At 38.6% G+C, this 57,671-nt stretch carries 46 protein-coding genes, 1 pseudogene and 1 riboswitch (1 of these 48 running past the window's edge); of the genes and pseudogenes, 35 read left to right on the top strand and 12 right to left on the bottom strand.

Going from position 1 to position 57,671, the window contains the following annotated elements; all coding sequences use genetic code 11:
- From proB to FC89_RS07860, 15 genes are all read left to right on the top strand, one after another.
- On the top strand, positions 1 to 620 hold the 3' portion of the coding sequence (proB, locus tag FC89_RS07930) for a glutamate 5-kinase (RefSeq protein ID WP_057872022.1). Its footprint begins 172 nt before the window's first position; 620 of the gene's 792 nt are visible here — the last part of the coding sequence; its start codon lies beyond the left edge, outside the window; the stop codon is at positions 618 to 620.
- 19 nt (positions 621 to 639) lie between these two features.
- The gene (locus FC89_RS07925) at positions 640 to 1,887 is read left to right on the top strand and encodes a glutamate-5-semialdehyde dehydrogenase (RefSeq protein ID WP_057872021.1); all 1,248 of its coding nucleotides are present in this window, start codon (positions 640 to 642) and stop codon (positions 1,885 to 1,887) included.
- Between the two features lie 72 nt (positions 1,888 to 1,959).
- Positions 1,960 to 2,949: a ribose-phosphate diphosphokinase gene (locus FC89_RS07920; protein ID WP_057872020.1), complete on the top strand. Its 990-nt coding sequence runs from the start codon at positions 1,960 to 1,962 to the stop codon at positions 2,947 to 2,949.
- Positions 2,950 to 2,968: 19 nt separating this feature from the next.
- Complete coding sequence (locus FC89_RS07915) at positions 2,969 to 3,628, top strand: carbonic anhydrase family protein (RefSeq protein ID WP_057872019.1); 660 nt, start codon at positions 2,969 to 2,971, stop codon at positions 3,626 to 3,628.
- A 22-nt stretch (positions 3,629 to 3,650) separates the two neighbouring features.
- Positions 3,651 to 4,967, top strand: coding sequence for a C1 family peptidase (locus FC89_RS07910; RefSeq protein WP_057872018.1), 1,317 nt, complete (start codon positions 3,651 to 3,653; stop codon positions 4,965 to 4,967).
- 139 nt (positions 4,968 to 5,106) lie between these two features.
- Positions 5,107 to 8,736, top strand: a complete 3,630-nt coding sequence (locus FC89_RS07905; RefSeq protein ID WP_057872017.1) for a PD-(D/E)XK nuclease family protein — start codon at positions 5,107 to 5,109, stop codon at positions 8,734 to 8,736.
- On the top strand, positions 8,720 to 12,460 hold the full coding sequence (gene addA / locus FC89_RS07900) for a helicase-exonuclease AddAB subunit AddA (protein WP_057872016.1): 3,741 nt from the start codon (positions 8,720 to 8,722) through the stop codon (positions 12,458 to 12,460). Before FC89_RS07905 ends, addA begins: the two co-directional genes overlap by 17 nt.
- Positions 12,461 to 12,535: 75 nt before the next feature.
- Positions 12,536 to 12,949 (top strand): helix-turn-helix domain-containing protein, encoded by a 414-nt coding sequence (locus FC89_RS07895; protein ID WP_057872015.1) that lies wholly within the window; start codon positions 12,536 to 12,538, stop codon positions 12,947 to 12,949.
- A 36-nt stretch (positions 12,950 to 12,985) separates the two neighbouring features.
- Positions 12,986 to 13,720, top strand: coding sequence for a TerC family protein (locus FC89_RS07890; protein ID WP_057872014.1), 735 nt, complete (start codon positions 12,986 to 12,988; stop codon positions 13,718 to 13,720).
- An 18-nt stretch (positions 13,721 to 13,738) separates the two neighbouring features.
- A complete protein-coding gene (locus tag FC89_RS07885; RefSeq protein ID WP_057872013.1) occupies positions 13,739 to 14,557 on the top strand; it encodes a Cof-type HAD-IIB family hydrolase in 819 nt (272 codons plus the stop codon).
- 80 nt (positions 14,558 to 14,637) lie between these two features.
- The gene (locus FC89_RS07880; protein WP_057872012.1) at positions 14,638 to 15,627 is read left to right on the top strand and encodes an aldo/keto reductase; all 990 of its coding nucleotides are present in this window, start codon (positions 14,638 to 14,640) and stop codon (positions 15,625 to 15,627) included.
- A gap of 78 nt (positions 15,628 to 15,705) precedes the next feature.
- Positions 15,706 to 18,111, top strand: coding sequence for a Xaa-Pro dipeptidyl-peptidase (locus tag FC89_RS07875; protein ID WP_057872011.1), 2,406 nt, complete (start codon positions 15,706 to 15,708; stop codon positions 18,109 to 18,111).
- Between the two features lie 73 nt (positions 18,112 to 18,184).
- Positions 18,185 to 19,090, top strand: coding sequence for a proline-specific peptidase family protein (locus FC89_RS07870; protein WP_057872010.1), 906 nt, complete (start codon positions 18,185 to 18,187; stop codon positions 19,088 to 19,090).
- A gap of 90 nt (positions 19,091 to 19,180) precedes the next feature.
- Positions 19,181 to 20,497, top strand: a complete 1,317-nt coding sequence (locus FC89_RS07865; RefSeq protein ID WP_057872009.1) for an MATE family efflux transporter — start codon at positions 19,181 to 19,183, stop codon at positions 20,495 to 20,497.
- Between the two features lie 21 nt (positions 20,498 to 20,518).
- A complete protein-coding gene (locus tag FC89_RS07860; protein WP_057872008.1) occupies positions 20,519 to 20,911 on the top strand; it encodes a VOC family protein in 393 nt (130 codons plus the stop codon).
- A gap of 91 nt (positions 20,912 to 21,002) precedes the next feature.
- Here the strand turns inward: FC89_RS07860 and FC89_RS07855 are convergent, their stop codons facing one another.
- The 4 genes from FC89_RS07855 to FC89_RS07840 form a co-directional block, all read right to left on the bottom strand.
- A complete protein-coding gene (locus FC89_RS07855; RefSeq protein ID WP_057872007.1) occupies positions 21,003 to 21,761 on the bottom strand; it encodes a 3-oxoacyl-ACP reductase in 759 nt (252 codons plus the stop codon).
- On the bottom strand, positions 21,758 to 21,988 hold the full coding sequence (locus tag FC89_RS07850; protein WP_057872006.1) for a DUF2829 domain-containing protein: 231 nt from the start codon (positions 21,986 to 21,988) through the stop codon (positions 21,758 to 21,760). Before FC89_RS07850 ends, FC89_RS07855 begins: the two co-directional genes overlap by 4 nt.
- A gap of 8 nt (positions 21,989 to 21,996) precedes the next feature.
- A complete protein-coding gene (locus FC89_RS07845; protein ID WP_057872005.1) occupies positions 21,997 to 22,488 on the bottom strand; it encodes a QueT transporter family protein in 492 nt (163 codons plus the stop codon).
- 7 nt (positions 22,489 to 22,495) lie between these two features.
- A riboswitch (PreQ1 riboswitch) is annotated at positions 22,496 to 22,543 on the bottom strand.
- Positions 22,544 to 22,764: 221 nt separating this feature from the next.
- Entirely contained in the window at positions 22,765 to 24,153 is a 1,389-nt protein-coding gene (locus tag FC89_RS07840) for an APC family permease (RefSeq protein WP_057872004.1), read from the bottom strand.
- 352 nt (positions 24,154 to 24,505) lie between these two features.
- Here FC89_RS07840 and FC89_RS07835 point away from each other — a divergent pair, with 352 nt between their 5' ends.
- From FC89_RS07835 to FC89_RS07820, 4 genes are all read left to right on the top strand, one after another.
- Positions 24,506 to 25,069 (top strand): AAA family ATPase, encoded by a 564-nt coding sequence (locus FC89_RS07835; RefSeq protein WP_057872003.1) that lies wholly within the window; start codon positions 24,506 to 24,508, stop codon positions 25,067 to 25,069.
- A gap of 71 nt (positions 25,070 to 25,140) precedes the next feature.
- The gene (locus tag FC89_RS07830) at positions 25,141 to 25,578 is read left to right on the top strand and encodes a Fur family transcriptional regulator (RefSeq protein WP_057872002.1); all 438 of its coding nucleotides are present in this window, start codon (positions 25,141 to 25,143) and stop codon (positions 25,576 to 25,578) included.
- Between the two features lie 68 nt (positions 25,579 to 25,646).
- The gene (locus tag FC89_RS07825) at positions 25,647 to 26,156 is read left to right on the top strand and encodes a hypothetical protein (protein WP_083485447.1); all 510 of its coding nucleotides are present in this window, start codon (positions 25,647 to 25,649) and stop codon (positions 26,154 to 26,156) included.
- A gap of 11 nt (positions 26,157 to 26,167) precedes the next feature.
- Positions 26,168 to 27,001 (top strand): DUF6681 family protein, encoded by an 834-nt coding sequence (locus tag FC89_RS07820; protein ID WP_057872001.1) that lies wholly within the window; start codon positions 26,168 to 26,170, stop codon positions 26,999 to 27,001.
- Between the two features lies 1 nt (position 27,002).
- Here FC89_RS07820 and hflX read toward each other — a convergent pair whose 3' ends face one another.
- A complete protein-coding gene (gene hflX / locus FC89_RS07815) occupies positions 27,003 to 28,250 on the bottom strand; it encodes a GTPase HflX (protein WP_057872000.1) in 1,248 nt (415 codons plus the stop codon).
- Between the two features lie 412 nt (positions 28,251 to 28,662).
- Here hflX and FC89_RS07810 point away from each other — a divergent pair, with 412 nt between their 5' ends.
- The 6 genes from FC89_RS07810 to FC89_RS07785 all read left to right on the top strand — a co-directional run bounded on the left by FC89_RS07810 (position 28,663) and on the right by FC89_RS07785 (position 36,287).
- A complete protein-coding gene (locus tag FC89_RS07810; RefSeq protein ID WP_057871999.1) occupies positions 28,663 to 30,285 on the top strand; it encodes a peptide ABC transporter substrate-binding protein in 1,623 nt (540 codons plus the stop codon).
- A 268-nt stretch (positions 30,286 to 30,553) separates the two neighbouring features.
- The gene (locus tag FC89_RS07805; RefSeq protein WP_057871998.1) at positions 30,554 to 32,185 is read left to right on the top strand and encodes a peptide ABC transporter substrate-binding protein; all 1,632 of its coding nucleotides are present in this window, start codon (positions 30,554 to 30,556) and stop codon (positions 32,183 to 32,185) included.
- A gap of 121 nt (positions 32,186 to 32,306) precedes the next feature.
- Complete coding sequence (gene opp3b, locus FC89_RS07800) at positions 32,307 to 33,236, top strand: oligopeptide ABC transporter permease (protein ID WP_057871997.1); 930 nt, start codon at positions 32,307 to 32,309, stop codon at positions 33,234 to 33,236.
- A gap of 3 nt (positions 33,237 to 33,239) precedes the next feature.
- Positions 33,240 to 34,265 (top strand): ABC transporter permease, encoded by a 1,026-nt coding sequence (locus FC89_RS07795; protein ID WP_057871996.1) that lies wholly within the window; start codon positions 33,240 to 33,242, stop codon positions 34,263 to 34,265.
- A 9-nt stretch (positions 34,266 to 34,274) separates the two neighbouring features.
- The gene (locus FC89_RS07790; protein WP_057871995.1) at positions 34,275 to 35,321 is read left to right on the top strand and encodes an ABC transporter ATP-binding protein; all 1,047 of its coding nucleotides are present in this window, start codon (positions 34,275 to 34,277) and stop codon (positions 35,319 to 35,321) included.
- 12 nt (positions 35,322 to 35,333) lie between these two features.
- Entirely contained in the window at positions 35,334 to 36,287 is a 954-nt protein-coding gene (locus FC89_RS07785; RefSeq protein ID WP_057871994.1) for an ABC transporter ATP-binding protein, read from the top strand.
- A 184-nt stretch (positions 36,288 to 36,471) separates the two neighbouring features.
- Here FC89_RS07785 and FC89_RS07780 read toward each other — a convergent pair whose 3' ends face one another.
- The 3 genes from FC89_RS07780 to FC89_RS07770 form a co-directional block, all read right to left on the bottom strand.
- Positions 36,472 to 37,137: a histidine phosphatase family protein gene (locus tag FC89_RS07780; protein ID WP_057871993.1), complete on the bottom strand. Its 666-nt coding sequence runs from the start codon at positions 37,135 to 37,137 to the stop codon at positions 36,472 to 36,474.
- A 77-nt stretch (positions 37,138 to 37,214) separates the two neighbouring features.
- Positions 37,215 to 39,065 carry a cation:proton antiporter family protein gene (locus FC89_RS07775; RefSeq protein WP_057871992.1) on the bottom strand — a complete coding sequence of 617 codons (1,851 nt, stop codon included), beginning with the start codon at positions 39,063 to 39,065 and terminating at the stop codon, positions 37,215 to 37,217.
- A 178-nt stretch (positions 39,066 to 39,243) separates the two neighbouring features.
- Complete coding sequence (locus tag FC89_RS07770; protein WP_057871991.1) at positions 39,244 to 39,882, bottom strand: VTT domain-containing protein; 639 nt, start codon at positions 39,880 to 39,882, stop codon at positions 39,244 to 39,246.
- Positions 39,883 to 40,075: 193 nt separating this feature from the next.
- Here FC89_RS07770 and helD point away from each other — a divergent pair, with 193 nt between their 5' ends.
- From helD to FC89_RS07750, 4 genes are all read left to right on the top strand, one after another.
- The gene (gene helD, locus FC89_RS07765) at positions 40,076 to 42,379 is read left to right on the top strand and encodes an RNA polymerase recycling motor HelD (protein ID WP_057871990.1); all 2,304 of its coding nucleotides are present in this window, start codon (positions 40,076 to 40,078) and stop codon (positions 42,377 to 42,379) included.
- A 69-nt stretch (positions 42,380 to 42,448) separates the two neighbouring features.
- On the top strand, positions 42,449 to 43,369 hold the full coding sequence (gene coaA, locus FC89_RS07760) for a type I pantothenate kinase (protein ID WP_057871989.1): 921 nt from the start codon (positions 42,449 to 42,451) through the stop codon (positions 43,367 to 43,369).
- A 109-nt stretch (positions 43,370 to 43,478) separates the two neighbouring features.
- Positions 43,479 to 45,026, top strand: coding sequence for a glutamine-hydrolyzing GMP synthase (gene guaA / locus FC89_RS07755; protein ID WP_057872251.1), 1,548 nt, complete (start codon positions 43,479 to 43,481; stop codon positions 45,024 to 45,026).
- Between the two features lie 243 nt (positions 45,027 to 45,269).
- A complete protein-coding gene (locus FC89_RS07750) occupies positions 45,270 to 45,719 on the top strand; it encodes a hypothetical protein (RefSeq protein ID WP_057871988.1) in 450 nt (149 codons plus the stop codon).
- A 611-nt stretch (positions 45,720 to 46,330) separates the two neighbouring features.
- Here the strand turns inward: FC89_RS07750 and FC89_RS07740 are convergent.
- Positions 46,331 to 47,941 (bottom strand): amino acid permease, encoded by a 1,611-nt coding sequence (locus FC89_RS07740; RefSeq protein WP_057871987.1) that lies wholly within the window; start codon positions 47,939 to 47,941, stop codon positions 46,331 to 46,333.
- Positions 47,942 to 48,279: 338 nt separating this feature from the next.
- Here FC89_RS07740 and FC89_RS07735 point away from each other — a divergent pair, with 338 nt between their 5' ends.
- From FC89_RS07735 to FC89_RS07710, 6 genes are all read left to right on the top strand, one after another.
- The gene (locus FC89_RS07735; RefSeq protein ID WP_057871986.1) at positions 48,280 to 49,623 is read left to right on the top strand and encodes an aspartate aminotransferase family protein; all 1,344 of its coding nucleotides are present in this window, start codon (positions 48,280 to 48,282) and stop codon (positions 49,621 to 49,623) included.
- Between the two features lie 2 nt (positions 49,624 to 49,625).
- Positions 49,626 to 50,627: a phosphotransferase enzyme family protein gene (locus FC89_RS07730; protein WP_057871985.1), complete on the top strand. Its 1,002-nt coding sequence runs from the start codon at positions 49,626 to 49,628 to the stop codon at positions 50,625 to 50,627.
- A 10-nt stretch (positions 50,628 to 50,637) separates the two neighbouring features.
- On the top strand, positions 50,638 to 50,979 hold the full coding sequence (locus tag FC89_RS07725) for a P-II family nitrogen regulator (protein WP_057871984.1): 342 nt from the start codon (positions 50,638 to 50,640) through the stop codon (positions 50,977 to 50,979).
- 438 nt (positions 50,980 to 51,417) lie between these two features.
- Positions 51,418 to 53,061: a peptide ABC transporter substrate-binding protein gene (locus FC89_RS07720; RefSeq protein WP_057871983.1), complete on the top strand. Its 1,644-nt coding sequence runs from the start codon at positions 51,418 to 51,420 to the stop codon at positions 53,059 to 53,061.
- A gap of 21 nt (positions 53,062 to 53,082) precedes the next feature.
- Positions 53,083 to 54,333, top strand: a complete 1,251-nt coding sequence (gene pepT / locus FC89_RS07715; RefSeq protein WP_057871982.1) for a peptidase T — start codon at positions 53,083 to 53,085, stop codon at positions 54,331 to 54,333.
- Between the two features lie 359 nt (positions 54,334 to 54,692).
- Positions 54,693 to 55,220 carry a TetR/AcrR family transcriptional regulator gene (locus FC89_RS07710; RefSeq protein ID WP_057871981.1) on the top strand — a complete coding sequence of 176 codons (528 nt, stop codon included), beginning with the start codon at positions 54,693 to 54,695 and terminating at the stop codon, positions 55,218 to 55,220.
- A gap of 96 nt (positions 55,221 to 55,316) precedes the next feature.
- On the opposite strand, the gene FC89_RS07705 is transcribed toward FC89_RS07710, so the two are convergent.
- The 3 genes and pseudogenes from FC89_RS07705 to FC89_RS12785 form a co-directional block, all read right to left on the bottom strand.
- Positions 55,317 to 55,505 (bottom strand): hypothetical protein, encoded by a 189-nt coding sequence (locus FC89_RS07705; protein ID WP_057871980.1) that lies wholly within the window; start codon positions 55,503 to 55,505, stop codon positions 55,317 to 55,319.
- Positions 55,506 to 55,524: 19 nt separating this feature from the next.
- Complete coding sequence (locus FC89_RS07700; RefSeq protein ID WP_057871979.1) at positions 55,525 to 57,294, bottom strand: oleate hydratase; 1,770 nt, start codon at positions 57,292 to 57,294, stop codon at positions 55,525 to 55,527.
- A gap of 190 nt (positions 57,295 to 57,484) precedes the next feature.
- Positions 57,485 to 57,671 (bottom strand): annotated as a pseudogene (locus FC89_RS12785) (N-acetylmuramoyl-L-alanine amidase family protein); the annotation flags it as partial.

Below are 57,671 nucleotides of genomic sequence, written 5' to 3'. Positions count from 1 at the left end.
GTTTAGGTCAGCTTGGTATGACCCAAAGGCCGGCAGCTATTCCAGAACAGCAGGCAATCGCGGCAATTGGGCAAACGGAGCTGATGACAGTTTATCAGCAACGCTTTTCAATGTATGGTCAAAAAATCGGACAGATTCTTTTGACTCATGATGTCGTTGATTTTCCGACCAGCCGGCAAAATGTTTTAAATACGTTTGAAAGTTTATTAACCGCAGGAGTAATTCCAATTGTTAATGAAAATGATACCGTTGCGGTGGATGAGCTTGACCATCACACGCGTTTTGGTGATAATGACCAGCTGTCGGCATTAGTGGCAACGGCTGTCAATGCTGATTTGTTGGTGATGCTTTCAGATATTGCAGGTTTTTATGATAAAAACCCGCGAAAATTTAAAGATGCAGTTTTGATTAAACGTGTCAAACAAGTGGATGATCAGTTATTCAGTCATGCCGGCGGAAGTGGTACTAAGTTGGGTACCGGCGGGATGACCACAAAACTTAAAGCTGCTCAAATGATGCTGCAGGCCGGCGGAGCAATGATTTTAGCAAGTGGTAAAAATCCATCAATAATTTTTAAATTGGTTGCCGGCGAAGAAATGGGTACGCTTTTTCAAGCATAATTAAGGAGGAAACGCAGAAATGACGGCTGAATTAGAACAGATCGGCAAACAAGCGCAAGCAGCCGCTTTTAAGTTAGGACAATTAGCGACGACAGCTAAAAATCAAGTTTTACAAGCAATGGCACAGGCTTTGCGTACTGAGCAAACGGCAATATTAACAGCTAATCAACAGGATTTACTGGCAGCAGATAATTTACCGCAAAAGTTTATCGATCGCTTACGGTTGACCAGTGAACGCATTGAACAGATGGCACAAGGCATGGAACAAGTTGCTACGCTGCCAGATCCAGTTGGAACAGTTGAACGCGGTTGGGTTAATCATGCCGGATTGCGAATCGTTCAGCAGCATGTTCCATTGGGAGTAGTTGGAATTATTTATGAAGCACGACCAAATGTTACGGTTGATGCGGCTGCCTTATGTTTTAAATCAGGGAATGCGGTTATTTTGCGTGGTGGTAAAGAAGCTTTACAGACGAATTTGAAGTTGGGGGCTGTTATGCGGCAGGTACTGGCTGATTTTAAGCAGCCAGTAAATGCCATTCAAGTTATCAGTGATCCTTCACACGAAACAGCTAAACGATTAATGCAATTAACCAAATACTTGGATGTTTTAATTCCCCGTGGCAGTTCTAGGCTGATTCAAGCGGTTGTTAAGCAGGCAACTGTGCCAGTAATTGAAACTGGTGCTGGAAATTGTCATGTGTACGTTGATGAATCAGCTGATTTTGCCATGGCAGAAAATATTATTTTAAATGCAAAATGCCAACGACCATCAGTTTGCAATTCAATGGAAAAATTGTTAGTACATGAAAAAATTGCAGCAGCTTTCTTGCCTGAATTAGCTAATAAGTTGAGGACAGCTGGGGTTGAACTGCGGGGTGATGAAAAAGTTCAACAATTGCTGGGTTCAACTATAGTTCCAGCAACGGCAGCTGATTGGGATACAGAATATAATGATTTGATTTTGGCAATTAAAATTGTACCATCGTTAACGGCAGCTATTTCACATATTAATCAGCATGGCACAAAGCATTCTGAAACGATTGTTACACAAAATTACGAGAATAGTGAACATTTTTTAACAGCTGTTGATGCAGCGGCAGTTTATGTGAATGCCTCGACCCGATTTACTGATGGTTTTGAATATGGTTTTGGAGCTGAAATCGGTATTTCGACCCAAAAATTGCATGCGCGTGGGCCAATGGGACTGCCGGAATTAACAACGACTAAGTATTTAGTTCGCGGCAATGGACAGATTCGCAAGTAATTTGCTGTAAAAGATAGAATTTGCTTGGCTAGTTGGTTATAATTAATTAAAAATAATACATTGGAGGCAATCATGAGCAACAAACAGACAGGAGCAGCTCTGAAATTATTTGCATTGAATTCAAATCCCGCATTGGCAGAAAAAATCGCTAGTGAGTTGGGTCAGCCTTTGAGTCAGGCATCGGTAAAACACTTTAGTGATGGTGAGATTCAGATCAGCATTAACGAAAGTATTCGTGGAGCAGATGTGTTTGTTATTCAGTCGATTTCAGATCCCGTCAATGAAAATTTCATGGAATTAATGATTATGATTGATGCTTTACGCCGGTCAAGTGCAGGAACAATTAATATTGTATTGCCATATTATGGTTATGCACGAGCTGATCGTAAGGCTCGACCGCGGGAACCAATTACCGCTAAATTAATTGCGAACTTTTTACAAATGGCTGGAGCTGATCGGATTGTAACCATGGATTTGCATGCCGGTCAATTACAGGGATTTTTCAATATTCCAGTTGATCATTTATTGGCAATTTTTGTTCAAGCACGGTATTTTATTTCACATGGAATTAAAAATGATGTTGTTGTTATTGCTCCTGATCATAATGGGGTCAAAGCAGCGCGTAACTTAGCAACATTACTAAAAGCACCGATCGCAATCGTCGATAAACGTGATGAAGATGTAGCTAATGGTCAAGATCGAACAATTCCAACTGAAGAGGCTACGATCATTGGTGATGTTAAGGGGCGGCGCTGCATTGTGTTTGATGATTTGATTGATACCGGCGGCAAATTAGCAGTAGCGGCCAAATCGCTGAAAGCAGCTGGTGCGACCGAAATTTATGCTTGTGCAACTCATCCGATTTTATCTGATGGAGCTGTTGAACGGCTAAGAAATTCAGACTATACCAAAATTATTACAACAGATACGATTATGGTTCCCAAGGATAAACAATTTGATAAATTAAAAATTCTTTCAGTTTCACGAACTTTTGCTAAATCAATTAACTTGATTTATCATAATCAGTCAGTTGATTCGTTATTCAATAAACATGAAGTTTAATTAACTAAAGGGTGATGTGATGCTAGATTATCAACAACAGGGGAAATGGCCGGCTCAGCTTGATCCATGGCAGTCACCGATCAAAATTAACTCGGCGGCTGTGCAACGCGTTGAGACTACTACACAGCCGTTTAAAGTAATAACGCCATATCATTTCGAATCAGTTGAACATCATGGAAACAATTTACAGTTTAATGGTTCGGGGAAAGTTCAGCTTTTAGGGCGCCTTTTCGAGTTTAAACAATTGCATTTTCATTTTCCGGCTGAACATTGCTTGAATGATCGAATATTTCCTTGTGAATGGCATTTTGTACATCAAGATATGATTGGGCATTTAGCAGTGGTGGCTTTTGGAGTTGTACCTGGTGAAAATACTCCAGCGTTAGCACCGCTTTACCATTCATTTGCGCTAACTGAAGGTCAGAAAAAATCATTTTCACTGGAGATTGATTTGAAGAAAATTGTTGCTGAGCAGACTAGTGGTTTTTATAATTATTTGGGCTCACTAACAACTCCGCCTTTGACGCGTGGAGTTGAATGGTGGGTTGCTGCTGAACCACTGACAGCTGCTCAAGGACAACTAGCTGAATTAGCGCGACCATTTTCAACACCTAATGCGCGAGCTTGTCAACCGGTTATGCAGCGGCCGATTAGGCTATATACTACTGAAAATTTGTAGTTTATCAGGAGGAAGCAACTAAATGACAAAAGATATTTCAACCGCAGATTTGGCAAAATTTCATAAATTGTTTGCCGCTCAGCCATTGCAACAAGCAATTGCCCGAGCAGTGCAGAATAACGGCGTAACAGCAGCTAGTGAAAACTATGCAGCTAAACGTCAGTTAGAACGTGTATTCTCAATAGAAATTCCAACGGGGAAAGTTACTAATCAGAAAAAAAGTGGACGCTGTTGGCTTTTTGCGACTTTAAACACTTTAAGGCATCAATTTGCTAAAAAGTATCACTTTAAGGATTTTGAACTTTCACAAAATTATAATTCTTTTTTTGATCGTTTGGAAAAAGCTAATCAATTTTATGAACGAGTATTGGCAACAGCTGATCAACCATTAACTGGTCGCTTGACAGCTAATTTATTTGCAGCGCCTGACAGTGATGGCGGGCAGTGGGCTAATGCGGCCGCGTTAATTGCTAAATATGGAGTGGTACCGCAAGCGGCAATGCCGGAAACCTATAACAGCAGTAAAACTGATGAGATTAGTGAATCATTAATGCTGAAATTACGCAAAGATGGTTTGCTTTTGCGTCAGGCAGCATCTGCTGGGAAAACAGCTGCCGAACTGCAACAACTTAAACAGAATTATTTAGCTGAAGTTTATCGGATGCTAGTATATGCTTTTGGTGAACCACCGCTGACATTTGACTTGGCTTATCGGGATGATGATAAAAAGTATCATGCTAAACGGCAATTAACGCCACAAAGTTTTTTTGCTGATTATTTTGATTGGGATTTCAATGATTATGTTTGCTTAACCAATGCACCCGATCATGAATTAGGTAAAGTTTATGGCTTACCTAGTCAAGATTATATTTTTAACGGGCAAAAAATTGCATTTGTAAATACTGATATCTCAGCTTTAAAATCAGCTGCAATTGCGCAACTGCAAGCCGGTGAAACAGTTTGGTTCGGCAATGATGTTTTAAAGGATCTTGACCGTCAACAAGGAATTTTAGCACCTGAATTTTTCTCTAAGAGTGAATTATTTGGAGTTGAATTACAATTAAGCAAAGCTGACCGGCTTCGCAGCCATGAAGCTGGCGTTTCTCACGCAATGACGTTGGTTGGTGTTGATTTAGCAGCCGATCAGCCGCGTAAGTGGAAGGTTGAAAACAGCTGGGGTGAAAAAATTGGTGATGATGGTTATTTTGTAATGAGCGACCAATGGTTTGATGATTATGTTTATGAAGTGATCGTAAAAAAAGCTTATTTACAGCCGGCACAAACAGCTTTGTTGGATCAGCCACGGGTTGATTTGGAGCCATGGGATTCCTTAGCTTAATTGAATATGAGATTTTATCATTAACGGGATGTGGCCGAACAAGCTGGACACATCCCGTTTTTTTAAGCTGGTAAATCTTTAATCTAAGTAGAATGATGCTAAAATGAACTTATGAATTTCATTTAAGGAGATGTGAAAAGTGGGCGTTAAATTTATCTTGGGGAAAGCATCGGCTGATCATCAACAGGCCTTAATCAGACAATTAGCACAAAAAAAACAGCAGCATTCAGCGGATAATTTTTTTTACTTGGTTCCTAACCATATTAAATTTGCAACCGAAGTTAAAGTTTTGAAGGGATTGCGAGCGTTGGAACACCAGTCAGGATTATTTGCCGAACAGCAGGTACAGGTCTTTTCATTTACCCGATTAGCGTGGTATTTTCTCAAAGATACGCCAGTATATCAAATTCCACGACTCTCAAGCGCTGGGATCAATATGCTGGTGGCCGCTATTTTACAGGATCATCAAGCAGAGCTGACGATTTTCAAAGGTGAGCATGCACAAATCGGTTTTATAACCCAATTAAGTCAGCAACTGACTGAGCTTCAGCAAAATGGACTTTCAGCTGAAGAATTAACTGAATTAGCACAAGATAGTGATTTTTCTGCTAGCTTGCAGGCAAAGCTGCATGATTTGGCAATTGTTTATCGTTATTTTGTTCAGCAAGCCAGTCAACAATTTTTAGGAAATGAAGGATTATTGCCGATATTACAAGAACAGCTGTTGCATGAAGATTTAAGTAGAAGTTATTTCTATATTGCCGGGTTTTCGCAATTCAATCAACAGGAACTGGCATTAGTTAAAACACTCTGTGGACGTGCGGCGGAAGTGACGATTTCATTAGTAACGGATATTACCGGAATCGCTGGACAGTCAGTACCAGTTGACCAATTGGTTGATCAACCGTTGCATTTACCAGCGGCAAGTGATCTCTTTTATCGCTCAGAGAGACTGTATTACCAATTAGTCAGCTATTTGCGGGCAGAACAGATTTCTTTTCAAGTTGCTGATTTATCGAAAACGGATTTGCAGCGAGTTACTGATCCAACACTACAGCAATTAGAAAATAATTGGATTAAACAATCTCGATTAGAAACAGTAAAACCAGTTAAAAAGGTTCCTGATACTGATCATTTGCAATTGCTGGAAGCTGCTGATCGGCAAGCAGAAATTCGGGAAGTTGCCGGTCAAATCAAGTATTATGTGCAACACGAGAAACTTCACTATCGTGACTTTGTCGTAATGACACGACACTTAGATTTGTATCGCAATATTATCGAGCCGATTTTTCGGCAGTATCAAATTCCTTGTTTTATTGATTTGCAGCATGAAATGAGTTCGCATCCACTGGTTGAATTACTGAGTGCCTTATTTGATGTTCATGATAATTATTATCGTTATGATGATTTGATGCGATTATTGAAAACAGAACTCTTGTTGCCGCAAACAGCGGCTGGCCAGTCGCTGGAACTAACAGAATTTCGCGATTGCTTGGATTTAACAGAAAATTTAATTCTTCAAACTGGAATGACTGGAAACAATTGGCTGCAGCAACAAGATTGGACTTTTTATCGTTATGATGCCAATGATGAGCAGCGCGTCATTACTACGCGAGAAGAGCAACAGACTAAACAAGTTAATTTGATTCGCCATTTTGTGAAAGATACATTACCACCTTTTTTTAAAAAGTTTGACCAAGCTAAAACGGGACGGCAGGCAGCACAACTGTTGTGTCAATTCCTATTGGATACCGGAGTAGCTCGCCAATTATTAGTTTGGCGTGACCAAGCACTGGCTGCTGGCGATTTGACCGCAGCGAGTCGGCCGGAAGAAACGTGGAATACTTTTATTCGGCTGATTGATGAATACGTTTTATTGCTGGGAGAGCGGCCATTTGATTCGGCAGCCTTTAAAGAATTGCTGTTAAGCGGTTTTGCAGGTGCTCAGTACAGCCAGGTACCATCAACGCTTGATCAAGTTACAATTACAGAAACCGGCATGGCTCAGTTAAACCAGAGTCAAACAGTTTTTGTAATTGGAGCAACCAGTGCGGTCATGCCAGACCATGTTTCCCGCACAACTTTATTATCAGACAGTGATCGACTGCAGTTGGAGAACAGCTTGCCGGAAGATCAGCTCGATCTAGCTGAAACGAGTGATGTTCAACTGGCTGGTGAGAGTTATTTAGCTTATTTGGCCTTTTTGGCACCATCAACTCGGCTGGTACTATCCTATCCATTACAAGGGACTGACGGTGAAGAACTAACGATTTCACCATACGTTAAACAAATCAAGCAAGTTTTTGCTTTAGTACCGCAGCAGATTGCTCAAGAACCAGCGGCTGATATTTCAATAGCAGCGTTCCACCGTCATTTTACGGGAGCGAAACGAGCAGTTGTGACACATTTATTGAATTTAGCCCGTAAAAATGATCGGCAGCTGCCAGCCGCTTTTGCTCCCTTAGCAGTATGGCTGAAAGAAGATCCGCAAATTGGTGAACTGGCGCAGCGAGTTTTTGCTAGTTTAAATTATCGTAACCAACCAGAAAAATTGCGCCCAGAACTGGTTGAACAATTGTATGGCAAAACGATTAATACCTCGATCTCAAAATTGGAAGAATTTTACGCTAACCAATATGCGTATTTTTTAAAGTATGGTTTGAAGTTGAAAGAGCGGGATGTTTTTGCACTATCACCAGCTAATACGGGTGAATTTTTTCATGCGGTTTTAGATCAACTTCAGCAGCAATTGGCAGCACATAAAGAAGACATTACTCAGGTATCATTGGCTGAATTAACAACTTATCTGGATAAAATTATCGAGCAATTACTGTTGCGACCGCAGTTTCAAATTTTGCATAGTTCAGCTCGAATGGCGTATCTTAGCCGCCAGCTGGCTGCAACAATTCGCCAAGTCAGCTGGACGATCCATCAGCAATTGCAGCATTCCCAAGCACGGCCGTATAAGACTGAAGTGCTTTTTGGTCAGGTCGGCAGTCGAGAGGGCTTGCGTCCGTTGCAATTTGCTTTACCTCATGATCATCAAGTCAAAGTTCGTGGTAAAATCGATCGAATTGATTGGCTGGAAGGAAATGACCAAACTTATCTAGGAATCGTCGACTATAAGTCGAGTCTGCATAAGTTTAATTATCGGGATGCATATTTTGGAATGTCATTGCAAATGTTGACTTATTTGGATGCTTTAATTAAGAACTTTGATTTATTAGTTCCTGACCGTGCTGCTAAACCAGCCGGAGCAGTTTATTTGCATTTACAAAACCCTAAATTAGAGTTGAAGTCAGTTAATCAAAGCTCCTTTGAAAAAGTTTGGTTGCAAAAAAACAAATATGAAGGGCTATTATTAGCTGATCCGCAATTACTAGAATTGCTGGATGCAGATTTAACAAAAGATCAAAGTGGCGTTTCCCTAGTTTATCCATTTAGACGCAAGAAAACCGGTGGATATTCGGCAACGGGCCGAAGTGATCCGCAGCTGGTTACACCCGAACAACTTGATTTGTTATTATGGCAAAATGAACAGCTGATCAAAAAAGCAGCAGCGGCAATTTTTGCTGGTAATTTGATAATTGATCCTGCTCTATGGCCTGATCAGCGAACAGCTCTACAGTATTCACCATTTAAATCAATTATGCAGTTTGATGCGATGTTGCCGGAGAATAACTATCATCGGTTGCCAACTATGACGGCTGAAGAAGTTTTAGCAGCGATTCAAGCGGAAAGGAGCCGAAACAATGGCACAAAAGCTTAATTACACCCCGGCGCAGCAAGCAGCAATCCATGCTCGCGGCAGTAATGTTTTAGTGGCTGCTTCGGCGGGTTCTGGGAAAACACGAGTGCTGGTTGAAAGAGTTCAATATCTTTTACAGCAAAATGTTGGGATCGATCGCATGTTGGTGGTAACTTTTACCAAAGCGGCTGCCAGCGAGATGCGGGAGCGAATTCAGTTGTCATTGCAGCAGACAATTAAGCAAACTACCGATCGACAGCGAAAAAGATGGCTGACACAGCAGTTGCTGCACCTTAATACGGCTGCTATCAGTACGATCGATGCTTTTTGTTTACGAATTGTACAGCAATATTATTATGTAATTCAGCTTGACCCAGTATTTCGTCAACTAACTGATGAAACAGAACGGCAATTGTTGGCAGAGGATGTCTGGAATACTGTTCGTGAGACAAAGTATCAGGAACAGCGACCATTATTTGAATTGCTGACACAAAATTTTTCCAATGATCGCAGTGATGATGGCTTGACAGCAGTTGTAATGAAGGTCTTTGAATTTGCTAATGCGCGGCCAGATCCAGAAAAATGGCTGCAGCAATTAAGTGATAATTATCAATGGCCGGAAACAGAGTCGTTTGTGCAGAGCCAATTTTATCAAGGCCAACTTAAACCGCTGCTTCAAGATCAACTTACAGAACTCCAAGCACAGGTGAGCCGGTTACAACAACAAGCAGAAGTCCAGGAACTAACGGCTTTGGCGCAGGCACTGACAAATGATCAGCAACAAATTAAAGATTTACAAAATTTGATTCTAAAAGCTTCATGGGATCAATTACGGACAGCTTTTAATGGTTTTAAATTAACACGGCCTAAAAACAGTAAAGTTTTACCAGAACAAAAAGATAGCAAACAACAATTAATGGAACAGCGCAAGCAGTTAAAATTGCAATTTGAAAAATTGATTGAGCGCTTTTTTACAGCTGATGAACAGCAATTACGGCAGATCAACCAGCAAACGCAGCAGTTAGTGGGTGAATTGGCGCAAACAGTGCTTGATTTTATGCAAGCTTTCACGGCTGAAAAACGCCGGCGGCATGTACTTGATTTCAGTGATTTGGAACATCTGGCACTGCAGATCTTGAGTAGCCCGACAAATACCGGACGGCAAGTCAGAGAAACTTTGCAGCAGCAGTTTCAAGAAATCATGGTTGATGAATATCAAGATACTAATCAACTTCAGGAAGCTATTTTACAGCAATTGACACAACCGGATCCCGGTAATTTGTTTATGGTTGGTGATGTTAAACAGTCGATCTATGGATTTCGTCAGGCAGATCCAACGATGTTTTTGGCAAAATACCATGCTTTTTCTCAAGCGCAAAATTCAGGTCAAAGAATTCTGCTGGCAGAAAATTTCCGCTCAACTGCTAATGTTGATAACTTTATTAATTTATTGTTTTCTCAATTGATGGATCAAAAAATTGGTGGTATTGCTTATGATCAGACGGCACAATTAAAGTTTGGTGCAAAGTATTATCCAGAATTGCCGCAAGATCAAGTTGAAATTAATTTGTTTTTAGCAAATGATCAAGCAGCACAATCTTCAAGTCGAGCTCCGGAAAACTCTGGTTCAGAACCATACCAAGCTGATTTTTCAGTTGATAGTAAGGCACAAGGCGAAGTGCGGATGGTTGGTCAGCGAATTAAGGAGTTGCTGCACTCGCAACAAATTTTTGATCGGCAAACTAAAAAACTGCGCCGGCTTGAACCGCAAGATATTGCTTTACTGGTACCAACTCGCAATAATAATTTACTGATTATGGATGAGTTTCAACAGTTAGGGATTCCGGTAATCATTAAGGATGCACAAAACTATTTTCAAACAGTTGAGATCCAAATAATGTTATCTTTCTTGCAGATTATTGATAATCCAGCACAAGATATTCCCTTAGTTAGTGTATTGCGTTCACCGATCGTTGGTTTGAAAGAAAATGAGCTGGCTTATTTGCGGATCACGGATAAAACCGGGGATTATTACGCGGCAGTTCGAAAATTTCAGCAGCAAGGGCCAAGCGAAGCAGCGACGGAATTTGAACAGCAGCTTTACCGTAAAATTGATTATTTTTGGAAGCTATTGCAGCATTTACGAACACTAGCCCGCCGAAGTGAACTAGCTGATTTGATTTGGGAAATTTACGACCAAACCGGTTTCTTGGATTATGTTGGGGGAATGCCTGGTGGAACACAGCGACAGGCTAATTTGCATGCTTTGTATGAACGTGCAAGCGCTTATGAAAAAATGAGCTTTAAGGGTTTATTTCAATTTATTCGCTTTATTCAACGAATGCAAGAACAACAGCATGATTTAGCTGCTGCTCCGGCACAGACAACTCCGAATGCAGTTCAAGTAATGACGATTCATGGCAGTAAAGGATTAGAATTTCCGGTTGTTTTTTTGTTAAATGCAACGCATCAGATTAATCAGCAGGATTTGCGGCAAAGTTATCTGTTGGACTCGGCTGGTGGAATTGGATTAACGTGGGTCGATCCAGCACAGCGCCTTAAAACAGCAACTTTAGCTAAGGTATTACTGCAAGACCGGGCACAAAAAAAGTTAGCTGCTGAACAGATGCGATTGTTATATGTGGCTTTAACGCGCGCCCAGCAAAAATTAATTATTACCGGTTCATATAAAAATCAGACTGATGCTGTAAAACAATGGTCAGCAGCCCAACAAAGCCAACGATTGCTTTTGCCAGACAGTTTGCGGCAAAAGACGGCTAGTTTTATGGATTGGATCGGAGCAAGTTTATTCCGTCATCCGGCGTTCACCGACCAGCATGATGAGATTCAAGCCACAGTTTTACCGGAACTGCAAACTTTTAATGCACATTTTCAACTTAACTGGCAGACGGCTGCTGATTTGCCATCGGTGACTGCCAAGCAGGCTTTAACGACCGACCAGCAGTCGGAACCGCAAGAAGAACAACAGCTGGCAGTAATTAAAAAAGAATTGAGTTACCAATACCCAAATCAGATTTTAACGGCGACAACTGCCTATCAGTCAGTTTCAGAAATTAAGCGTTTATTTAACGATCCAGATGAAGAAGAACTTGATTTCATGGCGTCAACACAACGTCCTACACCACCGGCAAGAGCGCGACGGCTAGTTTCGGCTGATTTGGCTTTGCCACAGTTTATGAACCAGGATCAAGCAATCAAGCCTACACAATTAGGGACAGCTGTTCATTTGGTGCTCCAAAAAGTCCCGCTCAAAAAGCAACCGACGCGAGAGTCCTTAGCTGAATTGGTGACTCAACTGACTAATAATGGGATGATCTCCGCCAAAATTGCGACTCAGATTGACTTAACGGCTATTTTGAATTTCTTTGCCAGTTCATTAGGACAAAAAATTTTAGCCCAGCCGGATCAAGTTAAACGAGAAGTACCTTTTTCTTTGTTGTTGCCGGCAGGTCAACTTTTTCCTGACCTGGCAAAAGTTTCTGAAGACATCTTAGTGCATGGAATTATTGATGGTTTTTTGGTTACACCTAAAGATGTTTATTTGTTTGATTATAAGACGGATTATATCCAAGCTGGCAATGCTGTTAAAGAAAAGCAGTTGATCGAACGTTATCAGGGTCAGTTAAATCTTTATGCTCAAGCATTGGTTAAAATTTTAAAACGGCCAGTAACGCATAAATATTTGTATTTACTAAGAATTGGCAAGCTGGTTGAACTAAAATGATTTTTTAGGATAAATTGATAATCAAACAACTAAAATGAGTAGGAATAGTGTATCCTTAAAAGGAGGGGTAAATTGATGTTTCCAGATAGATTAAAAGCTTTGCGCAAGGGACGTGGCTTGACACTGAATCAGCTGGCAAAAGCATTGAATCAATTGTCAACAACCGTAAATGATAAGCAAAATACAGGACCACAAATTGGCAGTTGGGAGCGGGGAATTAATACGCCATCTTATCTTGAAGTTTTGAAATTAGCCAGTTTTTTTGAAGTTTCAATGGATTTCTTAGTTGGCCGCAATTACCAGGAGTTAGACCTAGCTGATATTTTTGCAATGAATACCCAGTTGACTTTAGAAGGGCATTTGCTGACTTTTGCGGAACGGCAAGCTGTTTATGGTTTGCTGAAAAGCTATCTGCGGGGACGTCATCCGCAAAAACCCCAAGCACCGCTTAATGAGCAGAATGAATTGACCTTGCCGCTTGATAAATAATAAAATTGCAAGGCATGATCAGAGAGGAGATCTTGATTGGAAGTTATTACGAAATTGTATGGCCCATTTTTTGATTTGGAGAATTGGAAAACGGTGATTGAATCCGGATCTGATTGGATGGTTATTTTATCACTAGTATTGATCGAGTGTTTGTTGTCGGTTGATAATGCAATTGTGTTGGCCGCACAAACACAAGTTTTACCGACTAAAAAGCAACAAGAAAAATCACTTTTTTATGGTTTGTGGGGAGCTTATATTTTCCGGTTACTGATTATTGGGATTGGAACATATCTGATTAATTTTTGGGAAATAAAGGTTCTGGGTGCCGGCTATCTACTTTACTTATCGATTAGTCATTTTTACCATCGGCTGCATCCGGAAAAACCTAAAAATAGTAGTAAAAAATTAGGAAAGAAAAGAAAAATTTCACTTTTTTGGTCGGTAGTAATTTCAATTGAAATGATGGATATTGTTTTTTCAATTGATTCGGTGCTGGCGTCTTTGGCAATTTCGAATAATCCAGTAATTGTATTAATTGGCGGGATGATTGGTATTTTATGTATGCGGGGGATCGCAGAAATCATTATGCGTTTGATGAAGCTGGTCCCAGAATTAGAAGTTATGGCATATGCATTGATTGGCTTGATTGCAGTAAAACTATTCTTATCAATACCGCTGATCGATATCGAGATTCCGGCTGGCGTTTTTGCAGCAATTGTTTTTGGTGCGATCATCGTTACAGTAATAATTAACCGTATCCGAGCTAAATGAAGGGAATCGATGTAAATTATGGCGTATAAGATGGTAGTTTGTGATCTTGATGAAACATTATTGAATGATAAAAAATTGATCCCGGCAGTTAATATTGCGGCGATTAAAGCTGCAGTGGCTCAAGGAATTTATTTTGTGCCTAATACTGGTCGCGGTTATTTGACGGTTCAGGATAATTTGCAGACGCTTGGTCTATTACAGCGGAAAAATGAATATGTAATTTCTTATAACGGTGGTGCAATTGTCGAGAACTTTAAGAATCGGATTCTGCAAACTTGTGTAATGCCATTTTCAGTTGTTGAAAGCCTATTTGAGTTAGGTATTGCTCAAGGATACTGCGTCCATGTTTATACGGTTGACCAGCTTTATATTTGGAATATTTCCGCAAGTGAAATTAATTATTTGACAGGCCGTGTGAATCAATGGCATGAAACAACCGAACCAAATTTAAATTTCTTACAGGGACAAGATTTGATTAAAATTATTTTCTTTGTGCCACAAGAAGCTGAGCGGTTAGCTTTAAAAGAACAAGTTTTAGCGCAATACACCTATCCGTTGAATATTTCTTTTTCATCTGACCGCTATATTGAGTTTAATTCAATTGAAGCTGATAAGGGACAAGCCGCGATTGCTTTGGGGAATCGACTGAACATTAAGCCAGCTGAAATTATTGCAGTTGGTGATAACAGTAATGACTTACCGATGATCCGCCAAGCAGGCTTAGGGGTTAGTGTAGCTAATGGACGTAAATTTGTTAAACAGGCGGCTGACTATATTACCGCTGCTGATAATAATCAAGGAGCGGTAGCTGAGGTTTTACGCAAGTTTGTTCTGTGATTTTAGTGAGCGGCAAGCACAGCTTGTTAATCAATAAATGTTATTATTAGTTTGAGCAGTAATTGAAGGAGGTCGAGGAGATGTATCTTGCAGCAGATGATCGTTATGAAAAATTGCCATATCGTCAGGTAGGAAAAACTGGACTGAGATTGCCAGTGATTTCATTGGGATTATGGCATAAGTTTGACAGTGCTAATCCATACTATGATCGGAAAAAATTATTATTAGCCGCTTTCGATCGTGGAATTTTTAGTTTTGATTGCGCTGATCGTTATGGCTCACCAGAGGTTGGTTCAGCTGAAATTCTCTTGGGTCAAGTCTTGCAACATGAACTTAAGCCGTATCGAGACGAATTGGTAATTACTACCAAAACAGGCTATAGAACGCATCCCGGCCCGTACGGATATTCACTAGCACGAAAATCAATTTTGCAGGCAATTGATCACAGCTTGCAGCGCTTACAAACAGATTATGTTGATATTTATTACGCTCATCGGTTTGATCCGCAAGTTGATCTATTTGAAACAGCCCAAGCTTTAGATCAAGTTGTTCGCGAAGGTAAAGCGATGTATATTGGTATTTCTAATTTTAACGCCCAGCAAACAGCTACAATTGCAGCAATGTTTCGAGATTTGAAAACGCCTTTTGTAGTTAATCAGGTTTCTTATAATATGCTCAATCAAACAGTTGAAGAGGATGGTCTACTGGATCAACTGCAGCAGTTGGGGGCAGGTTTGGTAGCATATGGTCCATTAGCGGAAGGTTTATTGTCACAACGTTACTTAGCCGGAATCCCAGCTGATTTTACAATTCATCAAACCAGCAAACACGTTTTTGATCAAGGAAAAACAGCAGTAGCAACTAAACTGCAGTTACTAGCTAAACTTGCTCAACAGCGAGGACAAAGTTTGTCACAGATGGCATTGGCCTGGCTATTGCGTAATCAAACAGTCAGCAGTGTAATTATTGGGACAACTAGTTTGGAGCATTTGGATGAAAATTTGCAAGCAGTTGAACATCTCGATTTTACAGCAGCTGAGCTTAAAAAAATTCAGCAAATTTTAAGTTAACAGATCAAATTCAGAAGAGCGCTTAGACGCTCTATTTTTTTGCTATAATAAGAGCAAATATTGTTTTGGAGGCAAGAAATGAGAAATAATCAATTTGCACGTTTAGAACCTGATTTGGCTACTAAAATTACTGAACTTAAACGCATTAAGTTTTTGAATGAATCATTGTTGCAATTAACGGATGCTACTAAATTATGGCGGGCACTGGTTATTAAGGCCTTTCCTCAAGCTAAAACGTTGGCTATTCAACAAGTTAAGTTAGCTGGTCTCGCAGCGACAGCAACGGAAGATTTTTTACAATTTACAGCACATGCAACTGTAAATTCGGTTGCATTTTACAATGTTGCTTTGCAGCTGCTTGATTTTACTGTTGATAGTGATTTTTCTTTGGCAGATCCAATCACATTTTGTCAAAAAACCAACTTGCCTTACCAAAACCAAATCGATAATTGTCAAAGTGTTATCAGTGCTTGGTATGACCTTTTGAATACTTCGAATCAGCAAGGACAGGTTTTATTAGATCGATTAGCTGGTGATGGCTATTTTGCTGATTGGCCGCAACCCGTTACGCAACCGCTGTTTTTTAACGGTAAAGCGCAACCAGTATTTGCTACTGCTAAATTGCGCTATGAGACCGTTTACGTTGAAACTGAACTTGATACTGATCAAGATGGTAAATTTGATTTGGTAAAAGTTGATTTAATTCGCCCAGCTGAAACAGATACGGGATTGAAAGTTCCGGTTTTGTTCACTGCCAGTCCTTATAATCAGGGAACTAATGAAAAAGATGCCGAGCAATTAATGCATAAAATGGATGTTCCGCTCCAATCCAAACAACCGGGAATTGAAAACTTAACAGCGGCGGCTGCCAATGTGGCTGCAACCACTGAACCTATTTCCCGAGAAATTACAAGTACAACTACAATTGCGCAAGAAATGTTTACTGGAGAATTTTCTTATCGTTTAAATGATTACTTCTTGGCTCGTGGATTTGCGGTGGTCTACTCAGCTGGCATTGGAACTAAAGATTCTGACGGCTTGCGGACGTGTGGTTCAGCGGCCGAAACCAAAGGAGCTAAAAATGTTATTGAATGGCTGACTGGACAGCGGGCAGCTTTTGTCAGCCGAAACTCTACTCAGGCAATTACTGCTTGGTGGTGTAATGGTGCTATTGCGATGACTGGCAAGTCATATCTGGGGACCTTGGCAACGGCAGTGGCTACAACCGGTGTGGCTGGCTTGAAAACGATCATAGCCGAAGCGGCTATTTCTAGTTGGTATGATTATTATCGGGATCATGGCTTAGTAGTTGCTCCAGGTGGCTTTCCAGGAGAAGATGCTGACGTGTTAGCTTTGGAATGTTTCAGCCGTAAGCAAACAGGCGGTGATTATCTGAAAGTTAAGCAAGTTGCAGCCGAGCAATTGGCTGCCATTACAACTGGTCAAGATCGCAACAGCGGTAATTACAATCTTTTTTGGGATCAACGAAATTATTTAAAAGATATGCAGCAAATTAAGGCTGACGTTATTTTAGTTCATGGATTAAACGACTGGAACGTTAAGCTGCGTAACGTTTACCAAACATGGCAAAAATTACAAAACTTGCCAATTCAAAAAAAATTAATTTTACATCAAGGACAGCACATTTACATTAATAATCTGCGTTCACTTGATTTTACAGATATGATGAATCTTTGGCTATCTCATGAGCTTTATGGTTTAACTAATCATGCAGAACAAATTTTGCCGGAAATTTTGGTTCAAGATAATACAACTCCTGAAAAATGGCATACAACTGATTATTGGCAGTCAGATAAAAATCAATTGAGTTTTAATTTTGTTCCAAATAAATTGGTTACACAGCCAGTTGAACCAACAGTCTGCAGCTTTAATGATCAATTACCAGCTACTGTTTTTGACCGCTATCAAAAAGATTTGAGTAGTTGGGAACATGACTTGCTGCAAGCCGGTTCAGACATGGAAAAGCATCGGCTCATTTTTAAAAGTGCACCGCTGACTAAAGCAGTTACTTTGCGCGGAGTACCACGTGTTACCTTAAAGACAGCTGTTAATCAAAATTATGGTTTGTTGAGTTTAATGCTGGTCGATTATGGTATGGCTCGTCGCCTGCAAGCAGCCCCAAGTGTCTTAGCTGTTCGGGGAATTCAATTAGGATATAATTGGCAAGAAGAAAATGCTGTTGATTTCAAGTTGGCAGCGCAACCCAGTCCTTGGAAGATGATTACCAAGGGACATCTTAATTTGCAAAATCGGCAACATGCATGGCAAGTCGATGAACTAAAACCGAATACTTACTATTCATTAACAACTGAATTACAGCCGATGTTTTATCATTTACCAGTTGGACATCAGTTGGGACTAATTGTTTATGCAACTGATTTCGGAATGACAATTCGTGGCAATCAGAATTTAACCTATTCTTTAGCTCTAGATGCTTGTCATTTAAAGCTTCCTAATAGTTAAGTTAGTGCCAGCTTTTCTTAACTCCGGCGAAAGTGTTATGATATTATTAAATTAAGAAGTGGGTGAAACGTAAATGAAACAAGGAACAACAATTATTACACTGGATAATGGCTATCATCTGTGGACACATACCAGCGGTCAAGGTGCCATTAAATTACTTTGTTTACATGGTGGACCTGGTGGCAATCATGAATATTATGAAAATTTTGCTGAAAAATTGGCTGATTTAGGTGTGCAGGTATCGATGTATGACCAATTAGGTTCGTGGTATTCTGATCAACCTGATTTTTCCAAGCAGGAAAACATTGATAAGTTTTTAAACCTAGAATATTTTGTTGACGAAGTTGAAGAAGTTCGCCAAAAGTTGGGCTTGGATCAATTTTATCTGTTAGGTCAATCATGGGGTGGTGCTTTAACTCAAGAATATGCTTTGAAATATCCAGCACATCTCAAGGGAATTATTATTTCCAGTATGACGGATAACATCGAAGAATATGTGACCAACATTAATGCAATTCGCGAAAAAGAATTTTCTGCTGAAGATTTGGCATTTATGAAAAAATGCGAAGCGACTAATGAATATGATAATGAGCGCTATCAAAATTTAATTGACATTTTAAACCGCGGCTATGTTGATCGCAAACAACCACCGGCAATCTCGCATTTAACTGAAACGATGGCGACACCGGTATACAATTATTTCCAAGGAGATAATGAATTTGTGGTTACTGGCAAATTAAAGGGCTGGGATCGACGTAATGATATTCACAATATCTCAGTACCAACTTTAATTACTTTCGGTGAACATGAAACTATGCCGATTCCAACCGCTAAACGAATGGCTGCAACGATTCCGCATGCACGTTTGGAGACAACGCCTAACGGTGGTCATCATCATATGATTGATAATGCTCCCGTTTACTTTGCACATTTGAAGCGATTCTTAAGTGATGTTGAAAATAATACTTTTAATGATTAATTAAAAGTAATTTGGTTGTCTTTAAGCGGTGGGCGTCATTTAGCTCGCCGCTTTTAGCATGGAGAAAAGTCTGGTAAGGGGGGCAGCTTTTTGCAAACTAAAATTTTATTGCGCGAAAGCGGTGGCTATATTGCGCGCAATATTGCTGCATCACTGGGGATCTCACTATATGTGATTATTGATACCTTATTTATTGCAACAGCTGCTGGAGCTGACGGCTTAGCAGCTTTGAATATTGTTTTGCCGGTGTTTAATTTTATCAGTTCAGTTGGTTTGCTGTTGGGAATTGGTGGATCAACTATTTTTTCAATCAATAAAGTTCATGCCGGTACTAAAGTTGCTACTCTTTATGGTCAGCTATTGCTTTTTGGCATTTTTGTCGGAATTATTTTTAGTTTGCTTGGCAATTTGGCAACACGTCCTTTGTTGCAGTTATTGGGTGTTGACCAGCAGACATTGGGTTTAGCTAGTAGTTATTTGAGAATTGTTTCTTTAGGTGCCAGTCTTTTTATCGCAAATTATATTACTGTCAATTTTGTACGTAATGATGGAAATCCCCATTTGACCATGGTTGCTACTTTAGCGGAAACTACGACGGTTATTTGTTTAGATTACCTATTTATTTTTGTTTTTAATTGGGGGATGAATGGTGCTGCTTGGGCTACTTTATTTTCGCCGCTGGTAAGCTTAATGATTCTAACACGCCATCGAAAATTTCCATTACGCCAGTTGCAGCTTCATTTTACTTGGCCGCAATGGCACTTAGTTTGGCAGGCTGTTCAACTTGGATTTGCTTCATTTTTAACGGAAATGAGTACCGGTGTTGGAATTTTGGTCTTTAACTTGGTACTTGAAAAAATTGCTGGGACTTATGCCATTGCTGCCTATGGAGTTATCGCCAATATTGCCTTGGTAGTTTTAGCGCTTTTTAATGGGGTAGCATTGGGAATTCAGCCGCTAATGGCACGTGAGTTTGGTAATCGGGCTTGGAAAAACATTAAAATTATACTGCAAACTGGGATTGTAGTTTGCATAGTATTGGCAATTATCAGTTATCTTTGCCTGGTTTTATTTAAATATCCAATTATTGAAATTTTTAATATTGAGCACCAACGGGATCTAACTAATTACGCTGCTGCTGGCATCCCGCTCTACTTTATCAGTATCTTTTTTTCTGGCAGCAATCTATGTTTGATGATGTGGCTGGTTGCGATTAATCAACCGCGTTACGCTCTGTTTTTATCTCTCAATCGCGGTTATATTATTTTGTTACCGGCAATCTATTTATTAGGAATGTGGTACGGGTTGAACGGGGTATGGCTCAGCGTTGTTGTGAGTGAAGGTGTAGTTTTATTGCTGGGAAGCTTTTTTGCACAACGTTTTCTTAAAAATCCATTGTTGAATTAATGTATGAAAGGAAGTTTTGTTTTGAAGATCAAACGTGTTGACCATTTGATTTTGACAGTAACCGATATTGCACGAGCTATTCGTTTTTATCACGAAGTTTTTGATATGCCGATTATTAACTTTAAAGATGAACGTGAACCACATTGTGTTCGCTGTGGTCACCAGTTACTGGAATTTCAGACGGTTAAACAACCGCAACAGCCGGCAGCTGCTAATCCGACTGTTAACAGTGCGGCATTTTGTATTATTACTGGTGATAAATTAAGTGATGTCTGTAACCATTTGGAAAGTTACTATGTGCCAATTGTAGCTGGCCCACTTAAGCAAATTGGTTCTGAAGGTCCGATGATGTCGATTTATATTCACGATTGTGATCAAAATCTAATTGAAATTTCCAGTTATCAAAATAAATAGAAAAAAGCCGATTGCAGCACTGAAAACAGTGATACAGTCGGCTTCTTTGATTAAAAATTATCTTCTGACAGCTGTTAATTATAATTGGGGGTTATTTTTCGATCCAACCGCCATCGATCGGTATTACAGCACCGTGAATAAAATCGGCTTGTTGACTAGCGATAAACAAAGTTGCTGCTGCTACTTCAGCGGGTTGAGCCCAGCGGCGGGCCGGTGTTTGCGCGGCTACTTGCTGTGCCATTTCGCCCTTGCCGGCAAAGTCGGCTTGATTCATTGGTGTTTTGATAGCTCCCGGTGCCAAACAATTGGCTCGAATTCCTTGTGGGGCATAGTCATAATCTAATTGTTTGGTATATCCGATAATTCCATGTTTAGCCGCAGTATAAGCTGCACCACCGCCACCAGCTACTAAACCGGCAATTGAAGCCATGTTAATAATTACGCCATGTTTTTGCTGCAGCATTTTGGGCAAAAAGCCATTAGTCAGCAGAAACATGCTTTTCAAATTTGTATTCATGATTTGATCCCATAATTGCTCACTTGTTGCCAGCGTGGGTTGATAAGCATCTAAAATCCCTGCTGTATTCAAAAGAATATTAACATTAGCGATTGCCGAGATTTTTTGAATTGCCTGTTTTAAATCACGGCTTTGACTAACATCAACTTGCCAAAAATTAAATGTTTGCCTAAATTGCTGTTGGAACTGCTGGATTGTTGAATTGTTTTTTACATCAAGTGCCCACACTTTGGCACCTTGCTGCAAAAAAGCAGCAGTTTGTGCCGCACCGATTCCAGAAGCAGCTCCAGTAATTACAATCGTCTGTTGTTTGAACTCAGGATATGCGATCATTTGTCTTCAACTTCGATCCAATCATCAGCTAACAAATCGCAGCTTGTTGGTTGAAACATTGACAAAGCTGGTGTTTCGTTAGTTTTAATTAAAAAATACGGGTTAACTGGTTGAGAGGCAAATACGGGCTTGGTGACTAAAAAAATATATTCTTCTCCACCCTGCCATGTTTGGCGGACAACTTTTTTCCCTTGACGTAATAATGGTAATGCTTGTTCAAATTTCATAATTCCACCTACTTTGTTAGATCAATTTTCAAACTAATAATTCCAATTACAACTGCACCCAAAACCATTGAACCAAACTCACCGATTGCAACACTCAGGTAAGTAGCCCAAAAAGGTACATGACTGATTAGATAAAGTTCTAACGCCACACTACAAGCAGAAAGGGTGCAGACTATTACAGCAATTGTCAATTTTTGCCATTTCTTTTGGACTAAGCGGCTCAAATAATGACTGATTACGGTCATCATTAAAGTTCCCAAAGAACCAAAAATTACATCTAGCGGGCCCAGACTGGACCAAAGATTGGCAATCACACAGCCAAGGGTCAATCCCCAAATATAGCGTTTATTAAAAACCGCCAGATTATTTAATGTTTCCGATAAACGAAATTGAATTGGTCCATAGCTGAACGGAACTAAGGCTAAAGTTAAAACAACATAGAGTGCCGCAATCAAGCTAGCCTTAATTAGACCAACTAAGTGTTGATGTGTTGCTTGCATTTTTAATTTCCTCCTAGTTTTTTATTACGGTGGGATGTTTACGAACCACCCGGCACGCAGGGTACCGCTGAAAAGTATAACAAATTTGTAAAGTAAATAAAAGCTGTGACTAGCGGTGTTGCTGATAGCTCTTTAAGGTTGTTTGAGATAAGTGATTTATAGATTCAATTAATAAAATTGATAAAACCAGAATAGAGCGGTTTGTTAATCTAAGCAAAAAAAATAGCCTTGACAGGCTATCCAAAATAAATAATTAATATTTTGTAATTGTTAATATTATTTAGCTATTTGACTATGTTTGATTCCATAGGCAAAGTAGATGATCATTCCAATAATAAACCAGATGATCGAAGCAATCCAAGTTTCTGCTGACAACTGAGTCATCATTAAAATGCACAAAATAACTGAAACAATTGGCAGAACAGGGTAAAATGGCACTTTAAACCCATCATTGGGAATATCTTTTCGTTTTCTTAAGGGAATAATTCCAAGCGAAACAAAAGTAAAGGCAATCAATGTTCCGATGTTAACCAGATTGGTCAATTGATCTAAAGAAACAAAACCGCCCATCAAGCAAATGATCAAAGTTACAACCGTCATAGCTTTTGCCGGAATATGGTGTTTCGGACTGATTTCACCTAAGAATTTTGGTAATAATCCATCACGACCGATTGAATAAATTAGCCGTGAGCTGCTGAAAATCATTGTAACCATCATCGTAAACATCCCAGCTAAGGCTCCTAAAGAAATAATACCGGCAACCCAATTTTGATTAACCAGCTGCAAAGCAAAGGAAACCGGGTTGGCAACATTTAACTTAGTGTAAGAAACCATCCCTGTCAAAACGACTGAAACTAAGATATAAAGGATCGTACAAATAATCAAGGTCCCTAAGATACCGACCGGCATATTTCTTTTCGGATTCTTAACTTCTGCGGCTGAAGCGGAAACCGCATCAAACCCCAAGTAAGCAAAGAAAACCAGACTAGCTCCCTTAAAAACACCGCCAACGCCAAATGGAAAGAACGGATGCCAATTAGCCGGTTTAATATAAAACATACCAACAAGCAAAAAGATGATAATAATAGCAATTTTTAAAATAACGATTATATTATTAAAACGAACGGATGTCTTAACTCCCAGAGATAGGATGAAAGAAATCAATAAGACGATTAAAATAGCTACCAAGTTGATATAGGTTCCGTGTGCTGGATCAAAGTAACCACTGATTGCATGAGGAAGATGAATTCCAAAGCCGCCTAAAAAAGAACTAAAATAAGCAGCCCAACCAGTCGAAACAGCCGCTACAGCGAGCATGTACTCTAAAATTAAAGCCCAACCTAAAAACCAGCCGACTACTTCGCCAAAAATGACATTACCAAATGAATAGGCGCTGCCGGCAATCGGCAATGCTGAAGAAAATTCAGCATAGCACATGGCTGAAGTCGAACAAACAATTGCTGCTACGATAAATGAAAGGATAATGGCTGGGCCGCTATGTAAGGCTGCGACAGTCCCTGGTAGGATAAAGATCCCCGTTCCAATTACGGCGCCGATTCCTAAAGCAATTAGATCACCAGCACCCATTGATTTAACTAAACGGCCGTCCTTGTCCAAATAACGTGCCAAACTTTCCTTTTTGAAGATTCGGTCTTTCAAACTCAAGTAAAATTCCCCCAATTAATAAAGTAGGTTAGAAATAGATAACGAGGTAAGTATACAAGATTAGAATAAAATGTCAAATAGCTTTGCAAAAGCTAATAAATAGGGAAACAAATTTTTAAAAGCAAATTTAAAGAGCTGATAAACTTAGCTTTTATTATCTGGCTGACATGATCACTGATTTTGAAAATATTTAATATTTCATTCCAGAGCACTAATGTTTTTTGAATTTTCAATCTGAACTGTTTGATTAGAACTTGATGATGTTGAAACGATAAACTTGGTAAATGGTTCCGATAAACTGTTAACTATAGTAAAATTAAGTTATAATTCTTCGGTTTTGGAGGAAGTTAAAATGAAACGACTTTTAGTTCTTTGTGGAGCACCTGGTTCCGGGAAAACACGAGTCAGTAATTATTTACAGCAACATTACGGTTTTAGCCGAGTTATTACCCACACTACTCGTCCACCGCGAACAGGTGAGGTAACTGGACAGGATTATTATTTTGAAACGACAGCTTCCTTTGCTAAACAGCACTATTTTGAAAAAGTTGTCTATGATCGACATTATTATGGTTCTTCACGTGAAGGATTAAAACGTGCATGGCAGAAAAGCCCGCGAGCAGTAATCGTATTAGATACGCAAGGGGCATTGACTTATTGTCAGCAACTACCGCAACAAACAGTTTGTGTTTATCTGGCAGTCAGCTCTCCGCAAACGTTATTAAAACGTGTGGAGCAGCGATCGTTTACTGAGAACGGGAAAAAACATTTACAAAGTCGAGAAGGTCAACGAGACTTGCAAGTGCCGCCAGCTCTGCAAAATAAGTGTCAAGTCTTAGTTAATGATAATTGGCAGCAAACACAGCAAGAGTTAGAACAACTACTGCGGGCAAATAAGTTATTTTCTGACGATTAAGCGGGTTTATGGTATACTGATAGATAGTAATTATTATCATTAAAATTAAATTAATTAAGGAGCTGTTCAGCATGATTGATGTTGCTGTTAAAATATTACAAAAAAACCGTTATCGTATTACTAAACAGCGATTAAGTCTGCTGCAATACCTTAGTCATTTTCAGACGCAGTATGTGAATATTACAACAGTCGATCATTATATGCATCAACAGTATCCGGGGATGAGTCATAATACGATTTATCGTAATATTAAAGAGTTTGAAGAAATGGGGATTGTAGAACAGCAAGTTCGTGATGGCAATGCAGTTGTCAAATTTCAGTGTGATTTTTTGCATCAGCATCACCATCATTTTATTTGTCGTAATTGCGGTAAGGTTCAAGAACTTAAAATGTGCCCGTTAGATTATTTTCAGGATCAATTACCAGGCTGCGAGGTGCAAGATCATCATTTTGAACTGTACGGTTTATGTGCTGAATGTGCAAATTTAGCAAAATCTTCAAATAAATAGACTTGTTTTATTAATAAATAGGTTTAAATTAGTTTTATAGTAAATTTTTAAGAAATGGAGCGATCAAGATGGCATCTCAAACGCCACCATTTATAACCCCCTTTGCAATCATGTCAATTGTCTTGGCATTGGGGGCAACTAATGTAGCTGTTAATACTGCAACCCACACTTCTGAAGGGCAACCAGTAACAAAAGTTTCTTCGTCAAGTAGCTATTCAAGCAGCAGTCAACCGCAAAAAAGCAGTAGTTCAGCTGATAAAGACAAAGATAAGGATAAAAATAGCGAAACATCTTTTTCTGAAAAAAGTGAAAGTAGTTCGGCTGAATCAACCGATGATTCTGCAACAACAAGTGCGGATGAATCAAGTAGTTCAACTCAGGAAAATCAGGATGAATCTTCTTCTGCTACATCTGCTTCAACTTCGACTGAAGATCGGGCTGAATCGTCTAGTTCCAGTTCGGCAACTTCATCGGCTGATCAGCAAAATCAATCGCAAAGTCAGCAGCAGAATCAAAATGGGGTCAAACCTGCTCAGTCATCCTCAAGCGCTAATAACACGAATACGAATAATCAGTAGGAGGAATCAAGATGTTCAGCATTATTGGGATGATTAACGGTTATTTAGGCTATATTAATATGAATGTTCGGCTGAAAAATCAAGTCTATACGGTGCTGGGTTCAGTTGGTGATTGTTACTTGCTGTATGTAGCTTACCGCTTCTTTGCAAATGGCTTTTGGCTGCGAGGTTTATTATTTGTATTGGCCTTTCTTGGTTTAGGCTATTTAGCCTATTTGAACCTGATTTATTACTTCACTAAAAAGAATTCAAAATTAGATTTCACTCCTTGGCTTGAAAAAACGTTGCATTTGAAACCCCGACCAGTCCCAACTGAAGGATCACGCCGGCCGCAACCGGGATTTGTTCAAACGAATGGTTTGTTTACTAATGAAAAAGTTTTACCCGCAGAAATTAGCAGTTCATTGCAGCAACAGCAAACACTTCAACAAATTGTTGAACAGCTGGTCGCACAAAATTATCTTAAGTTGGATTATGCTGGGATGAGTGATGATCAGATTTTGCGAAATGGGCAAACAGTGGCAGCTTTAAATCAGCCAGTCGCGTTGCCGTATTACGAATTGCAGCATCAAGGTGAACAATTGCTTCTAGCTGGTGGAATTAATCAGATGGAAAAGAAAGTTTTAGGGCAAATAAAAACCGTTGGCTTGATGCCAGTAGCAGCAGCAAGTCAGCGATATCAATTGTATGCAGCAACGGTAACAGTTCAGGGGGGCCCCGTCAAATTTGCTGGGCGTTCCAGTGTAATGGTTGAACAACGTCCTTATACTGTTAAATTGCAACTGGCATATCGTCCTAAAAACGAAAACAAGGAAATTAAGCAAAGCAGGCAAAATAAGCATTAATTTATTGTTGGAAACGAGTGAACTTTTGTGCCATTTGCGGTGATACCTCAGCTTTTAATAAAGTTCCTTCAGCCGTATAATGCGTTTCTAAAATATTAGCTTGCTGGTTGAATTCTTCCAGAAAGCGACTGGCTTGAAAAGGAATCAAATATTCAAACTGTTGATAATTGCCAAACAGTTGTTGTTTAATCAAGGCAGTTAATTTAATTAATGAAGTTTGGTCAACAGCACTGTAGGTCAGTTGACCACCTTCACTGAGCGGATAAGTTAAATGCAACTTATCCGCTTTATTGTAGGCATAAAGCATTGGAATACTGCCAGCTCCGATTTGCTTTAAAGTTTTCTCAGTGGCTGCCATCATTTTTTTGTATTCAGGCTGACTAATATCAATTACTTGAATCAGCAGATCGGCCTCGTTGACGGTTTCTAAAGTCGTTTTAAAGGCCTCAAGTAGATCAGCTGGCAAATCATTAATGAAACCAACAGTATCACTGATTAAAAAAGATTTGTTGTCTTTAAAGTTTAACCGGCGGATCGAGGTATCCAAGGTGGCAAACAATTGGTCTTTAACTAAGTTGCGGTTGGCAGTTTTTTCTCCGAATAAATTCAGCAGGCCATTAAAGGTAGTTGACTTTCCCGCATTAGTATAGCCGACAAAAGCAACAAGCGGCAAACCGGATCGTTGACGTGCTCGGCTTTGAGTCAGGTTCTCCTTAGCAATTTCTTGTAATTGATGCTGTAATTGGTTGATCCGTTGTTGTAAGGTTCTTTTAGTTAGTTCGTGCTGTGTTTCACCAGCACCACGATTGGCACTTTGACTACCACTGCTTTGCTGATCCAGCTTATTGAAACCGGAAATTCGCAGCCGTGGCAATTGATACTTCAACCGGGCAATCTCAACTTGGAGTTTGGCTCTTTTTGTACGGGCACGGCGTGAAAAAATTTCTAGAATCAACTCAGTGCGGTCGATAACCGGTACTTTGACAATTTCTTCCAAGTTTCGTAATTGAGTTGGAGACAACTGGTCGTTAACCAATAAAGCGTCTGCTTGATTGGCGGCCACTGCTGCTGCAAACTCATCCGCTTTTCCTCGACCGAAATAAGTTCCACTGATCGGATGGTCAGCTGCTTGTGTCAATTGTGCCAAAACGTGCATTTCTGCTGCTTGGGCCAAGTTGGCAAATTCAGCCATTGAGTAGTCAAAATCGGCTGTGTGCAGATTTAATCCAGCAATAATGATTTCTGTCATTTTAGATCTCCTTTGGTATTAATAATTTAATTGTAGCATTTTTCAGTCATTTAAAGAAAACTAGCTACTATTTACTATTTCAATAGCAGCTGAATTTAAGCTTGCATTTTTTTTATAAACGTTTATAATTATTTTTTAACAGGAGGTCAGATAACCATGATGCAGGCAAATGAATGGCAATTATTTAATAATACAAAGCAACGAATTATTTTCCTAGTCATTATTAGCACGCGTGATGTGTTAGCTGATGTCTAGGCTTTTGACAGACAGCAAGCGAACCCATCACGCTGAGTAAATAGTGATGGGGATCAAATAAAATGATTATTAACCCCATCAACTAACATTCAGTTGATGGGCTTTTTATTTGTCTGAAAAAAGCGTAAATTTATTTCATTTCAAGGGGGAGTTTTAGATGGGTTTAAAAAAAGGGATGTTGGCAGCAGTCATTGCTGTCAGCACAGTTGCACTGGCTGCGTGTGGTTCTAAGGGTAGTCAGCAGGATTCATCACAAGTGCTGCACTGGTCGGAACCGACTGAGTTGCAGACATTGGATTTATCAAAAGTAGTTGACACGGTTAGTTCAGATACTATCAGCAATAGTACTGAGGGCCTTTATCGTTTAGGAAAAGACAGCAAAATCGAACCGGGATTGGCAACTAAAACTCAAGTCAGCAATCATGGGCTAAAGTATACTTTTACTTTACGAAAAAATAGTAAGTGGTCAAATGGGGATCCAGTGACAGCCCAAAATTTTGTTTATTCTTGGCGACGAACAGTCAATCCGAAAACAGCGTCACAGTATGCGTATTTATTTAGCGGGATTAAGAATGCTGACGCAGTTGCTAACGGTAAAAAACCAGTGACGACATTAGGTGTTAAAGCGGCTAACAAATATAAGTTAGTAGTTACGCTGGATAAAAATATTCCATATTTTAAATTATTAATGGGCTTTACGGTGTTTTTCCCGCAAGATCAAAAAGCAGTTGAACAGTACGGTTCCAAGTATGGCACAGCAGCTAAATATATGGTCTATAACGGACCTTATAAGGTTGCCGGCTGGAATGGTTCAAATTTGAATTGGCATTTAGTAAAGAATAAAGATTATTGGGATCAAAAAGCGGTAAAATTGCAAAAAATTACTTTTCAAGTAGCTAAAAGCACCACAACTTCGTATAATCTTTATCAAAATAAGAAGCTTGATGAAACTTATTTGGATGCTGAGCAGGCCAAGCAGTTATCCAACAATAAAGACTATGTTTCTTTGAAGCAATCACGGACCAATTATTTGGAATTTAATCAAACAAACAAGGAATTTCAAAATAAAAAAATTCGGCAGGCACTGTCCTATGCGGTTGATCGGCAGCAATTGGTTAAGAAGGTCTTAGGGAACGGTTCACTGCCTGCTAAGGGAATTGTTTCTCAAGATTTAGCCAGTTATCAGGGAAAAGATTTTGCAACTGCTGCTGCAACTACAACTGGGGTAACTTATAATAAGTCACAGGCACAAAAATTATGGCGTGAGGGTTTGCGGGAATTAGGTGTTAAAAAGTTAAGCTTTACATTAATGGGTGATGATGATGACATGAGCAAAGCAGTAACTGATTACTTACAAAGCCAATTTGAAACTAATCTGCCCGGTGCCAAAGTTGCAGTTGAAAATTTGCCCAAGAAAACCCGGATTACGCGAGCGGCAGCCGGTCAATTTGATGTTGTCTTAGCTGGTTGGGCGGCTGATTTTTCTGATCCAATTAGTTTTTTAGACCTCTTTACCAAGAACAATGCATATAATGATGGGAAATGGGATAATCCGACTTATGATCGATTAATCAATGTGTCAAAAACGACCGATGTTAATAATCAAAATAAGCGTTGGCAGGATCTAGTAGCTGCTTCAAAATTATTAAGCCAAGAGCAGGGAGTGGCACCATTGTATCAATTGTCACAAGCTCAATTGTTACGAAGCGATGTTAAAGGCGTTGTTTATAATACGGCGGGGATTGCTTTCAATTTTAAGCATGCTTACATTGCCAAATAAAGAAGTTGGGTATTTGCGGATGAAGCAGTCGAACGAAATTTTATTAATTATAAACTATTTGCATATTATTACTTTGTAATCTTAATTAAACCGTGCAAAAAGTTAGCTTTAACTTAAATTTAATCAGAATTTTGGTTATTTTCATTAAAAATAAATCGTTTTGCAAGAGCATTTAAAGTTTTATACTTGTATTTAATCTGATTTTCATATAGAATCTAGACATTACATTTAATGTTTCTAAAACGAAGCAAAAGGGGAGAACCAAAGCATGAAATTTAATAGATTAGCTAAACTGGGGCTGGTTGCGGCTTTCTCAGCAATTGCCTTAGCAGCTTGTGGCTCTAAGAGTACAAATAGCAGCATGGCTTCTAAGCAAGTTCTTAATTGGAACGAAACTGCTGAGTTGCCGACAATGGACCTTTCAACAGCAACCGATACCGTTAGTTTTGATATGCTGAACAACTCGATGGAAGGTATTTATCGTTTAGGCAAGGACAGCAAGATCGAACCCGGCTTGGCTACTAAGACTCAGGTTTCCAATAATGGTGAAAAGTACGTCTTCACTTTGCGGAAAAATGACAAATGGAGCAACGGTGATAAAGTAACTGCAAAAGATTTTGTTTATTCTTGGCGGCGCACAGTTGATCCAAAAACAGCTTCGCAGTATGCATATTTGTTCAGTGGAATTAAAAATGCTGATGCAATTATGAATGGCAAAAAAGGTGTTTCAACTTTGGGAATCAAAGCTGATGGCAATTATAAATTGACCGTTACCTTGGAGAAAAAGATCCCATACTTTAAGTTATTGATGGGCTTCCCGGTATTCTTCCCACAAAATCAGAGTGCGGTTGAAAAATACGGCAGCAAATATGGGACAGCTTCCAAATATATGGTTTATAACGGACCGTTTACTTTGACTAAATGGACTGGTTCCAATTTGAGCTGGACGTTGAAGAAAAACAACAACTACTGGGATAAGAAAGATGTTAAGTTATCAGCTATTAACTACAAGGTTAATAAGAGTAACACCACAGCTTACAACTTATACCAGTCTGGCAAGCTTGATGAAACTAACTTGGGAGCTGAACAAGCTAAACAGTTATCTAACTCTAAAGATTATGTAGTTAGAAAGAATGCTTCGACTTTCTATCTGCAATACAATCAGACGAAAAAAGAATTCCAAAACAAGAAAATTCGTCAGGCACTCTCCATGGTTATTAACCGGAAACAGTTTGTTAATAAAGTCTTAGGTAATGGTTCAACAGCAGCTAAGGGTTATGTTTCAGATGGCTTAGCAAAGCATAACGGCAAAGATTTCACAGATTCAGCCTATGTTAAGTCAGCAGTAACCTATAATGCTTCAGAAGCTAAGAAACTTTGGGCAGAAGGTTTGAAAGAATTAGGTGTTAAGGATCTAAGCTTTACCATTTTAAGTGATGATACTGATGCTGGTAATAACACAACTCAATTCTTACAGAGTCAGATCGAAGAAAATCTGAAGGGTGCTAAAGTTTCTGTTGAAAACGTACCATTCAAGACGCGCTTATCTCGTTCAACTAATGGGAACTTTGATGTAGTTGTAACTGGCTGGGGAGCTGACTTCGCTGATCCAATCAGCTTCTTAGACCTCTTTACTTCAAGTAATCCTGAGAATAACGGTAAGTGGAAGAATACTCAATATGATAAATTGATCGAAGCTTCAAAGACAACTGATGCCAGCAACACAACGAAACGTTGGAATGACATGGTTCAAGCTGAAAAGATTTTAATGAAAGATCAAGGAATTGCTCCAATTTACCAACAATCATTGGCAACTTTGGTTAAACCAAAAGTTAAGGGTGTAATTTACAACTCAGCTGGTGTAAACTACAACTTTAAGAATGCTTATATTTCAAAATAAATTTAATAAATCTTAAATGAGTTACTGATTGGGGGATTAACTGAAAAATGTTATCCCCCAATTGGTATTTAGATAATTAAAAATTTTAAATTAGTTAATGCATGGGAATGTGAGGAAAAATATGCGGAAATATCTTTTAAAACGGGTTTTCTACATGGTATTGACCCTTTTTCTGGTAGCAACAATTACATTTTTCTTAATGAAATTGATGCCCGGAACACCGTATTCAAACCAGCAGAAAATGACCCAACAGCAAATTCAAATCATGAATCAGCAGTACGGACTTAATAAACCGATCTGGCAGCAGTACGTAATTTATATTTTTGGAATGCTGCATGGTGACTTAGGGACTTCTTTCCAATTTAGTAATCAGCCAGTTTCATATTTGATTTCAAGCCGAATCGGAGCATCCGCTCAATTAGGTGCGCAAGCAATGATCTTTGGTGTTTTCTTCGGAATTATTATTGGGTCAATTGCAGCTATCAACCGCAATACTTGGATTGATACAACGTCAACAGTTGTTTCAATTATTGGTAAATCGGTACCTAACTTTGTATTAGCTGTTTTGTTGCAATATTATATTGCTTTGAAATTAGGATGGTTTCCAATTGCCGATTGGGGCGGTTTTAGTTACACAGTCTTACCGACAATTGCTCTAGGTGTTGGTCCGTTAGCCGAAACAGCCCGTTTTGTTCGAACCGGGATGGTTGACGTTTTAAATTCTGATTATATCGAATTGGCTCGAGCTAAGGGCCTGAGCAAGTTTGGAATTGTTTATCATCATGCGTTGAGAAATAGTTTGATTCCGTTAGTTACGCTGATCGGACCGTATACCGTTGCTTTGATGACCGGATCAATGGTTATTGAAAATATTTTCTCGATTCCTGGGATTGGTGAACAGTTTGTTAAATCGATCCTCGTAAATGATTATCCGACAATTATGGGTGTAACGATGCTGTTTTCAGCCGGCTTAGTTGCAATCATCTTGTTGACAGATATTGTTTATGGAATCATCGATCCACGAATTCGTTTAAGCGGAAGTGAGGGTTAAGCAATGGAAGAAAAAATCAAGTTGAATTCAGATAGTTTTCAGCCACTAGCAAAAAGTGAATCACTGGATAATGAAAAAATTGCAGCCCCTTCACTGACATTTTTACAAGATGCATGGATGCGGCTCAAGAAAAATAAAGGTGCAGTTGTTTCGCTGTTTATTGTTTTGATTATGGTAGTGGTGGCTTTTGGCTCAACACCATTTATTGATCATAATTCATTAGTTAAATCAGCCCCTAAATATGCTAACTTACCTGCAAAAATACCGGGTGTATCAATTAATGGCTTCAACGGTAAATTAAAAGTTGCCGGTAAATGGGTCGACGAATACCGGCAAAATAATGTTCCCAAAGATAAATATTTCGTTTTGGGTACTGATTATTTGGGTCGGTCTTTAGCAGAGCGAATTATTTATGGAACTAAAATTTCATTGATCGTTGCTTTAGTAGCGACTTTCTTTGATCTGACGATTGGGGTCGCCTATGGGATAATTTCTGGTTGGAAAGGCGGGCGAGTCGATACGATCATGCAGCGGATTATTGAAATTATTTCGTCTGTTCCGAACTTAGTAATTGTTGTTTTGATGTTGCTGGTATTAAAACCAGGGATGACTTCAATTATTTGTGCGATTGCTATCTCAAGTTGGACGACAATGGCTCGGATGATTCGAGCCGAAACTCTGTCGCTGAAATCGCAGGAATATGTATTAGCGGCCCGAACTTTGGGGGAATCACCACTGAAAATTTCACTTAAACATCTGGTGCCTAACCTATCGAGTATTATTATTATTCAAACGATGTACACTATTCCGACAGCAATTTTCTTCGAGGCTTTCCTGAGTTTTATCGGAATTGGGATTAGTTCACCACAGACTTCTTTGGGTGTCTTGTTAAATGATGGTCAGAAAAACTTTCAATTCTTGCCATATCAAATGTGGTATCCGGCAATTGTCTTGTGTGTTTTGATGATAGCATTTAACTTACTGGGTGATGGTTTGCGTGACGCCTTTGATCCTAAGACGAGAAGGTAGGAGAACGATATGACTGAAAGAATTTTGGACGTTAAAAATTTACGAATTGATTTTCATACGTATGCTGGTGAAGTTAAAGCGATTCGCGATGTCAGCTTCCACTTAAATAAAGGCGAAACCTTGGCAATTGTTGGCGAGTCTGGGTCAGGAAAATCGGTTACGACCAAGAGCATTATGGGATTATTGGCAAATAATGCTAAAGTAGTTAGTGGCTCAATTTTGTATCATGATCAAGATTTGCTGAAAAAAAGCGAAAAAGAAATGCAAAATATTCGTGGCAAAGATATTGCGATGATTTTTCAGGATCCGATGACATCATTAGACCCAACAATGAAGATCGGCCAACAGATTGCTGAACCCTTGATTAAGCATAAACATTTAGATAAGAAAAAAGCTTGGCAGCAGGCGTTAGAAATTATGAAGTTGGTAGGAATCAACGATGCCGAAAAAAGAATTAATAATTATCCGCATCAATTTTCCGGTGGTCAGCGACAGCGGATTGTGATTGCTATCGCCTTGGTTTGTTATCCAGAAGTTTTGATTGCTGATGAACCGACGACCGCTTTGGACGTAACTATTCAAGCCCAGATTTTGGATTTAATGAAGGATTTGCAATCAAAAATTGAAACCTCGATTATTTTCATTACGCATGATTTGGGTGTGGTAGCCGGCATGGCTGATCGTGTTGCAGTAATGTATGCGGGAGAAATCATTGAATATGGGACAGTCGATGAGATTTTTTATAATCCACAGCATCCATATACTTGGGGACTCTTGAATTCAATGCCAACACTTTCTAGTACTAAATTAGAGGCTATTCCAGGGACACCACCGGATTTGTTGGATCCGCCAAAGGGTGATCCTTTTGCAGCGCGAAATCCGTTTGCGATGAAGATCGATGCTGAACAGAAGCCGCCTTTCTTTAAGGTATCAGAGACTCATTATGCGGCTACTTGGTTGTTACATCCCAATGCTCCCAAAGTTACACCGCCGGATGAAATAGTTCGTCGTTGGCAGCTTTATCGCAAAATGAATAATCAAACACAGGTGCACTAAGGAGAAGATCCCATGACAGGAAATCAAAAAAAGCTTTTGGAAGTCAAGCATTTAAAACAGTACTTTAATGTGGGTAAACCCAATGAAGTACGTGCAGTCGATGATATCAGTTTTGACATCTATGAGGGTGAGACTTTTGGTCTGGTAGGTGAATCTGGTTCAGGTAAGACGACAACCGGACGGAGTATTATTCATCTTTACAAACCGACTGCTGGGAAAATTATTTTTGAGGGAGAAGACATTAGTCAATTAAAGACGCGAAAAGATTTTTTGAAATTTCGTCGGCAAATGCAGATGATTTTTCAGGATCCGTATGCATCATTGAATCCCCGGATGAAAATTAAAGATATTGTTGCTGAAGGAATCGATATTCACCATTTAGCTAAAAGTGATCAAGAACGCAGTGAAATCGTTGAAAATCTGTTGGAAACAGTTGGTTTGAACAAAGACCATTCTAGTCGTTATCCACATGAATTTTCTGGTGGTCAGCGGCAGCGAATTGGAATAGCCCGCGCTTTAGCAGTTAAACCGAAATTCATCATTGCTGATGAACCGATATCAGCGCTTGATGTTTCAATTCAGGCACAGGTGGTCAATTTGCTAAAAGATTTACAAGAACAACAAGGATTGACTTACTTGTTTATCGCTCATGATCTTTCAATGGTCAAGTATATTTCAGATCGTATTGGCGTTATGCACTATGGAAGATTGCTGGAAGTTGGCCCGGCAGATGACGTTTATGAACATCCTCTGCATGATTATACAGCAAGCTTGATTTCAGCGGTGCCGGTTCCTGATCCGGAATTTGAACGAAAACGCCGGCAAATCGTCTATGATGCTAGTGAAGAAAAAGATGATCCGGCTCATCCCAAGAAGATGCATGAAATTGTTCCTGGTCGCTTTGTTCGCTGTTCGGAAGATGAAATTCCTAAATATCGGGCAAGAGCAAAAAAAGCACTGGCTTAAATGAATAGTTGATTATAAATGTTCCAATATTATAGTTGTCGGTTCCAAGCTGGAGGTTAACACTAGTTTGACTGGGACAATTTGGAGAAAAACGTTAGTTAGATATTAAGCATAATACAAAAAAGGGAATCCGTATTTTAACGGATTCCTTTTTTGTCGCAAGCAGAATTTGCAAGCGTGCTGATCAATATTCTTGATTGTCTAAATAGTGATTATAGTACAACACTTTGACTTGATCGTTGTCGATAACTAGTTTAGTTACAGAACCATTGATCGGCCCTTGTGAAATAATATCAATTTCTGGGGCAAAATGATGAACAATACTGCGAATAGTAGTCCCATGACTGACCACTAAGACCTGGTCGCCATCAGTTTGATTTTTTCGCAAAATATTAAAACCGGCGTTCAGTCGCTGCCAGAATTCCTGATCATTTTCGGCTAATTGGAAAGGATCAACTTCCTTCAAAAAGTCCCGTGACTCTTCAATTGAATATTTTGAAATTAATTCTTGATAGGTAGTTGTTTTATGACGTGCTCCGGCAATCAACCAGGTCTGACCTGAATCCCCACCTTCGAAATATCCGTAGCCTTGTTCTCGAAAATTCATCGAGGTTTGTGGTTTTGGTGTTGAATATTGATTGGCTGCAATAATTTGTTCGCAGGTTCGTTGCGTACGAGTGGTGTCGCTGTGATAGACACCAGCAAATTTAACTGCTTTTAAATGCTGGCCAGCTTTTTTAGCATCTTGAATTCCTCTTGGGGTCAATGGTGAATCACTCCAACCCTGCATCCGTTGGAAATAATTAAACATTGTCTGACCATGGCGGACGAAATAAACTGTAAATGACATAAGTTTCCTCCTAAATAATATAACTCATACGTTTAGTATACCGTTAAGCGGCTGAATGAAAAACCCGCTATAGCAAATTACTCATTCATTTTTTCAATTATTTGCCGAATTTGCGGAACATCTGCTGATTTTCCCATAAAGATGATGTGATCATTGAGTTTTAACCGAGTATCACCATGCGGAGCGATTGAAGTACCATCTCGAAAAATTCTACTGATAGTTATATGCTCAATGAAAGAGAGGTCTTTAATTTGTTTATAGGCAAGACGCTGATTTCGTACGACAACTTCAAAAACTCGTGATTCATTAGCCATTAAAATTTGCAGAGTCGAGGGCGTTTCAATTAATGAACGCAAAACACTGATATTAACATCAGCAGAATTAAAATATTCAATACTGGCTGCTGATAATTTCTGGCCAAGATCACTCATAATATCACGATTTTCAAATCGCGTAATCACTCGTTTTACGCCGTATTTTTTAGCGGCTAAAGCTAATTGATAATTTAGCTGATAGTCACGGTAGCCAAGGACCAAAATATCAGTATCAAAAACCTGTCCTTGAATCAAGTGATCAACTGCCAAGTCAGGTAATAATTTAACTGCAGTTTTTGAATTATAAGTTTGAAAATTATCTAGACGATCGGTATATAAGTGGACATTATACCATTGATCTAATTGTTGTGCGGTTGACACTGTCAAAATGTTGGCGCCAATGAAATTAACTTTGATTTTTTTGGTGTCTTCAGGCTCGGCAACAAACAGGTGGTTGAAACATAGCGGGCCCACTAAGCAGGTTAGAATTGCGGCGAGTAAAAATTCACCTGACTGTTCACTGTTAATTGCCTGAACTTCACGGGCAACTTGTAGTACAGCTAAAACTAAGGTAATTGTAGTTGCTGATAGCAAACTGCCGGCAAAGGCATTTTTAGTTTGAAAATAATGTTTCAACACAAAAAAGGCTAGGCTTTTAGCTAGTAAAAACCCTAAAAAGAACAACGGAATTAAAATTAAAACAGTTGGGTCCTTAAGCAGACTGGGAATATTCAATTTAACACCAGTTAAGATGAAAAAAATCGGAATTAGAAAACCGTAGCCGATGGCATCTAATTTTTCTCGAGTTGATGTCTCCGGTTCTAAAAGTTTGATTACAATTCCAGCAATGAAAGCTCCAAGAATACTTTCAGCACCGACTTGTTTTGCCAAAAAAGCCAGGGTAAAAATAATAAAGAAAGCTAAGCGAATATCTAACTGAGTAGTTGCTTTATTGATTCGTTGGAAGAAATTAAAAAAAGACCGAAATTGTTTGAATAAAATAGCGGCGGCTACAAAGAGAATACCGATCAGCCAAAGTTGATTGATACGATGGTCGTAGATTGATGCAAAAACGGTTAATGACAGCATCGGCACAACTTCTCCTAGAACAGCAATTAAAAGAATCGTTTGACCAAACCGACTGCTGAGCAATTCCTTTTCTTTTAAAGCGGCAATGACAACGCCAAGAGCAATTGTTGAAAACAAAATGGTGGCTAACCAGAAATTAGTGTATAAACCGCTGAGACTAAAAGCTAGGGCCAAAGCAGCCGATGTTAGCAGAACTACTGTATAGGCAGCAGCCGCTAATTTGAATGGCGAATATTGCGGTAAGTTAGCAGCTGCCTTACGTTCCAAAGGAGTTTGCGACTGATTATTGCGAAAAAGACTGAAATCAATTTCCATTCCGCTGAGAAACAACAGTAAAATAACGCCAAGATCAGCTAAAAAGTTGAGCGTGGGATCAATTTTAATGATGTTTAGCAGACTTTTGCCTAATAAGATTCCAACGACAATTTCAGCCACAGCAGTCGGAACGATCGAAATCTTTAATTTAGCCAACAATAAAGGCGTTGCAAACGCCGCTAATGTAACAATTATTAATGAATAACTCATGATTTGCTCCTTAATCGAAATAACCATGCCTATAATTTAACGGTCAAACCTAATTATACTTGCTATGAGTGAGATGAAAAGAAAAAGCTGAGCGGCAGTTACCTTATGAAAGTTATCAGTAATAATTTTCATAAGGTAACCGATCTCAGCTATCAGCGATATTGATAAACAAAATGAATTAGCCGGCTAAACGACGTATTAGACGATAAATTGCCATACATGCACCTGGAACGACTCCAAGAACAAAAATAGCAATAAAGATTACGGGGAAATGCTGCTGCACAAACGATAATTGTCCGAAGAAATATCCGAGTGACGAACCTAAAACGACCCAAATCAAAACACCAAGGAAATTGTAAACGCTGAAACGTTTGTAGTCCATACCGGCACTCCCGGAGATTAACGGAATAAAGGTTCTAATCAATGGAACAAAGCGACCGAACATTACTGTTTTTCCACCATGTTTTTCAAAAAAATAATGTGCTCGTTGAAAACGTGGATTATCCAGTAATCGGTGGAAGAACTTCAGTCGGTGTAAATTACGGCCGATTTCATAGTTAACTGTGTCGCCAATCAAGGCAGCGAAGAAAAAGACCGGAACCAGTACCCGAATATCAAGCGAAGAACCGGTAACAGCTGCAATTGTGCTGGCAAAGAAAATTAAAGATTCTCCTGGCAGAAACGCAAAAACAACTAGACCAGTTTCCATGAAGATCAAGACAAACAAGGCGATGTAGATCCAGTTGCCCAACACCTCAATCAGTGGATTGAGGTAGAGGTAGATGTGTGAAAAGAAAAACCAAAATTGACTAATCAAGATGTCACTTCCCCTCATGGTATTATTACAAAATATTTTAACCGAAAATCATCATAACTTCCAGTCATCGAGTCCAATATTTACGGTTTTTTTACTTATTGTGAGTAATTGATGCGCGCAGCGGCAATTATTGAGCCGCTTAGTAATCGGTGTTAGAATAGTATAACTAAGAATTTGGCAACGGAGGCAAAAAATGGCAGCAGATATTAAGCATCAAGAACAGCAGCACATGGATCAAGTTGTGGCTAAAATTAAGCTTGCTGAAAAACAAAATCAACAAAAAATTACCCAAGTTAAGCACGATACCCACCAGTTGCAGCAAGATTTTCCGCATAATCTGCGGCTAAAGACGGAAACCTATACCGGTATGATGGAAACGGCTTTGACCGTTCGCCAACAGCAGCAATTATTAACCGAGCGTGAAAACGATTGGCAGCATGCACAACGGCGATTGGATATTTTAGCTAAGATGGAAAAGAAACCGTACTTTGCGCGAATAGACTTTCAAGAAACAGCTGGCAGTAAAGTTGAAACAATTTATATCGGTTTGGGCTCTTTTGCTGATCGACCAGATAATTTTTTAGTGTATGATTGGCGAGCACCAATTTCCAGTATTTATTATGAAGGCCACTTAGGAAAAGTTAGTTATCAGACCCCAGCTGGTATGCAGACGGTTGATGTAACCTTGAAACGACAATTCTTGGTTGAAAATGGTAAGATTTTGACGGTATTTGATACTGATGAAACAGTCGGTGACCAGATGTTGTTGGAAGTATTGGGTGAAAATGCCGATACTAAAATGAAAAGTATTGTAACAACAATTCAGCAAGAACAGAATCAAATTATTCGTGATACCAAAGCTAAATTGTTGTTTGTTCAAGGTGCTGCCGGTTCCGGTAAAACTTCAGCTGTCTTGCAACGAGCGGCTTTTTTGCTCTATCGTTTTCGTGGCAGTTTGACTTCCAGTCAATTGGTACTGTTTTCACCAAATCAATTGTTTAATGATTACATTGCTCAAGTTTTGCCGGACTTAGGTGAGCAGCGAATGGTACAGCTCACCTATTATCAATATACGCAACATCGTTTACCAAAATTCAAAGTTGAAACTTTGCAGGAAAGATTTGAGCGTCGTTTGAATCCATCAGAGACAGTTGTTAACCGGTTAAAGAGCAGTCTGGCTTTTCATCAGGCGACATTGGCATATGCAACTTATTTGGAAAAACAGGGGATGGCTTTTCGAAATATTACCGCTGGCGATCAGGTGATTTTTAGTAAAGAACAAATTGCGCAGATCTACTATAGTTTTAATGAAAACTATCATTTGCGTAATCGGTTGGATGCAACTAAAGAACGCTTGTTAAAACGCTTGGCACGTAAAATAAATCGTGCGGCTGTTTCTGATAAAATACAAAAGCAATTGCAGGATGCTTCAGCTGAACAATTAGCAGCTTTGTATGGTGATCATCCACGCAACTTTCAAAATGCTGATCAAGAATTGAAATTTTTAGGCCAGCAATTAGTAATTCGGTCATTTCGTCAAGTACAAAAACAAATTAAACGAAATCACTTCATTAATATTACTGCTCAATACTATCGCTTTTTGAAAAGTCTGCCGCAGTTATTGAATTTAAAACAAGCTGGCTTGACCGCAGCTGATTGGCAGGACGCAATTGTGGCTTTTGAAAAACGGACAAAACAGCAATATTTATTGCTGGAAGATGCGACCCCATATTTGCAACTATACGATCTAATTACCGGTAAACGCGGTGATACAGAAATCAAGCAAGTCTTTATTGACGAAATTCAGGATTATACACCGTATCAGTTGGCCTTTTTACAACAGAATTTTCCGCGGGCTCATTTTACACTATTGGGCGATTTGAATCAGGCAATATTCACTAAAAAAGCCAGCTATACGTTACTAAATGAATTGGGCAAGTTATTTCCAGCTGAACAGACGAAAGTAGTCCAGCTAACAAAGTCATATCGTTCAACCAGACAAATTACAGTATTCTCACGGCAACTGCTGCTAAATGGTGCAGCAATTGAGCCGTTTGATCGTGATGGTGAATTGCCGGTAGTCTATACCGCCGCTGTGCCAAAACGGTTATTAGAACAAGCTGTTAAACAACTGAAGTCCAATCAGCAGGCGGGACTGACAACTGCGATTATTTGCCGAACTTTGGCACAATGCCGGCAGTTGACCAAAGAATTGAAGCAATCAGGCCAAACAGTCACTTTGATAAAAACAGAAAATCAACGTTTGGCAGCCGGAACGATTGTTGTCCCAGCTTTCCTGGCGAAAGGATTGGAATTTGATGCAGTAATCGTCTGGAATGCTGACGCACAAGAATACGCGCAAGCAGATCAGCGGCAGTTGATTTATACAATTTGTTCCCGAGCAATGCATCGGCTGACAATTATGGCAAAAGATAAGTTGTCACCGTTGTTTGACCGGGTCGCTACTGATGCGTATCGCTTGATTTGCCTTGATTGAAAAAGCTTTCACATGGTTCAATTAAAATGGTATAATAGCGATAATCTTATTATTTTCGAGGCTGATTTCATGGATAACCTGATGAATTTTTACAAGATTCCACGAGATGAGTGGAAAAATTATTATCGCAAACATATTGTTCCGCTTAATGATAGTGAACTTAATGAAATTCGGTCAGTTAATGACCGGATTTCATTGACTGATGTCCAAGAAATTTATACTCCGCTAGTCCATTTGCTGGGGATTCATTTGCATTCACGCCAACAGCTATTGGATAGGCAGGCAGAATTTTTGGGGATCAAACCACATCGAGTACCATTTATCTTGGGAATTGCCGGCAGTGTAGCTGTTGGAAAAAGTACAATTGCTCGTTTGCTGCAGTTGATGCTGCAAGACATTTATTCAACCAAACGGGTTCAGTTAATTACAACGGATGGTTTTATTTATCCGAATCAAGAATTAAAGCGGCGACATTTGCTGGAGCGCAAGGGTTTTCCCGAAAGCTATGATATGCAGCGGCTGTTGACGTTTACCAATGATGTTAAAAATGGGTTACCGGTCAAAGCACCAGTATATTCGCATAAAACTTATGACGTTTTAGAGAATCAATACGAATTGGTAGATGATCCTGATATTTTAATTGTTGAGGGAATCAATGTTTTACAATTACCAAGCAATCAGCAGCTGTATGTAAGTGATTTTTTTGATTTTTCAATTTATGTGGATGCACAAGAAGAATTGATTAAACATTGGTACATGCAGCGATTTGAGATGCTGCTGGATACTGCATTTCAAGATCCAACAAATTATTATTATCCGTATGCGATCGGCAATCGCCAAGCGGCTTTAAAAATGGCACAAGAGGTCTGGCAGCACGTTAATCGGCCTAATTTGCATAGTTATATCCTGCCGACCCGCAGTCGGGCAGATTTGATTTTGCGTAAGACGACAGATCATTTAGTAAACGAACTATTTTTACGAAAATATTGAATTCGTCAAGAAAAAGAGTTCAAATCAATTTGACCCAGCTGGTTTCAATCGGTAAAATAGCCATGTAAGTTTAAAAAAATATTTAATGAGGTGAACATGCTTGACTAAAATGGAAATGCAGGACTTTGACAAGATCATTGTGTTGGATTTTGGCAGCCAATACAATCAGTTAATTACCCGCCGAATTCGTGAATTCGGGATTTATTCGGAATTACTGTCGCATAAATTAAGTGCTGCTGAAATCAAAGCTATGAAGCCTAAGGGAATTATTTTTTCCGGTGGTCCGAACAGTGTTTATGATCAAGGTGCCTTCCAAGTTGATCCAGAAATTTTTAAATTAGGAATTCCAATTTTGGGAATCTGTTACGGCATGCAGCTGATGGCGCATGAGTTAACAGGCGGCAAGGTTGAAAGTGCTGCTAATAAAGAATACGGCAAAGCTGTTATTCAAGTTAAGGATGTTCAGGCAAAATTATTCCGTGACCTGCCGGAGCGACAAACGGTTTGGATGAGTCATGGCGACTTGGTAACTCAGGTTCCAGCTGGTTTTAAAGTTTTGGCTACCAGTGAAAATTGCCCAATTTCAGCTATGGCTGATGATCAGCGCAAGTTTTATGGCATTCAATTTCATGCTGAGGTCCGTAACACTGAATATGGCAACGACATTTTACGGCATTTTGCCTTTGATATTTGTCAGGCACGCGATAATTGGTCAATGGATGATTTTATTGAATTGCAGATTGAAAAAATTCGCGAGACCGTTGGTAATAAAAAAGTTCTATTAGGTCTGTCCGGTGGTGTTGATTCATCAGTTGTCGGTGTTTTGCTGCATAAAGCGATCGGCAAACAATTGACCAGTATCTTTGTTGATCACGGTCTGTTGCGCAAGGGCGAAGTTGAACAGGTAATGGACAGCCTAAAAGGCAAATTTGGCTTGAATATCATTCAAGTTGATGCCCAAGAACGTTTTATGAAGAAATTAACCGGTGTAGCTGATCCGGAAAAGAAACGTAAAATTATTGGTAATGAGTTTATTCGGGTTTTTGATGATGAAGCAGCTAAGCTAGATGGCATCGACTTCTTAGCACAAGGAACTCTTTATACTGATGTCATTGAATCAGGCACTGATACTGCGCAAAAGATTAAGTCGCATCATAATGTCGGCGGATTGCCAGATGATGTCCAATTCCAGCTGATTGAACCTTTACGAACTTTATTTAAAGATGAGGTTCGAGAGTTAGGTGAACGTTTGGGAATGCCGTCAGCTTTGGTTTGGCGCCAACCATTCCCAGGACCTGGTTTAGGAATTCGGGTTATTGGTGAGATTACGGAAGAAAAACTGCAAATTGTCCGTGATAGTGATTATATTCTGCGTGATGAAATTGCTAAACACGGTCTGGAGCGTGAAATCTGGCAGTACTTTACTGTTTTGCCGGGAATCCGCAGTGTTGGGGTCATGGGTGATGGCCGGACGTATGATTATACAGTCGGTATTCGAGCAGTTACCTCAATTGATGGGATGACCGCTGACTTTGCCCAGATACCGTGGGATGTGCTGCAGGAAATCTCTGTCCGAATTGTTGACGAAGTGGCACATGTTAATCGAGTAGTTTATGATATTACTTCGAAGCCGCCGGCAACAATTGAGTGGGAATAAAGTGCAGGTGTGAAGTGAAAAATTTGATTTAACGATATTTCAGATGAAATGAAATGGGTTAAATAGTTGATTTCCTATCAAAACAAAGAGCCGTATATTCGAAACAGATTGCTTGGAATACGGCTCTTTTTGTGTGGCGTGATTTACTTATCACTAAAATATACTAAAGTTTCCATTAGTTTGCATCATAGAAAATTGAATCCGCTTCATTTACCATGGTAGAATTTTAAAGGGGACGTTAACATGAATACAACATTTTTTGCTGAAAAAGAAATAGAAGTATCTAGCTTTTCTGCGTGGACAGCATTAACTGAAATGTCTAATTGGCTAACTAAATTGCACTCTATTTCCATGATTGATTATGATAAAAAGCATTCATTTTTTGTTGAAGGAAGAGAATATAAAGTATTGACACCAGAAAAAATCACAATGACTAGTCAACTTGTTAAAATAAACGAGAAACAAATGACTGTGACTATCCAAGCACATTTTTTTATGCTCCACTCTCAGTTAGTCTGTAAAGTCATTCCCTTAAATGCTACAAAATGTTTAATCACTAGAAAACAAGAATACTTAGGTTTAGTAGGTAAAATTTTTGCAACACTATTTAAAAAAAGAGAAGGTAATGAAACAAATGAGTACTTAATGGAATGGGAAAGGTATGCAATCAGTTCTCTATTGAATGACTGTTAATTCTCATACTTATTTTTAACAATAAATAATTATAAACAATTTTTTCTACTTGAGTGTTTCTCGTTGTTCGTGATAGAGCACCTTATTAGGCAAGACATATGTCCGAAGGTAACTTATATAATCCTTTAAAAAATGATTGGACGCAAGTTGGTTTACAAGGGTGCGAAAAAATGGAAAAAATCGTTAATCCAACTAAGGCACGGACAAATTTATTTTCACTGATCAAAAATGATAATAGAGACTCTACACCAGTGATTATTGCAGGAGCTGACGATAGGCAATGCTTATGAAAAAATATCTTTTAATTTAAATTTATTTAGTGAATAAGTTTATGGCAAATGTGCACACCAGTAGGGCTTCAATGGATTCAGGTGGGAAGAAAGATTATGGAATTGATGCTAGTTATAAATCAGAACATAGGGCTCAAGCAACATAGGTAGTGGATATAAAGCATGACAATTTCATACCAATTTCAATAATTTTTCATACCTAAAAAAGAATGGTACCTGACTTTTCGATTTAAATGACTGAATTTAATCGAAAGAACAGATACCATTTTTTAAAATTTACTTTTATAGGTAGCACCCAATAAAACATTCTTGTTGATGCTATTACTTTTCTTGTTGATGATTTGTTACCACATTTACCTTTGTAGATCTATCAATAGTAAGTTGTTTATTCAATTTTTCATAGGAACCTAATTTTGGCCCCTTGAAGGCATGCTTAGCATATAGATTGAAATAAATGGTTAGTAATATTATAGCACCGAGCATAATTTTTCCTGTGGCATAGTGAATTAATAGGTGGGATGTTAATTGAACATCTGTTGGAGATAAAATCATAATGATGATTAAAATAACGACCCAGAGGCATGCAATGAAACTAACTAAATTGCTCCATTTCCCAAGATTCCAAGGACCATCATTTTTTGAAGTCCAGACTCCATGAACTTTAGCCTTAAGTTTTAAAAAGATTGGAATAATGTATGATCCATATAGACCAATAACACTCATTGTACCGATAACTGCATAAACTCCATCTGAGATTCCTGAAAGAAACGCGATTATAGCTACTAACCAAATTGCGACTGCCGGTGTGTGAAACTTAGGTGAAACTCTTTTTAAGAAATGAGAAAAAGGTAGACCTCCATCTCGACTAAAAGCATAGACCATTCTTGAGGATGAAGTGATGGATGAACAACCACAGAACCACATAGCGACTGTTACTAACCAAAGTATAAAATTGCTAAAACGAGAACCAACTGCTTGTCTAATTGCGACGATAAATGCATTGTTACCAGCATTTGCAACGGCAGTAGGATCTTTAATTGAAATAGTTACCAAAACTAGGAGCAAGTAACCGAATATACCTGAAATTGCTACTGACATAAATACTCCCCAAGGGGCTCTTACACGGGGATTAATTGTTTCTTCACTGGTATGTGCAGAAGCATCATAGCCAGTTAAAGTCCACTGTGCCTGTAGTAAGCCGATCATAAAGGCCCACCAGTAGGGGGTACTGTTACTTGTTTGCGTTGAAAAAGTAGTAAATACATATGAAATCGGGTGTGCTGGACCAATCAATGTTAAAACAATAACACTTAGTAAAACTCCTACTAAGTGGTAGATTGCGGAGATAGAATTTAGTTTTGATACTAGATCAATACCCATGTGATTTAAAAAAGCATGACTAATGAGAATTACAAAATATGTTAATAAAAATTGTAACTTTGATGGATTTTGGAAAATTAAATTTGATGCAAAAGTTGCACATCCATAATCAATTCCGGCAACTATCGTAACCTGACCAATAATATTTAACCAACCTGTAAACCATCCCCAAGTCGATCCACCCAAAATTGAAGCCCAATGATAGATAGCTCCTGAAGTTGGGATTGAGGAAGTTAATTCTGCCATTGCGGCTGCCACGAATAAAACTAATAAAGTTACCAAAGGCCAGCCGACACCCATCATAGCTGGTCCACCTTGAGAAAAACCATAACCATAATAAGAAACAGCTCCAGTTAAAATAGAAATTATTGAAAAGGAAACTGCAAAATTTGAAAAACCGCCCATATCTCTGATTAATTCTTGTTTATAACCGAAAGATTTAACGGTAGCACTTTTAGTGTCATATTTATTGACATTGAAATTAGCTATTTTAATGATACTTACCATAACTATAATTGTCAAAATCAATATGAATAACCCGAAAATTAACATTAAACCAACTCCAAATATTTTTAAAGAGAACGATAGCACTGTAAGGGTTAAAGTCAAATATCATTGTGATTCTTACTTTATAAAAGCAAACGTTTTCGAGGAAAAATTCTTAGTATTCTTAATTTTTTTGGTCTTTTTTTTAGCTTTTAAGTATTTAATGCTTACTTTTTATTAGATTTTACTTGTTTTATTAAAATTTGATTTAGGATGTTTGTTCGTAATTTAATAATTCGTGTTATATTATATAACGTGTTACATCTTTGGTAAGTATTAATCAAGCTGGTTTTGATTTTTGGGATGATTATTAAGAAATTAATTTTTGATAGAGGGGTAAATATATGACAACTAATTCAACAATTATGGATTCGAATAGTTTCAATATGGCAGATATTGATAAGCTGCCGCCAAAACTAAAAGCGATGGTTAAACGTCGTAAAATATTAGGTGGGTCCTATAGGCTTTTCTATAAAGAACCTCTAGATTTTGAAGAAGGACATGGTACAAAACTTTACACGCCTGATGGAACAGAATATTTAGATGCTTATAACAACATTCCTTCTTTGGGACATTCACGACGAGAAATTCAAGAAGCTGTATCTAAACAATTAAACAAGATTAATACACATACTAGGTATTTAAACCAAAACATTCTGAATTACGCCGAAGATTTACTTGCAACTTTTCCTAAAGAATTAAATCGTGTCATGTTCATGTTGTCAGGATCAGAAGCAAATGATTTAGCTGTTCGTGTTGCTAAAGCAGCAACTGGTGGCGAGGGTATAATTGTTACGGCGGAAGCCTATCATGGTAATACGGCTTTAGTTACTGGCTTATCACCTGCTATTGGCTCGGATGTGCCTATGGATATCTCCATGAGGATGATACCTACACCGGATACTTATCGGCTGGGTACAGATGATATCGGTAATTGGATGGCCGCACAAGTAGAAAAACAAATTGCCGATATGCAACGACACGGGATTAAATTTGCCGGTATTATGCTAGATTCGATTTTTTCTTCTGATGGAATTTTCCCTGGTAAAAAAGGATTATTAAAACCAGTTATTGATATGGTACATAAACATGGAGGCGTATATATTGCTGATGAAGTTCAACCAGGATTTGGTCGTACAGGCGAAACGTTCTGGGGTTTTCAAAGGCATGGAATTGTGCCGGATCTGGTAACGATGGGAAAACCAATGGCTAATGGTATTGCTTGCTCGGCTCTAGTTGCTAAATCAGATCTGCTTAAAGAATTCAGTAAAAATACACCGTATTTCAACACCTTTGCAGGGTCACCAGTAGCCATGGCGGCAGCACAGGCAACGCTGGACACTATGAAAAAAGATAATACACAAAAGAATTCACTGGATCGTGGGAAAGAATTAGCTTCCAAATTAAGAGATTTGGCAAAAAAATATCCAGTTTTAGGTGATGTTCGCGGAGTCGGATTGTATATCGGAGTAGATATTGTAAAACCTGGAACAAAAGAGGCAGATTACAATTACGCTGTGAGATTAATTGAAACTATGCGGGAAAATCATGTTTTATTGTCGCTTTGCGGACCACATGGAAATGTGTTGAAAATAAGACCACCGTTGGTTTTCAGTAAAGAAGATGTTATTCGGTTTGTCGATATGTTAGAAAAATCGTTAGATGAAATGGAAAATAAAAAGGAGTAGCAATGGGAGCTTTCGACAATATTCAAATTTTTCACGAAGTAGCCAATGAAGCTTTCAAAAAGTATGAGTTTTCTGAGGCAACAAAAATTAAGTTTTTAACATTAAGTGAAAACGCCACTTATTTGGTTTATAATGCCAAAACTAATAAAAAAATAGGATTTTTACGAGTAGGAAGGCCGAATTACCATACACATGAAGAGTATGAGGCTGAAGTTGCTTGGCTGCACGAAATAAATAACTATACGCCGTTGCAGGTAGCAAATCCGATTTATGCCAAAGATGGTAGTTATATTCAAGATATTAAAGGTTCTGATGACAATATATACTACACTTTAATTACAGAGGCTTTGGAAGGTGAGCCCTTAGATGAAAATGATACTGAACATATTGTTGACCAATATGAAATGTTGGGCGAAATTACTGCTTATCTTCACAAACAAACTCAAATGTGGAATAAAACCTCAAAATTGAATCGCTGGGCGTGGGACTATGATAATATCATTGGAAAAACCGCTAAGTGGGGACATTGGCAAGATTATGAAGGATTCTCAGATAAAGACAAGATAGTTTTAACACAGTGTGATGAAATTATTCAAAAACGTCTTTTGCGTTACGGTAAAACCAAAGAAAATTGGGGATTAATTCATGCAGATTTACGTCAATCAAATGTCCTTATAGACAAAAATAAAAAAATAAAGGTTATTGATTTTGATGATGCTGGCTTTGGTTGGTATTTGCAAGACTTGGCGGCATCGATCTCATTTATTGAACATAAATCTATAGCACCTGACTTAATAAATGGTTGGTTGCGTGGATACAAAAAAGTTATGCCTTTTTCAGATGAAAGTTTTGCGGAAATTGATACGTTTATTATGTTACGTCGGCTCCAAATGTCTGCATGGTTAGAAACACATTCAGATTCAGATCCTGCAAAGAATTTTAAAATCGGCTGGGTTGAAGGGACAATGATGTTAGCAAAAAGATATCTCAGAATTTTTGGATAAGGGGTATAAAATGAAAGAATTAGAATTCATTATAAATAGTCAAAAACTTGAATTATTAAAACGAATACTAAATAAAAATGGTAAATATGGCGCAACGTTCGATTTTGTCATGGGATATGGTCATCAACAAGGGCATGGTCAGATTTATACACGTGACGATAATCAAGCAACTAATTTATTGCCTAAAGTTAGTATAAGAACTGTTGTACCCGATGAAATTGTTGCTGGGCTGATCAATGATGTAACAAATGAGCTTTCAGATGGTTCATTTGGTGATGGGAAAATTTTTGTTCGAACTATCGATGATTCAATCCAAATTAGAACAAAGTCTCACGGAATTGATGCACTATAACTTACTTTATTGTAGAAAATAAGTAATGCTATTTGTATTTTTAGCATCATTGTTTTGATGTTCTATAAAATTCTAACAATAAAATTAAATAAAAATTATAGTTGACATAAATTGCCAAATGAAATTATAATGTGGTTATTATAATATATCTGACTTTGAAAAGATGAGTAGTGATTGATTTTCATTCACAGAGAGCCTGCAAAGCTGTAAACAGGTATGAAAATTTTTGGCGAATATGGTCTTTGAGTTATTGGAAAGTGAGTTTTTGCGAACTTTCCATGGGTTGCCCATTATAGCACACGAGTATGTTAGTACTTAGTGAGGATAAGATTGTGAGATCTTATTAAATTTTGGGTGGTATCACGAAGATTTTCGTCCCTTTTGAGCTTTGGCTCAGGAGGGACTTTTTTTGTTTTCAAGTCAAAAGGGGGATTTCAGATGAAAGGTTTCAAGAAGGCTCTACTGGCAGCTGCAGCAACAGCGTTTTTATTAGCAGGATGTGGTACTAAAACTAGTTCAACTCAATCAAGTGGGAAATACGCGGCAAAGCAAACACTTAATTGGACCGAGAGCTCAACTTTAGCGACGGCTGATTTGGCGAAAGCAACCGATACTTTAAGTTTTAATGTGTTGTTGAATACGCAAGAGGGTTTGTATCGACTTGACAAAAATGGAACACCTGAAAAAGCTCTAGCAACTAAGACCAAAGTTACAAATGGGGGTAAAACTTATACTTTTGATCTGCGGGAAAATGCTAAGTGGTCAAATGGAGAACCGGTTACCGCACAAAATTTTGTTTATTCATGGCAACGCACAGTAAATCCTAAAACAGCGGCGCAAGATGCATTTTATTTATATCAAGTTAAAAATGCTCAAGAGATTAATAGCGGTAAACAGCCTTTGAGTTCGTTAGGAATCAAAGCCTTAGGCAAATATAAGCTGCAAGTACAATTAACCAAACCGGTCAGTTATTTTAAAAAGCTGCTTTCTTGGCCGTTATTCTTCCCTTTAAATAAAACGGCAGTTGAAAAATATGGGATGAAGTATGGCACACAAGCTCGTTATACGGTTTCTGATGGACCGTTTAAATTAACAAAATGGACAGGAACTAATAAGAAATGGACCTTGGTAAAAAATAACAGCTATTGGGACAAGCAACATGTTCATTTGCAAAAAATTAATGAGCTGGTAACGGAAAGTACGACCACAAGTTATGAATTATATGGCAATAAAAAAGTTGACGAAACTTTGTTAAGTGGCCAACAGGTAAAGAATAATCTTAATAACAAGGATTTTGTTAAACGACTACCAACAGCCACCACTAGACTAGACTTAAATCAAAATAAGGTAGCAGCTTTTAAAAATTTGAATATTAGACGGGCAATTTCTTTAGCAATTGATCGGCAGGCTTTAACGAAAGATGTTTTGGAGGATGGCTCAACACCTTTAAAGGGCTTTGTACCATCAGGGATGGGAAATAATCCAACGACTAAGCAGCCATTTTATCAGGAAGCTTATGTTAAAAACGCGGTTGCCTACAATTTAAAAACAGCTAAGCAGTTATTAAATAAAGGGTACAAACAAACCAATACTAAAGAACTTAAATTTACAATTTTGACTACAGATACTGACAGCAGCAAACAAGCAGTTGAGTATTTGCAAAGTGCACTTGAGAAATTGCCGGGTGTTTCGGTTAATGTCTCAACGATTCCGTTTGTTCAATTAATTGCCAAACAACAAGCAGGAGATTATCAAGCTTCAATTAAAACTTGGCAATCAGTTTTCGCTGATCCGATCAATTTTTTGGATATCTATGAAAGTAATTCGTCATACAATAATTCAGGTTGGAAAAATCAAAAATTTGATGAATTGTTAAATGAAGCTGAAAATACTTATGGAAATCAGCCAGCCAAACGGTGGCAAAAATTGGTAGCAGCAGAAAAAGTGTTAATGGATCAGCAGGGAACAATTCCGTTGTATCAAGTTGCTAAATCACAACTGGTGCGTTCAAATGTCAAAAATGTGATTTATAATCCAGCAGGAGTTCCTTATGACTGGAAAGACACTTATATTGCTAAATAGTCAGCTAAGAAGGTGCTAAATTTGACTGAAAATTATCAAGATTTCATCGAAAAATTATTTATTAAGTACGCCAAAGTTAATACGCGTTCGGATGAAAAAAGCCAAGCGATTCCAACCACACCGGGACAAGTTGAGCTGGCTAAAATAGTTTTTCAAGATTTAAAAAAATTAGGAGTTAAAGACGTTGTTTATGATCCTCAAGACGGCTATGTGGTGGCTTCTTTACCCGCTAATATTTCAACAGCTACTGTGCCGATTGGTTTTATTGCTCATTTAGATACGGCAGATTTTCCTGCTGCAAATGTCCAACCGCAAGTGCATGAAAATTATGATGGGCAAGATGTTGTTTTAAATAAATCCCCAGAAATTGTGTTGCGGGTTAGTGAGTTTCCCGATTTAAAAAACTACCGTGGGCAAAGATTAATTACCAGTGATGGGACAACCCTGCTAGGAGTTGATGACAAAGCCGGTATTGCCAGTATTTTGACAGCTATTAAATATTTGTTGGAACATCCAGCAATTAAACACGGTCCGGTCAGTTTTGCGTTTGGACCGGATGAAGAAATCGGTCGTGGCGCTAAGCTGTTTGACGTTAGCAAATTCAAAGTTAAGTTTGCTTATACGCTAGACAATGGCTTGCCTGGTCAGTTAGAGGATGAAACCTTTAATGCTGCCCAAGCTAAAATCAAAATTCACGGCACCTCCGTTCACCCAGGCAATGCTTTTGGTTTAATGGTTAATGCGGTAACTCTGGCTAATCAAATTGTTTCAGCCTTACCAGCTGCTGAAGTACCAGAAAAAAGTCGGGCGCGGCAAGGATTCTTTTTAGTGACCGAGTTTAAAGCAACGATTGCTCAAGCAGACTTAAATATAATTATTCGTGATTTTGATCATCAAAAATTTATTGCTAAGAAAAATTTGTTGCAACAGCTTGTTGCTGATTTAAATCAGCAATTTGACCGTCCCAGAATTGAACTGGAACTTAAAGACCAATATTTCAATATTGGCGATGTGATTCATCAACATCCATATATTACGGATCTAGTCTTAGCTGTTTATCAAAAATTAGGTTTGAATATCCAAGTTCATCCTTTCCGTGGGGGAACTGATGGCAACTTTTTGACGGCTAAAGGAATTCCCACCCCAAATTTATTCAACGGTGGTGAAAATTTTCACGGACCGTATGAATTCGTAACCACCGAAGCAATGTTAATTACCAGTAAGACGGTGGTTGAAATCATCAAAGAACATTTACAGCATCATTTAAAATGATCATTGTTTTTAATTGTTAGACAGAATTAGCAAAACGCCTGCTAATTCTGTTTTTTTAGGCTTGAAAAAAAATAGTAGGTGAATTAATTTTTGATTTGATTAAAAACATAAAGCCTTGTTGTAAAGAATGTTTATTTATATGACGGAGCAGTAACAGATATGTCATTTTATGATGAATGCCACGGGATGTCTTTCCATGTTTATCGCAAAGCTTAACTGAATCAAGTAGAAACATCAAAATTAGTGATATAATTTTGATGTTTTTTTTACATAAAGCAGTTTAAAGTTTGCAATGATGTATAATTAGAATTAATTAACCGCAAAAATTAGATTGATTCATTAATTGGGAGACAGTAACTATGGACAAAAGGATCGAACGAACACAGGCTAAAGCAGAAAAAGCTTTATTTGAATTGATGCAAAACAAGAATTTCTCTGAAATCTCAATTACGGATATTGCTAATCAAGCTGCAATTTCGCGAATGGCTTTTTACCGTAATTATGCCAGCAAAGAAGATATTTTGAATAAGTTTATCCAAAAAGAGTACGATCGTTTTGTAGCTGATATTACCAGTCATCATTTAGAGCGCTTGGATCAGTTGTTGGAGGTTTATTTTGGCTACTTTAAAGCTAATCCGGAAGTCTTATCAGCAATTGTCAATGCTTCAATTGAAGGACTGGCTTTAGAAAAACAAAGTGCATACCTGCTTGATTTTTTTGAAACCAGAGTTAAAAATCAACAACCAGCGCCATTGGCAGTAGCTTACTATTCAGGAGCGATTTTTGCCAGTTTGCTTTATTGGCGAAAAACAAATTATCGGTGCCCAACGACTGAACTTTCCACTCATTTGGCAGAAAAAATAAAAAAAGATTTACTGCAAAATTGATAAATAAATACCCTCTAAATTGGAAGATTCCAACTATAGAGGGTATTTTAATTTTGGAATATAATAATGTGTTCCGTTTTTGGGCTGGTTTATAATTTACAGTCCGTGACCGGAAGTTTGAGTTTCTCGCAAGTAAACTGGTTCATTTTCAGCTATTTTAGTTTGCTGAGAGCAGCAATGATGCTGATGATGACAGCAATGGTGGTGCTTTTTGCTTAAATGATGAGTGATGACAGCTCCGGCAGCAAGAGCAGCAGGTATTAATAGCAGATATTTTTTATTCATTTTAGTTCCTCCTCAAACTTTAAAGCAGTTTTTCAGCTTTGAAGATTTCCTCAAGATAAGTGCCGTGAATTTTTTTCAAAAAGGCATTCAAACCGACTTTTTCAACTTGATTCAACGGTAATTCTGCTAAGCGCTTCTTATCATTCAGATAATATAAAGCACTTAAAATAGTTCGTAAGTCAAAAGCTGAATCAAAGACTTCCGGAACACCACGATCAACATCTAACAGCTGATAAACAGCTTCCATGGCAGTTCTAACGGAATATTCAGTTGTAAAAACGGTGTCGCGTTTAGTTTCAGCAAAGTTTCCGATAAATGCCAGATTTTGTGAACCTTTTGGAACGACTAGTGGTCGATCGCCAGCTTGGCGCGACATGAAATATGAAGTAATGTATGGCATATGAATCGGAATCGAATTAGCAGCTTGAGCAATTTCAGCAATTTGGTTTTCTGGGACACCGATATGATAGAGAAACTCTTCGCAAATTTCTTGACCGTTGCAGTCAGCAATCTTTTTGTGAATGTAATTTCCCGGCTGGTCTGAGAAGAGACCATACAACCAAACGATTAATTCATTGGATTTTTGCTGTTGAAAATGTGGTTGCCGGCTAATCGAAATACCTAACAACCAGTTTGAATCCCTGATGGAGACTGGTCCGCTGGTAACAATAGAACCGCTTCGTGGATCTTTACCGGTAATTTTTTGGATATATGGAATAATACGATCATCGCTAAAAGTACAGGTAGCCGACATTGTCCAGTTAGCTTCAGGAATATCTTGATAAAATTTGGCTGGTTGCCCAAAAGTCGGATCTTGGGCTGCCAGTTTTTCCCATAGTTCCCAACTGGCACCGATTGGGTGAGTTTGCGGCGCGGGATGTTCGTTGTCACCGTAAGTAGTGCTTTCAGTAATTGAACCATTTGTAACGAAGACCAGATCATCAGTAGTCAAATCTAAGGTCTGTTTTTCATTTTTAACGGTTAATTCAATTTTAACAGCTTGTTTTTGGGTATCATTTTGCTTAACAACAATATTATTAACAACAGTATTGTATTGGAATTTAACGCCATGATCTTGGAGATACTTGATCAACGGTTTGACTAATGATTCATATTGATTATATTTTGTGAATTTAAGAGCTGACATATTTTGCAGAGTACCAACATGGTGAACGAAACGAAGCAGATAACGGCGCATTTCCATTGCACTGGCCCATGGCTCAAAAGCGAACATGGTCGACCAATAGAGCCAGAAATTTGATTTAAAGAAATCGCTGCCAAAAACTTCGTTGATTTTAACATTATCAAGTTGACTTTCAGAGGTCAGTACTAATTTGGCAATTTCTTCAATAGCTTGGCGTGAAAGGGTTAATTGTCCGTCACTGGCTAGTTTATTGCCGCGTTTTTCAATTACTCGGGTTTGTGAGTTGCTCGGGTCAGCCTTATTTAGCCAATAAAATTCATCAAGGACAGAAACATCTGCATTTTCCAAAGTCGGAATTGAACGAAAGAGATCCCAAAGAGTTTCAAAGTGAGGTTCCATTTCACGTCCGCCGCGAATAATGTAACCACGTTGTTCATTTAAAATTCCATCCATGCTGCCACCGGGAAGATCAAGTTCTTCGAAAACATGGATCTGATTTCCAGGAACTTGGCCGTCGCGGACTAAAAATGCAGCTGCAGCTAAACCAGCTAGACCGGATCCAACAATATAGGCTGACTTCTTTGCGGCATCTGCTGGTTTTTTAGGCCGAGCAAATGCTTCATAATTACCATTACTATAGTACATGAAGATCCCTCCTTATTAACAAAAACAGCGAAATTAGTTACAATTGTAACTAATTAAAGTATAAATCACTTATTAAATTTATTCAATCAAAATTATTTTTAAAATTTGTTTAAGCTTTTTGCCTGATTTGTGTATAAAAAAAGCTTTTTGAACTAGTTGATCAGTTCAAAAAGCTTATGAATAATTAATATTATTGTCTAGCACCAGTTACGCGATTAAAATGATAAACTCGACCATTGATTCGCTCGGTACCATATTGCATTTGCCCTTGGCTATTGTAATAAACGGTTTTATGCTGGTTAGCGATAGATTGAAATCCCGTCTTCATAGCTCCGGTAACATTGTCAAATAAATACCAGTGGCCATTCAGCTTTTGC

The organism is Liquorilactobacillus ghanensis DSM 18630 (genome assembly GCF_001435235.1).
Taxonomy (GTDB): Bacteria; Bacillota; Bacilli; order Lactobacillales; family Lactobacillaceae; genus Liquorilactobacillus; species Liquorilactobacillus ghanensis.
This window is presented reverse-complemented; position numbering and strand designations above follow the sequence as displayed.

Coding starts and splice junctions, on each gene's coding strand:
- FC89_RS07895 (WP_057872015.1), top strand. CDS start 12,536: ATGTTTCCAGATAGATTAAAAGCTTTGCGCAAGGGACGTGGCTTGACA.
- FC89_RS07885 (WP_057872013.1), top strand. CDS start 13,739: ATGGCGTATAAGATGGTAGTTTGTGATCTTGATGAAACATTATTGAAT.
- helD (WP_057871990.1), top strand. CDS start 40,076: ATGGCAGCAGATATTAAGCATCAAGAACAGCAGCACATGGATCAAGTT.
- FC89_RS07710 (WP_057871981.1), top strand. CDS start 54,693: ATGGACAAAAGGATCGAACGAACACAGGCTAAAGCAGAAAAAGCTTTA.
- FC89_RS07785 (WP_057871994.1), top strand. CDS start 35,334: ATGACAGGAAATCAAAAAAAGCTTTTGGAAGTCAAGCATTTAAAACAG.
- FC89_RS07835 (WP_057872003.1), top strand. CDS start 24,506: ATGAAACGACTTTTAGTTCTTTGTGGAGCACCTGGTTCCGGGAAAACA.
- FC89_RS07740 (WP_057871987.1), bottom strand. CDS start 47,941: ATGTTAATTTTCGGGTTATTCATATTGATTTTGACAATTATAGTTATG.
- FC89_RS07705 (WP_057871980.1), bottom strand. CDS start 55,505: ATGAATAAAAAATATCTGCTATTAATACCTGCTGCTCTTGCTGCCGGA.
- FC89_RS07805 (WP_057871998.1), top strand. CDS start 30,554: ATGAAATTTAATAGATTAGCTAAACTGGGGCTGGTTGCGGCTTTCTCA.
- FC89_RS07820 (WP_057872001.1), top strand. CDS start 26,168: ATGTTCAGCATTATTGGGATGATTAACGGTTATTTAGGCTATATTAAT.
- opp3b (WP_057871997.1), top strand. CDS start 32,307: ATGCGGAAATATCTTTTAAAACGGGTTTTCTACATGGTATTGACCCTT.
- FC89_RS07790 (WP_057871995.1), top strand. CDS start 34,275: ATGACTGAAAGAATTTTGGACGTTAAAAATTTACGAATTGATTTTCAT.
- FC89_RS07725 (WP_057871984.1), top strand. CDS start 50,638: ATGAAAGAATTAGAATTCATTATAAATAGTCAAAAACTTGAATTATTA.
- FC89_RS07780 (WP_057871993.1), bottom strand. CDS start 37,137: ATGTCATTTACAGTTTATTTCGTCCGCCATGGTCAGACAATGTTTAAT.
- coaA (WP_057871989.1), top strand. CDS start 42,449: ATGGATAACCTGATGAATTTTTACAAGATTCCACGAGATGAGTGGAAA.
- FC89_RS07795 (WP_057871996.1), top strand. CDS start 33,240: ATGGAAGAAAAAATCAAGTTGAATTCAGATAGTTTTCAGCCACTAGCA.
- FC89_RS07730 (WP_057871985.1), top strand. CDS start 49,626: ATGGGAGCTTTCGACAATATTCAAATTTTTCACGAAGTAGCCAATGAA.
- addA (WP_057872016.1), top strand. CDS start 8,720: ATGGCACAAAAGCTTAATTACACCCCGGCGCAGCAAGCAGCAATCCAT.
- FC89_RS07915 (WP_057872019.1), top strand. CDS start 2,969: ATGCTAGATTATCAACAACAGGGGAAATGGCCGGCTCAGCTTGATCCA.
- FC89_RS07920 (WP_057872020.1), top strand. CDS start 1,960: ATGAGCAACAAACAGACAGGAGCAGCTCTGAAATTATTTGCATTGAAT.
- FC89_RS07810 (WP_057871999.1), top strand. CDS start 28,663: ATGGGTTTAAAAAAAGGGATGTTGGCAGCAGTCATTGCTGTCAGCACA.
- FC89_RS07870 (WP_057872010.1), top strand. CDS start 18,185: ATGAAACAAGGAACAACAATTATTACACTGGATAATGGCTATCATCTG.
- FC89_RS07850 (WP_057872006.1), bottom strand. CDS start 21,988: ATGAAATTTGAACAAGCATTACCATTATTACGTCAAGGGAAAAAAGTT.
- FC89_RS07720 (WP_057871983.1), top strand. CDS start 51,418: ATGAAAGGTTTCAAGAAGGCTCTACTGGCAGCTGCAGCAACAGCGTTT.
- FC89_RS07735 (WP_057871986.1), top strand. CDS start 48,280: ATGACAACTAATTCAACAATTATGGATTCGAATAGTTTCAATATGGCA.
- FC89_RS07875 (WP_057872011.1), top strand. CDS start 15,706: ATGAGAAATAATCAATTTGCACGTTTAGAACCTGATTTGGCTACTAAA.
- FC89_RS07925 (WP_057872021.1), top strand. CDS start 640: ATGACGGCTGAATTAGAACAGATCGGCAAACAAGCGCAAGCAGCCGCT.
- FC89_RS07880 (WP_057872012.1), top strand. CDS start 14,638: ATGTATCTTGCAGCAGATGATCGTTATGAAAAATTGCCATATCGTCAG.
- FC89_RS07700 (WP_057871979.1), bottom strand. CDS start 57,294: ATGTACTATAGTAATGGTAATTATGAAGCATTTGCTCGGCCTAAAAAA.
- guaA (WP_057872251.1), top strand. CDS start 43,479: ATGGAAATGCAGGACTTTGACAAGATCATTGTGTTGGATTTTGGCAGC.
- FC89_RS07825 (WP_083485447.1), top strand. CDS start 25,647: ATGGCATCTCAAACGCCACCATTTATAACCCCCTTTGCAATCATGTCA.
- FC89_RS07830 (WP_057872002.1), top strand. CDS start 25,141: ATGATTGATGTTGCTGTTAAAATATTACAAAAAAACCGTTATCGTATT.
- FC89_RS07845 (WP_057872005.1), bottom strand. CDS start 22,488: ATGCAAGCAACACATCAACACTTAGTTGGTCTAATTAAGGCTAGCTTG.
- hflX (WP_057872000.1), bottom strand. CDS start 28,250: ATGACAGAAATCATTATTGCTGGATTAAATCTGCACACAGCCGATTTT.
- FC89_RS07855 (WP_057872007.1), bottom strand. CDS start 21,761: ATGATCGCATATCCTGAGTTCAAACAACAGACGATTGTAATTACTGGA.
- FC89_RS07750 (WP_057871988.1), top strand. CDS start 45,270: ATGAATACAACATTTTTTGCTGAAAAAGAAATAGAAGTATCTAGCTTT.
- FC89_RS07775 (WP_057871992.1), bottom strand. CDS start 39,065: ATGAGTTATTCATTAATAATTGTTACATTAGCGGCGTTTGCAACGCCT.
- FC89_RS07910 (WP_057872018.1), top strand. CDS start 3,651: ATGACAAAAGATATTTCAACCGCAGATTTGGCAAAATTTCATAAATTG.